This is a genomic window from Saccharopolyspora sp. NPDC000995 (genome assembly GCF_053599315.1).
The window spans coordinates 1-44,197 of record NZ_JBSFLZ010000047.1 but is presented as its reverse complement, the minus strand read 5'-3'; the positions used below and the strand labels follow the sequence as shown (position 1 = coordinate 44,197).

At 68.2% G+C, this 44,197-nt stretch carries 45 protein-coding genes, 3 tRNA genes, 1 other RNA gene and 1 pseudogene; 20 read left to right on the top strand and 30 right to left on the bottom strand.

Annotated elements, in window-relative coordinates; all coding sequences use genetic code 11:
- Window positions 1-199: pseudogene (locus tag ACWDKQ_RS17560) on the top strand (hypothetical protein); the annotation flags it as partial.
- On the opposite strand, the gene ACWDKQ_RS17555 reads toward ACWDKQ_RS17560, so the two are convergent.
- On the bottom strand, window positions 196-1,365 hold the full coding sequence (locus ACWDKQ_RS17555) for a polyprenyl synthetase family protein (protein ID WP_450139787.1): 1,170 nt from the start codon (window positions 1,363-1,365) through the stop codon (window positions 196-198). The pseudogene ACWDKQ_RS17560 and the gene ACWDKQ_RS17555 sit on opposite strands and share 4 nt — an antisense overlap.
- A 508-nt stretch (window positions 1,366-1,873) precedes the next feature.
- Between ACWDKQ_RS17555 and crtI the strand changes: the two genes are divergently transcribed.
- From crtI to ACWDKQ_RS17520, 7 genes are read left to right on the top strand one after another with little or no spacing between them, the layout of a single operon-like run.
- The gene (crtI, locus tag ACWDKQ_RS17550; RefSeq protein ID WP_450139786.1) at window positions 1,874-3,391 is read left to right on the top strand and encodes a phytoene desaturase family protein; all 1,518 of its coding nucleotides are present in this window, start codon (window positions 1,874-1,876) and stop codon (window positions 3,389-3,391) included.
- Complete coding sequence (locus ACWDKQ_RS17545; protein ID WP_450139785.1) at window positions 3,388-4,359, top strand: phytoene/squalene synthase family protein; 972 nt, start codon at window positions 3,388-3,390, stop codon at window positions 4,357-4,359. The genes crtI and ACWDKQ_RS17545 overlap by 4 nt, the downstream gene beginning before the upstream one ends.
- On the top strand, window positions 4,359-4,694 hold the full coding sequence (locus tag ACWDKQ_RS17540) for a lycopene cyclase domain-containing protein (RefSeq protein WP_168587736.1): 336 nt from the start codon (window positions 4,359-4,361) through the stop codon (window positions 4,692-4,694). Before ACWDKQ_RS17545 ends, ACWDKQ_RS17540 begins: the two co-directional genes overlap by 1 nt.
- Complete coding sequence (locus ACWDKQ_RS17535) at window positions 4,691-5,014, top strand: lycopene cyclase domain-containing protein (RefSeq protein WP_168587735.1); 324 nt, start codon at window positions 4,691-4,693, stop codon at window positions 5,012-5,014. The genes ACWDKQ_RS17540 and ACWDKQ_RS17535 overlap by 4 nt, the downstream gene beginning before the upstream one ends.
- On the top strand, window positions 5,011-5,748 hold the full coding sequence (locus ACWDKQ_RS17530; protein ID WP_450139784.1) for a class I SAM-dependent methyltransferase: 738 nt from the start codon (window positions 5,011-5,013) through the stop codon (window positions 5,746-5,748). Before ACWDKQ_RS17535 ends, ACWDKQ_RS17530 begins: the two co-directional genes overlap by 4 nt.
- Window positions 5,745-7,298 (top strand): FAD-dependent oxidoreductase, encoded by a 1,554-nt coding sequence (locus ACWDKQ_RS17525; protein WP_450139783.1) that lies wholly within the window; start codon window positions 5,745-5,747, stop codon window positions 7,296-7,298. The genes ACWDKQ_RS17530 and ACWDKQ_RS17525 overlap by 4 nt, the downstream gene beginning before the upstream one ends.
- Before the next feature lie 7 nt (window positions 7,299-7,305).
- The gene (locus tag ACWDKQ_RS17520) at window positions 7,306-8,316 is read left to right on the top strand and encodes a DUF5914 domain-containing protein (protein ID WP_450139782.1); all 1,011 of its coding nucleotides are present in this window, start codon (window positions 7,306-7,308) and stop codon (window positions 8,314-8,316) included.
- Between the two features lie 506 nt (window positions 8,317-8,822).
- Here the strand turns inward: ACWDKQ_RS17520 and ACWDKQ_RS17515 are convergent.
- The 5 genes from ACWDKQ_RS17515 to ACWDKQ_RS17495 form a co-directional block, all read right to left on the bottom strand.
- Complete coding sequence (locus ACWDKQ_RS17515) at window positions 8,823-9,050, bottom strand: hypothetical protein (RefSeq protein WP_450139781.1); 228 nt, start codon at window positions 9,048-9,050, stop codon at window positions 8,823-8,825.
- 31 nt (window positions 9,051-9,081) lie between these two features.
- Complete coding sequence (locus ACWDKQ_RS17510; protein WP_450139780.1) at window positions 9,082-9,420, bottom strand: hypothetical protein; 339 nt, start codon at window positions 9,418-9,420, stop codon at window positions 9,082-9,084.
- 319 nt (window positions 9,421-9,739) lie between these two features.
- Window positions 9,740-10,036 carry a hypothetical protein gene (locus ACWDKQ_RS17505; RefSeq protein WP_450139779.1) on the bottom strand — a complete coding sequence of 99 codons (297 nt, stop codon included), beginning with the start codon at window positions 10,034-10,036 and terminating at the stop codon, window positions 9,740-9,742.
- Window positions 10,037-10,411 carry an SAV_915 family protein gene (locus tag ACWDKQ_RS17500; RefSeq protein ID WP_450139778.1) on the bottom strand — a complete coding sequence of 125 codons (375 nt, stop codon included), beginning with the start codon at window positions 10,409-10,411 and terminating at the stop codon, window positions 10,037-10,039.
- Window positions 10,412-10,862: 451 nt separating this feature from the next.
- Window positions 10,863-11,126, bottom strand: a complete 264-nt coding sequence (locus tag ACWDKQ_RS17495; protein WP_450139777.1) for a hypothetical protein — start codon at window positions 11,124-11,126, stop codon at window positions 10,863-10,865.
- Between the two features lie 6 nt (window positions 11,127-11,132).
- On the opposite strand from ACWDKQ_RS17495, the gene ACWDKQ_RS17490 reads away from it, so the two are divergent.
- Both ACWDKQ_RS17490 and ACWDKQ_RS17485 read left to right on the top strand, forming a co-directional pair.
- Entirely contained in the window at window positions 11,133-11,603 is a 471-nt protein-coding gene (locus ACWDKQ_RS17490) for a DUF5753 domain-containing protein (protein ID WP_450139776.1), read from the top strand.
- Window positions 11,604-11,612: 9 nt separating this feature from the next.
- Window positions 11,613-11,816 carry a DUF397 domain-containing protein gene (locus ACWDKQ_RS17485; protein WP_450139775.1) on the top strand — a complete coding sequence of 68 codons (204 nt, stop codon included), beginning with the start codon at window positions 11,613-11,615 and terminating at the stop codon, window positions 11,814-11,816.
- A 380-nt stretch (window positions 11,817-12,196) separates the two neighbouring features.
- On the opposite strand, the gene ACWDKQ_RS17480 is transcribed toward ACWDKQ_RS17485, so the two are convergent.
- From ACWDKQ_RS17480 to ACWDKQ_RS17470, 3 genes are all read right to left on the bottom strand, one after another.
- On the bottom strand, window positions 12,197-12,673 hold the full coding sequence (locus ACWDKQ_RS17480; RefSeq protein ID WP_450139774.1) for a tyrosine-type recombinase/integrase: 477 nt from the start codon (window positions 12,671-12,673) through the stop codon (window positions 12,197-12,199).
- On the bottom strand, window positions 12,674-13,039 hold the full coding sequence (locus ACWDKQ_RS17475; protein ID WP_450139773.1) for a hypothetical protein: 366 nt from the start codon (window positions 13,037-13,039) through the stop codon (window positions 12,674-12,676).
- Between the two features lie 270 nt (window positions 13,040-13,309).
- A tRNA-Ala gene (locus tag ACWDKQ_RS17470) sits at window positions 13,310-13,385 on the bottom strand.
- Window positions 13,386-13,636: 251 nt separating this feature from the next.
- On the opposite strand from ACWDKQ_RS17470, the gene ACWDKQ_RS17465 reads away from it, so the two are divergent.
- Entirely contained in the window at window positions 13,637-14,887 is a 1,251-nt protein-coding gene (locus tag ACWDKQ_RS17465; protein ID WP_450139772.1) for a phenylacetate--CoA ligase family protein, read from the top strand.
- Here the strand turns inward: ACWDKQ_RS17465 and ACWDKQ_RS17460 are convergent.
- The 5 genes from ACWDKQ_RS17460 to ACWDKQ_RS17440 all read right to left on the bottom strand — a co-directional run bounded on the left by ACWDKQ_RS17460 (window position 14,870) and on the right by ACWDKQ_RS17440 (window position 18,935).
- Entirely contained in the window at window positions 14,870-15,499 is a 630-nt protein-coding gene (locus tag ACWDKQ_RS17460; protein WP_450139771.1) for a UdgX family uracil-DNA binding protein, read from the bottom strand. The two genes, ACWDKQ_RS17465 and ACWDKQ_RS17460, sit on opposite strands and share 18 nt — an antisense overlap.
- Window positions 15,500-15,502: 3 nt before the next feature.
- Window positions 15,503-16,843, bottom strand: a complete 1,341-nt coding sequence (locus ACWDKQ_RS17455) for an NAD(P)/FAD-dependent oxidoreductase (RefSeq protein WP_450139770.1) — start codon at window positions 16,841-16,843, stop codon at window positions 15,503-15,505.
- On the bottom strand, window positions 16,836-17,075 hold the full coding sequence (locus ACWDKQ_RS17450; protein ID WP_450139769.1) for a DUF6158 family protein: 240 nt from the start codon (window positions 17,073-17,075) through the stop codon (window positions 16,836-16,838). The genes ACWDKQ_RS17455 and ACWDKQ_RS17450 overlap by 8 nt, the downstream gene beginning before the upstream one ends.
- A gap of 240 nt (window positions 17,076-17,315) precedes the next feature.
- Entirely contained in the window at window positions 17,316-17,957 is a 642-nt protein-coding gene (locus tag ACWDKQ_RS17445) for an MFS transporter (RefSeq protein WP_450139768.1), read from the bottom strand.
- Window positions 17,958-18,113: 156 nt separating this feature from the next.
- Entirely contained in the window at window positions 18,114-18,935 is an 822-nt protein-coding gene (locus tag ACWDKQ_RS17440) for a GNAT family N-acetyltransferase (protein ID WP_450139767.1), read from the bottom strand.
- 66 nt (window positions 18,936-19,001) lie between these two features.
- Between ACWDKQ_RS17440 and ACWDKQ_RS17435 the strand changes: the two genes are divergently transcribed.
- From ACWDKQ_RS17435 to ACWDKQ_RS17425, 3 genes are all read left to right on the top strand, one after another.
- Window positions 19,002-20,651, top strand: a complete 1,650-nt coding sequence (locus ACWDKQ_RS17435; RefSeq protein WP_450139766.1) for a DUF885 domain-containing protein — start codon at window positions 19,002-19,004, stop codon at window positions 20,649-20,651.
- A gap of 228 nt (window positions 20,652-20,879) precedes the next feature.
- On the top strand, window positions 20,880-21,158 hold the full coding sequence (locus ACWDKQ_RS17430; RefSeq protein ID WP_450139765.1) for an SDR family oxidoreductase: 279 nt from the start codon (window positions 20,880-20,882) through the stop codon (window positions 21,156-21,158).
- 363 nt (window positions 21,159-21,521) lie between these two features.
- Window positions 21,522-22,217, top strand: a complete 696-nt coding sequence (locus tag ACWDKQ_RS17425; RefSeq protein ID WP_450139764.1) for a hypothetical protein — start codon at window positions 21,522-21,524, stop codon at window positions 22,215-22,217.
- Here ACWDKQ_RS17425 and ACWDKQ_RS17420 read toward each other — a convergent pair.
- Together ACWDKQ_RS17420 and ACWDKQ_RS17415 are read right to left on the bottom strand one after the other, a co-directional pair.
- Window positions 22,190-23,461: an MFS transporter gene (locus tag ACWDKQ_RS17420; RefSeq protein ID WP_450139763.1), complete on the bottom strand. Its 1,272-nt coding sequence runs from the start codon at window positions 23,459-23,461 to the stop codon at window positions 22,190-22,192. The genes ACWDKQ_RS17425 and ACWDKQ_RS17420 overlap by 28 nt on opposite strands.
- A gap of 10 nt (window positions 23,462-23,471) precedes the next feature.
- Window positions 23,472-24,959, bottom strand: coding sequence for an amidohydrolase family protein (locus ACWDKQ_RS17415; protein WP_450139790.1), 1,488 nt, complete (start codon window positions 24,957-24,959; stop codon window positions 23,472-23,474).
- Window positions 24,960-25,077: 118 nt separating this feature from the next.
- Between ACWDKQ_RS17415 and ACWDKQ_RS17410 the strand changes: the two genes are divergently transcribed.
- Window positions 25,078-26,076, top strand: coding sequence for an Lrp/AsnC family transcriptional regulator (locus ACWDKQ_RS17410; RefSeq protein ID WP_450139762.1), 999 nt, complete (start codon window positions 25,078-25,080; stop codon window positions 26,074-26,076).
- A gap of 347 nt (window positions 26,077-26,423) precedes the next feature.
- Here ACWDKQ_RS17410 and ssrA read toward each other — a convergent pair.
- The 7 genes from ssrA to ACWDKQ_RS17375 form a co-directional block, all read right to left on the bottom strand.
- Window positions 26,424-26,794, bottom strand: a transfer-messenger RNA (tmRNA) gene (gene ssrA, locus ACWDKQ_RS17405).
- Between the two features lie 89 nt (window positions 26,795-26,883).
- Window positions 26,884-27,777, bottom strand: a complete 894-nt coding sequence (locus ACWDKQ_RS17400; protein WP_450139761.1) for an amidohydrolase family protein — start codon at window positions 27,775-27,777, stop codon at window positions 26,884-26,886.
- Window positions 27,777-28,253, bottom strand: a complete 477-nt coding sequence (gene smpB, locus ACWDKQ_RS17395) for an SsrA-binding protein SmpB (RefSeq protein ID WP_010693918.1) — start codon at window positions 28,251-28,253, stop codon at window positions 27,777-27,779. Before smpB ends, ACWDKQ_RS17400 begins: the two co-directional genes overlap by 1 nt.
- Window positions 28,254-28,330: 77 nt before the next feature.
- On the bottom strand, window positions 28,331-29,233 hold the full coding sequence (gene ftsX / locus ACWDKQ_RS17390) for a permease-like cell division protein FtsX (RefSeq protein ID WP_450139760.1): 903 nt from the start codon (window positions 29,231-29,233) through the stop codon (window positions 28,331-28,333).
- Window positions 29,234-29,298: 65 nt separating this feature from the next.
- On the bottom strand, window positions 29,299-29,988 hold the full coding sequence (gene ftsE / locus ACWDKQ_RS17385) for a cell division ATP-binding protein FtsE (protein ID WP_450139759.1): 690 nt from the start codon (window positions 29,986-29,988) through the stop codon (window positions 29,299-29,301).
- A gap of 113 nt (window positions 29,989-30,101) precedes the next feature.
- Window positions 30,102-31,208 (bottom strand): peptide chain release factor 2, encoded by a 1,107-nt coding sequence (prfB, locus tag ACWDKQ_RS17380; RefSeq protein WP_450139758.1) that lies wholly within the window; start codon window positions 31,206-31,208, stop codon window positions 30,102-30,104.
- A gap of 116 nt (window positions 31,209-31,324) precedes the next feature.
- A complete protein-coding gene (locus ACWDKQ_RS17375; protein WP_450139789.1) occupies window positions 31,325-31,822 on the bottom strand; it encodes a PadR family transcriptional regulator in 498 nt (165 codons plus the stop codon).
- Window positions 31,823-32,116: 294 nt separating this feature from the next.
- On the opposite strand from ACWDKQ_RS17375, the gene ACWDKQ_RS17370 reads away from it, so the two are divergent.
- Window positions 32,117-32,398, top strand: coding sequence for a hypothetical protein (locus ACWDKQ_RS17370; RefSeq protein WP_450139757.1), 282 nt, complete (start codon window positions 32,117-32,119; stop codon window positions 32,396-32,398).
- A gap of 59 nt (window positions 32,399-32,457) precedes the next feature.
- Here ACWDKQ_RS17370 and ACWDKQ_RS17365 read toward each other — a convergent pair.
- From ACWDKQ_RS17365 to ACWDKQ_RS17355, 3 genes are all read right to left on the bottom strand, one after another.
- Window positions 32,458-32,531: transfer RNA gene (locus ACWDKQ_RS17365), tRNA-Met, on the bottom strand.
- 363 nt (window positions 32,532-32,894) lie between these two features.
- A tRNA-Met gene (locus ACWDKQ_RS17360) sits at window positions 32,895-32,968 on the bottom strand.
- 152 nt (window positions 32,969-33,120) lie between these two features.
- Window positions 33,121-35,994 (bottom strand): UPF0182 family protein, encoded by a 2,874-nt coding sequence (locus ACWDKQ_RS17355; protein WP_450139788.1) that lies wholly within the window; start codon window positions 35,992-35,994, stop codon window positions 33,121-33,123.
- Between the two features lie 218 nt (window positions 35,995-36,212).
- On the opposite strand from ACWDKQ_RS17355, the gene ACWDKQ_RS17350 reads away from it, so the two are divergent.
- Window positions 36,213-36,743, top strand: a complete 531-nt coding sequence (locus ACWDKQ_RS17350) for a PPA1309 family protein (RefSeq protein ID WP_450139756.1) — start codon at window positions 36,213-36,215, stop codon at window positions 36,741-36,743.
- Between the two features lie 51 nt (window positions 36,744-36,794).
- Here ACWDKQ_RS17350 and ACWDKQ_RS17345 read toward each other — a convergent pair whose 3' ends face one another.
- Window positions 36,795-37,820, bottom strand: coding sequence for a YlbL family protein (locus tag ACWDKQ_RS17345; protein ID WP_450139755.1), 1,026 nt, complete (start codon window positions 37,818-37,820; stop codon window positions 36,795-36,797).
- A 229-nt stretch (window positions 37,821-38,049) separates the two neighbouring features.
- Between ACWDKQ_RS17345 and ACWDKQ_RS17340 the strand changes: the two genes are divergently transcribed.
- A complete protein-coding gene (locus tag ACWDKQ_RS17340; RefSeq protein ID WP_450139754.1) occupies window positions 38,050-39,459 on the top strand; it encodes a zinc-dependent metalloprotease in 1,410 nt (469 codons plus the stop codon).
- A gap of 258 nt (window positions 39,460-39,717) precedes the next feature.
- Here the strand turns inward: ACWDKQ_RS17340 and ACWDKQ_RS17335 are convergent, their stop codons facing one another.
- Window positions 39,718-40,281 carry a M48 metallopeptidase family protein gene (locus ACWDKQ_RS17335; protein WP_450139753.1) on the bottom strand — a complete coding sequence of 188 codons (564 nt, stop codon included), beginning with the start codon at window positions 40,279-40,281 and terminating at the stop codon, window positions 39,718-39,720.
- Between the two features lie 226 nt (window positions 40,282-40,507).
- Between ACWDKQ_RS17335 and ACWDKQ_RS17330 the strand changes: the two genes are divergently transcribed.
- Complete coding sequence (locus ACWDKQ_RS17330) at window positions 40,508-40,657, top strand: DUF5679 domain-containing protein (protein ID WP_010693945.1); 150 nt, start codon at window positions 40,508-40,510, stop codon at window positions 40,655-40,657.
- 331 nt (window positions 40,658-40,988) lie between these two features.
- Window positions 40,989-42,299, top strand: coding sequence for an ABC1 kinase family protein (locus ACWDKQ_RS17325; RefSeq protein WP_450139752.1), 1,311 nt, complete (start codon window positions 40,989-40,991; stop codon window positions 42,297-42,299).
- 46 nt (window positions 42,300-42,345) lie between these two features.
- On the opposite strand, the gene ACWDKQ_RS17320 is transcribed toward ACWDKQ_RS17325, so the two are convergent.
- Window positions 42,346-43,230, bottom strand: coding sequence for a class I SAM-dependent methyltransferase (locus ACWDKQ_RS17320; protein ID WP_450139751.1), 885 nt, complete (start codon window positions 43,228-43,230; stop codon window positions 42,346-42,348).
- Between the two features lie 467 nt (window positions 43,231-43,697).
- On the bottom strand, window positions 43,698-44,084 hold the full coding sequence (locus ACWDKQ_RS17315; RefSeq protein WP_450139750.1) for a WhiB family transcriptional regulator: 387 nt from the start codon (window positions 44,082-44,084) through the stop codon (window positions 43,698-43,700).
- Between the last annotated feature and the right edge of the window lie 113 nt (window positions 44,085-44,197).

The window sequence follows — 44,197 nt, the reverse complement described above, 5'->3', positions numbered from 1 at the left end:
TCCTGCGGCCAGACACCACAAGACTGCCGCAAGATCATCATCCCGGGCCTGCCCAACACACCCTCACTCAACCCGAGAATTAACCACCAGGGTCAGAAAAGGCACCTACAACACGGGTTCCCTGATCGGGTTCCTCACCGCGCTGCACGAGCACTTCGACAGCCAGCCGGTGACCCTGATCTGGGACGGACTGCCCTAGGTCGTTCGCTCAAAGCACCGAAAGGCCATGTCAGCCAGAAGCCCTCGACAGAGCCCGCCCAGGTCCGGGCATTGGCCAACGAGTCGGACCGCTTCCTCGACGCGACTGCGCATGAGGTTCTCGACGACGTCGACGGCGCCGGTGGCCGCCAACAGGACCTGCCAGCTTTCGATGTCATCCTCGTCGGATGCGTCCGCTTGCGACAGGCGGTCCATCTCGCCGCGTGCTGTCGGCGTGGCGAGCTCGTAGGCGAGGGCGACGACGCTGGTGGCCTTGTGCGTCCGCAGATCGTGCGCGCTGGGCTTCCCGGTCGCGGACGCCTCTCCGAAGGTGCCGAGGAGGTCGTCGCGGAGTTGGAAGGCCTGCCCCACCAAGTCGCCGTACCCGCCCAGAACCTCCAGCAGCGGCGGTGAGCAACCGGCGAGCGCAGCACCGAGTTCAAGTGGCCGACGTACCGAGTAGTTTCCTGACTTCCGGGACATCACGTCGAGCACGTGGCGGAAGCAAGGTTTCCGTCGAGCGTCATTGAGGAGATCGACGAACTGGCCCACGGCGAGTTCGCTGCGCATCGCGTCGTAGTACGGCCAGCCACGCGCCAGCGCCGCGGCGCTCATCCCGCTCTCGCGCAGCATTTGCTCCGACCACACCAGGAACAGGTTGCCGAGCAGCGTGGCAGCAGACCTACCGAACCGGCTCGACGATCCCGGCACGCCCCGGCTTCGGTGCCACTGTTCGAGCTGGACGTGCGCGGCAGGGCGCCCGCGCCGCAGGGCGGAATCGTCCATGACGTCGTCTTGCAGCAGTGCGGCGGCGTGCAGGAGCTCAGCGCTACCCGCAGCGCGGAACGCGTGTTCGCCCGCTTTCGCTCCGCATCGCCACCCGAGGTAGGTCAACGTGGACCGCAGGTATTTCCCGCTCGCGGCGTACTCTCCGAGGAGATCGCGGAGGAGGTCGTCACCTTCCACACCGCGCACGTGGTATGCCCACTGCTCGTGGACGAAGTCGCGCACGAGTTCCCGGGTCCGAGCACGTACGTTGGTCGACCAGCTCTCCAGGTCCGAGCGTTCACCGTCGCCGAGCGGAGAAGAACCGGGAGAGGCTCCGCGATCAGTGCGACCGCGCTCGCCCTCGCCGACAGCCGGTCCTTTCGGCCGAAGGTGGTGCATCCGGCCCCCTCATGTCGGTGCTGCAGCGCGGTTCGCGGCAAGTGATCGCGCCGTGTCGACCGTTGGTCGGCGGCCTCCCACCCCCATCAAGACGTCCTGGCAGAAGGCCGGACGGACGGCCTGCACTGGCCGGGACGTCTCGGCGGAAGGGTCTCCCGTCGGCGCTGATCCCGCCACTCCAGTGCGGGTGGGGATTGCGCAGTGCTCCAGGACGGAGCCAGCCGTGATGTCGGCTCGCTACGCTTGGCGCGGACGACGGGCAGCTCGTCTCCAGCACCCGATTCGCCTCGTCGCGTTCCTCCGACGCGCCGGTTGCGCTCCGCCACGCTGTGGCCCCGTGGCCTGCTCATCGACACGACCGCCGCGCGTGACCCGGTGTGCGGACGTCCAGTCGACCGACCGTGGGAAGCCGCGGGGATCTCGCCCGGTGTGCGGGCGGATGCAAATCCTGTCGCGGTGCTTCAGGGTGGGTGAAGGACGCACGCAACCGGGGTAAGGGGGGCCGGGAATGCGGGTGGTGGGGGGCCCTACGGATCGAATCGTGGTGGTGGGCGCCGGGCTGGCCGGGCTGGCTTCCGCGCTGCACCTGGCAGGTCGCGGGCGCGAGGTCACCGTTGTCGAGCGGAACGCGACTCCCGGCGGTCGCGCGGGGCGGCTCGACCTCGGTGGGTATCGGCTCGACACCGGCCCGACCGTGCTCACCATGCCCGATGTCGTCGCCGACACCCTGGCGGCGGTCGGGGAGGCACTCGCCGACCGGCTGGACCTTCACCCGGTTCATCCTGCCTACCGGGCGCAGTTCGCCGACGGCAGCCGTCTCGACGTGCACAGCGACCCTGAGGCGATGACTGGTGCGGTGCGCGAGTTCGCCGGTCCAGCGGATGCCGAGGGGTATCGCCGCCTGAGGTCGTGGTTGACGGAGCTGTACCGGCTCGAATTCGATCGGTTCGTCGCCGCCAACACCGACTCCCCGTTCTCGCTGCTGACGCCATCGCTGGCCCGGCTGGCCGCGATGGGCGCGTTTGGCCGCCTCGAGCAGGCGATCGGCCGGTTCCTCCGTGACGAGCGGCTGCGGCGGGTGTTCTCGTTCCAGTCGCTGTACGTCGGTCTGTCCCCGCAGCATGCGCTTGCCGCGTATGCGGTGATCTCCTACATGGACACGGTCGCGGGCGTGTCGTTCCCGCGGGGCGGTATGCGGGCGTTGCCGGACGCGCTCGCCGCCGCCGCCTGCGCCGCCGGAGTCCGCTTCCACTACCGGAGCACCGTCGTTGCCCTGGAGAAGTCCGGCAGCCGCGTGCGCGCGGTGCGCACCGCCGACGGGCGGCGCTTTCCCGCGGACGCGGTCGTGCTGACCACCGAACTGCCGCTGGCGTACCGGCTCCTCGGACGTACCCCGCGTCGACCGTTGCGACTGCGAGCCGCCCCGTCCGCAGTCGTGCTGCACGTCGGAGCTCGGCAGCAGTGGCCGGACACCGCGCATCACACGATCCTCTTCGGCGCGAAGTGGCGTGCCACCCTTCGCGAGCTGATCCGGGACGGGAGCCTCATGAGCGACCCCTCACTGCTGGTGACTCGGCCGACCGCCACCGATCCCGCCCTCGCACCCGACAACCGCGACCTGCTTTACATCCTCGCCCCGGCGCCGAACTCGGAGCGCGGGCGCATCGACTGGGATCGGGTGACTAGCCCGTACGTCGAGGAACTGCTCGCGCACGTGAGCACGCGCTTGCTACCCGGAGTGGACGCGGCCGTCGAGGTAAGTCATGTCGTTACCCCCGCCGACTGGGAGCGCGCCGGAATGGTCGGCGGGACGCCGTTCGCCCTCGCGCACACCGCGGCGCAGACCGGTCCCTTCCGGCCGCGGAACCTTCCGCGAGGGGTAGAGAACGCGGTGCTGGCGGGTGGCAGCACGGTGCCGGGTGTCGGCGTACCGACCACGCTGATCTCCGGCCGGCTGGCGGCGGATCGGATCACGGGTACCACGCGCCCCGCTCGGACCGTCCTCGGACCGGCAGCGGCGCGATGACCGGCTGCCTGGACGCTGCCGGGATCATCGACCCGCGACTGCGGGCGGCGTACCTTCTCTGCCGCCGGATCAACGCCCAGCACGGCAAGACCTACTACCTCGCCACCCGGCTGCTCGCACCCGCCCAGCGCCCGGCGGTGCACGCGCTCTACGGCTTCGCCCGCTGGGCCGACGACATCGTCGACGCCGCCCCGGCCGACGCGCGCCCCGAGGACTTGGCCGCGCGTCTCGACGCCGTGTCGTGGGAGCTGTTCGCCGGGCTGGACAGCGGGCGCAGCGACGACCCGGTCCTCGCCGCGGTCGTGGACGCCGCGCGGCGCCACGGCATCCGCCGGAGCCTGTTCGCGGACTTCATGCGGTCGATGCGCATGGATCTCACAGTTTCCGACTACCCCGACCGGCGGGCTCTCGACGTCTACGTCCGCGGCTCGGCGGAAGCGATCGGCCTGCAGATGCTGCCGGTGCTGGGCACCGTGTGCGACGAGGAGGACGCCGCTGCCCACGCGGCCGCTCTGGGCAAGGCTTTCCAGCTCACCAACTTCCTGCGCGACGTCGCCGAGGACCTCGACCGCGGACGCGTCTATCTGCCTGCCGACGAGCTCGCCGCGTTCGGCGTGGACCGCGACCTGCTGGCCTGGTGCCGGCAGCACCGGCGCACCGATCCGCGGGTCCGGGCCGCCCTAGCGGACCAGCACGCGGCAACCAGGACAATCTACCGCTTTGCCAGCAACGGGATAGCGCTGCTGCACCCGATTTCCCGGCCCTGCATCGGCACCGCTGTGGTGTTGTACTCGGAAATACTGGACAGGATCGAGGAAGCCGATTTCGCAGTGTTCGCGCAGCGGGCCAGGGTGGGCCGCCTCCGCCGCGCGCGGCTCGCGACCGCCGGCCTGGTGCGGGCGCTGCGGGTGCGCAGGCGGGTGCGTGGTGGTGACCACCTCACCGCCGCGACGCGGAGGTGGGCGTGATGGAGCGGTTCGAGTACCTGCTCGTCCTCGCCGGTTGCCTGGCCGTCACCGCTCCGCTGGAGCTCTTCGGCGCGCGTGTCTACCGTCGGCCCGCCCGGCTGGCGCGGGCGGTGCTGCCGGTCGCCCTGGTGTTCCTGGTCTGGGACGCCATCGCCATCGCGGCGCAGGTCTGGAGCTACAACCCGAAGCACGTGACCGGTGTTCGGCTGCCGTTCGCGATCCCGTTGGAGGAGTTGTTGTTCTTCCTGGTGATCCCGTTGTGCGGGCTGCTGACCTACGGCTGCGTGCAGGCCATGCTCCGCCGTCGACGCCCGACGAAGGAGGTGGGTTCATGACTAGCTTGGGCTACACGGTCCCGGCCGTGCTCGCGGCCGTCGCGGTGTGCTGGTGGGAGCTCGCAGTCCTGCGCACTGGTTTGTTTGGCAAATCCGCTTACTGGATCTCGATGGCGATCGTGATGGGTTTCCAGGCCCCGGTGGACGGCTGGCTGACCAAGCTCTCGGCACCCATCGTGCTGTACGCACCCGAGCACATCAGCGGGCTCCGGTTGCCCTGGGACATACCGGTGGAGGACTTCCTGTTCGGATTCGCCCTCGTCACCGCCGCCTTGCTGCTGTGGGAACGGCAAGCCCGACGAGCCGGGGAGTCGGTATGAGAGTCGGGCGTACCGGGCTGGCTCGAAGTGCCGTGCCGGAGGCCTTCGACACGGGTGCTGCCGCCTACGACCGGCTCGTCGGCGCCAACCCGGGCTACCACGCCCATCTGCGGCTGTCGGCGCGGAGAATGCGCATCCCGGACGGCGGTCGGGGCCTGCGGCTGCTGGACGTCGGCTGCGGCACCGGCGCCTCCACCGCGGCGTTGCTGGTGGCCGCGCCGCATGCGGAGATCGTCGGGATCGACGCCTCGCCGAAGATGCTCGCCCAGGCCCGGGCGAAGTCCTGGCCCGCCTCGGTCCACTTCGTCCGAACCCCGGTCGAAAACCTGGCTGCCGCAGGGGTTTCCGGCCCGTTCGACGGGATCTTCGCCGCATACCTGATCCGAAACCTTGCCGACCCGGACCAGCAGTTGCGCATCCTGCGGGCGTTGCTGCACCCCGGTGCGACCTTCGCCGCGCACGAGTACTCGGTCCGCGACTCGGTGGTGGCCACCGCCGTCTGGCACGCGGTGTGCTGGTCGATCATCATCCCCGCCGGGTCCCTGCTGACAGGTAACAGCGCGCTCCACCGCCACCTCTGGCGGAGCGTCACGAGCTTCGACGGTGCGGCGAGATTCCGCCAGCGCCTGGCCGAGGCCGGGTTCACCGGCGTGCACAGCGAAACGATGACCGGATGGCAACGCGGTGTGGTGCACACCTTCCTGGCGACGAACCCGGGTCGGGAGGACGAATGAAGGGAACCGGGCCGCGCGATCCGCGTGCGGTCAGGCACCTCGCGCCGCAGGGCGCCGCGCACGCCGACGTGCTCCCCCGGCGTCCCCGCGCCGTCGTGGCTGGCGCAGGGATCGCGGGCCTGGCCGCGGCCACCGGGCTCGCCGAACGCGGTGTCGACGTCACCGTGGTCGAACGCGAGGACTACCTCGGCGGCCGAGTCGGCGCGTGGAGCGAACGCGCTGCGGACGGCACTCCCCTATCGATGAGCCGGGGTTTCCACGCCTTCTTCCGCCAGTACTACAACCTTCGCGCACTCCTGCGGCGCGCCGATCCGGCGCTGACGCGGCTTCGCTCGGTGGAGGACTACCCCCTCCTGGACGCCCACGGCGGCCGCGACACCTTCCGCGGGCTGCCGCGCACCCCACCGTGGAACGCGCTGTTCTTCGCGCTGCGCAGCCCGACCTTCCGGTTGCGGGACCTGCTGGTGCTCGACCCGCATGCGGCCGCTCCGCTCGCTGCGGTGTCTGTGCCGGAAATTTACGAACAGCTCGACCACACCGACGCCGAGACGCTGTTGCGGCGCATCAACTTCCCGCCTTCGGCGCGGCACCTGGCGTTCGAGGTCTTCTCCCGGAGCTTCTTCGCCCCACCACGGGAGATGTCCGCCGCTGAGCTCGCCGCGATGTTCCACCTCTATTTCCTCGGATCGGCCGAGGGCCTGGTGTTCGACGTCCCCGACGCGGCGTTCGACACCGCGCTTTGGAATCCGCTGCGGGCCTTCCTGGGGGAGCGGCGCGTGCGGTTGCGCACCGGTGTTGAGGTCACCGGCATCGACCGCGCAGATCCCCGGTTCCGCGTGCGCACCGAAGAAGGTGAGGCGCTGCCTGCTGACGGCGTGGTGCTGGCCCTGGACGTCGCGGGCCTGCGCTCGGTCGTCGCCGCATCGCCGGATCTGCGGGATCCGGCGTGGCGCAAACAAGTGCTGGGATTGCGCACCGCACCGCCGTTTCTGGTGCACCGGCTGTGGCTGGACCGTCCCGTCGCGCCGGAACGGCCCGCGTTCCTCGCGACGAGCGGCCGGCCACCACTGGACAACATCAGCGTGTTGAACCGGTACGAGCGCGAAGCCCGCACGTGGGCCGATTACTGTGGGGGCGCGGTCGTGGAACTGCACGCCTACGCCGCGGAGTCCGGCCCCGGCGACGAAGCGGCCCGAGCCCGGGCACTGCGCATCCGCCTCCTCGATCGCCTCCACGAGGTCTACCCGGAAACCGTCGGCGCGCGGATCGTCGCGGAACTGTCGCAGTGGCGCCAGGACTGCCCCCTGTTCGGCCTCGGCGACTTCTCCCGGCGTCCCCGCGTCCGGACGCCGTTCGACGGGTTGGTCCTCGCCGGTGACGCAATCCGCATCGATCTGCCGGTCGCCCTGATGGAACGAGCTGCGGCCACCGGATGGCACGCCGCCAACGGACTGCTCGCCATGTGGGGCCTCGCCGGGCACGAACTCACGAGCGTGCCGACGCGCGGCCGGCTCGCTCCGCTGCGCGCATGGGCCGCTCGAGGAAGGTGATGAGGTGATGAGGACCGAGAACTGGCTGCGCCGATGGTGGCCGCGCACTTGGCCGCTGCAGGCGATTACCCGCACGCCGTGGGCGCGGCAGGAGCCGACGTACCGCGACGCCCGCCCGGAGCTGATCACCGCCGCGCTCAAGCGCGCGCAGGCACGGCCTTCCGGCAACTGGTTCGCCTTCGCCGGCAGCCGGGACATCCGCCTCGACCGGCCGCACGGCTTCAGCGTGGCCGGGGTCGAGCTGGTGGCGTGGCGGAACGAAACGGGCAAGCTCCTCGTCGGGCCCGGTGCCTGCCCGCACCTGGGCGCCCCGTTGGCCTTGGCGCGCGTGTCCGGCGGCGACCTGCTCTGCCGGTGGCACGGCCTGCGCCTCGCGGAGACGAGCGACTGCGGCTGGCGGGTCCTGCCCAGTCACGACGACGGCGTCCTGGCGTGGGTGCGGCTGGACCGGGTCGGCGGCGAGGAGCCCTCTGCCGCTCCCCTCCTGCCGGAACGCCCCGCGCTCGCCACGAGCGTCCACTCGGTCGCCAACCTCGTCGGGACGTGCGAGCCCGGTGACGTCATCGCGAATCGGCTCGATCCCTGGCACGGCAGCTGGTTCCACCCCTATTCGTTCACCCGCCTCCGCGTCCTGCATGCTCCTCGGGAGTCCGATGTGGATGAGACCGACGACCGTTTCGTCGTCGCGGTGACCTTTCTCGTGGCGCCGGGGCTGGGCGTACCCGTGTGCGCGGAGTTCACCTGCCCCGAGCCGCGGACCGTCGTCATGCGGATCATCGACGGGGAGGGCGTGGGCAGCGTCGTCGAAACCCACGCTACCCCACTGGGTTTCAGAGACGACGGGAGCCCGCGGACGGCGGTCGTCGAAGCCGTCATCGCACACTCGCAGCGACCTGGATTCGGCGTTGCGAGGGCGGCCGCGCCTGTCCTCCGACCGTTCATGCGCCGTGCAGCCGCGCGACTGTGGCGGGATGATCTCGCCTACGCAGAGCGCCGCTACCAGCTGCGCTCGGAATAGACCGTGGCCGAGCCCACCGCACTAAATCGTCTCAGTTCCCCCGCCCGCTTCACGATCTAGTGGTGCGCTGATATCTCGTGCTTCGCGCAGAAGACATTATTGCACGGAGGCGTTGTTGTGCTGTTCCGGTCGTTCGGCTTTCGTCGCGGCCGCCTTGAACGGTGCGGCGCGTGCCGCGAGTTAGTGGGCGCCGACGTTGGATTCGTAGCGACGCGGTCGACGATTGTCGAGATCGAGGCCGCGTGGCACCGCCTGTCCTGCGGCGAGGCGCCCGGGCGCAGCGGATCTACGACTGGGCCGCCGTGACATCAGGCCACTGCGCGATCCGCACTTCTGGCACGCGGTTGCCTGCCTGTGGGCTACGAAGAAACACATGCCGTATTCGAAGACAACCACCAACCGCGAGTGTCGACCGGGCTTTGATGCGCACTCGACGATCGCCATCAGGTGGTACCGCCCCCGGTCCCAATGAGGGGGCCACGGGGACAGTCGCGCAGGATTGTTCGCTAGCCTTTGATCTTGGGGTGTTTGGTTTCGTCGACTCGCAGGGCGGCGCCGAGCGCGAAGAAGGTGGGCGCCCATTCACCGACGAATATGCCCCAGCGATCCGCGCGGGCGGTGTTTTCGGTGTTGATCGAGAAGGCCCAGCTGAACACACTCAGAGCGATCGAACCGACTCCTGCGGCGAAAAGTTGATCGGAAGTCAAACCCCATTTGCGCAACATCGTCAACATCATGCCCCCAATAAACGTCGACAGCTCTCGCTCACGCGGCTTTAGGGTGACCGGCAGACGTCTCCTCGAAACTCCCGATCAGCGTGAGCGAAAGTTTCGCCGGGTCGAAGACACCCGAGAGGAACCGCACAAGTACGTGTTGGGACTGCGATTCCTTGTCCCGCGCATCCTTCACAATCTGGCTGGCCTCTGCGTACGCCTGTGCCTTTCGGTCAAACGCCCGTTGGGCTTCGACCGCCGCCGCATGCTGCTGCGTCTCCTCCGGGGTGGCCGGCCGCCCTGTGGGCAGTGGCTTCGGATCGGCCGGCGCGGGCCCCGGTTCTTCGATCTTGAAGCCGTGGGACCACAAGGCCTCCGAGAGCGGCCACATCTTGGGCTCGTTGCATCATCGCCTTGACCGTGTTCAGGTCGTCCGCGTGGGTTTGCAACGCGCGGCAGGTGTCTTGCAGTACCCGGACCTCGGTGTCGGCCATCATGCCTGCCACGATCAACACTGCGCGGAAACCGTCCGCTGCGGCGCCGAGCCACCCTGACTCCGACTCGGCACTGGTGAGCTGGACTTGCCGAGCTGCTTCCTCGGCGCCCTCGGACTGCTTGTTCGCCCAGTCGCAGACGGCAGTCAGACTGACTGGATCTCCCTTGACTTCGGTATCCAGCGACATGTGTTCAGTGCCCTTCCCCAGTGAGCGCTATCGAGGTTGCTCGGCGTCGAGCTCGGCTGCCTGGATGGCGGCAGCGTGCTCGTAGTCGTGCTCGACGTAGACGGCTCGGCTTTCGGCCGTGGCGTCACCGATCGCGCCCATGCCGATCGAGAGATTACCCAAAGCGTCAGTCAAAAGCGCAAGCGCGCCCTGCACGGCGCCGGTGACGACGCCGACCTGCGGATCCGGCGGGGGCACTGCTTGGCTTTCCAGGTCCGCGCTCGCGTTGCGGAGTCTGCTTGCCAGCGCTTCCAACAGCGCCGGGTTCGCGTTCAGGTCTGTCATTCAGTCCCCCTGCTGAAACCTCGTGCGACGTTCTTCGGGCGGCAATGCGGCATCCCACACGACAACGTCAGCGCCGCTACGGCTCTTGATGTCCTCGACCTGCTCACCCTGCACAGCGACCCACGGCTGACCGTCCCCACATCCGTCGACGAGCTGCTTCATTGACGTGAACGCCAAAAGCGCCCGGTGGCCGTCCGCCGTGTCGCGAAGCTCCAGCGTGACGTCCTTGTCGCCCTTGTTGACTCGCTCGGCCGGCAGGTACACGGTCGCCGGCAGATCCTCGTCACCATCCAGTGGCGCAACAGTCTCCGGGTTGAGCACCGATGGTGCTACGTCTCCGTGTTCTTGAAACACGTGCCGGTCTCCGTATGCCACAAACCCTCCCCGCTCATGATCGGCAGCCCGCACCTTACCGATTACGTAATGAGTGCTGGCCCCGTCGGAACAGGTCACCTGCCGAGCAGGGCCATCTCACTCGAACGGCCCAGCGCACAAAAAGCAGGCCGACGCCGCAGTTCGTGATCTACAGTGTCGGCCGGAGCTGATAACAGCGGGGAACTACTCAGTCATCGCATTCGTCCTCGCCTTGGATATGGTCGGCTTCATTTCCTACGCCAGTCGCCACGGGATCGATCTCAACTGGCACCGGGATCGGCGGACCTGCCACCTCGGGCTGATCACTACGTGGGTCGGGCATGCGGTGACCCCTTTCGAGCGGGAACGGAATTGGGTGGCCGGTCGGTGCGCTGGGAGGGGGAAGCCCGCACCGACCGGCCGAGCTCGATGCCAACGATCGGGGACATCGACATCGAGCGGCTTCGAAATCTCAGGCGCCTCGGCGGCGGGGACCGATCCGCGAGCGCAACCACAACCGCGCTTGGGCGGCGACGTCCGGCTCATCGACCCAGTCCCGGCCAATGTGGACGGTGTCGATGAGGCGATCGTTCTCGTGTGAGCTGCCGATGTCGCCGCGATGCACGGTCAAATACCCGGCACCGCGCCCCCAGCGGAACGTGTACACCTCGGTTGGCGAGACCCGTTCGACACGCCACGTCATCGGCAGGTACCGCTTCGGCCCGGTCGTGCTCATAGCACGATGCGGGACAGAATCGGCCTCTCGCTGTCGGTTGCCAATACCGCCGACGAGATTGAGGCGCGGGTGGCGGAGCGCGTACTACGCGGCAAGCGACTCCATGCCGATAACCCGCCCTCGCTGTGGGTGGTGCTTGGCGAGGCCGCGCTGTACCGGGAAGTTGGAGGTCGGCACGTACTGCGTGCCCAGCTCCAGCACCTCGTCGAGATCGGCCAGCTTCGCCACGTCACGATCCAAGTGCTCCCGTTCAAGACTGGCGAGCACATCGCGCTCGGGACGTCGTTCACGTTGATCCATCTCGCCGACCCCGTGGCAACCTTTGCCTACCTCGAAGGACTCACGGATGCCGATTACCTCGACCGGCCCAGCCACACGGCCGTGTATGCCGAAGTGTTCGATAAGCTGCGTGTGACAGCACTCGGCGACAGAGAGTCGGCGACGTTGCTCGAACGGCGGATCGAGGAACTCACCTAGGAGGGCTACATGCGAGCCCCAGAGCTTGGGCCGGTTACCTGGCGCAAGTCCAGTCGTACCACCGGTAACAACAACTGCGTCGAGATCGCCAGTCTCGGCCACGTCACCGCCGTACGCGACAGCAAAGACCCCCAGGGCGCCGCGTTCGTGTTCGACCGGTCGACCTGGTCAACCTTCCTCACAGCAGTCAAGACGGGCGAGCTCGACAGCTAACGAACGAGCCATTGCGCCCCGTCCGGAAGGTGCCGGGCGGGGTGCTTGTCATTCCGAGGTATCGCGACCGAGGCTTCGCGCCGAGCTTGGGCCTCGCCGGCGGGCCTTGGCGCTCTTGAATGCCATCGCCGAGTAGTGCGCCTTGCGAGCCGACTCCGCTCGTCGGGCGCGCTCCTTCGGGCGGCAGGACGCCGTCGGGGTCGACCTCGCGCTCGAACCGGTCGTGAGCCGCTCGGCGGGCTGCGGCGGTTCGTGCTGCTCGGTCTTCGGTGTTCCCCCACGATCGGTGTGCGGCGATCTTCGCGCGCAGGGTGCGCTGTGCCGGTGTCAGTGCCTCACTCATGCACCCAGGCACAGCGCACCCGTGTTACCCGATCGAGCTACAGGCGGTCACCGAGCGCCATTTCGCGATGCGCGTGCTGAGCGAGCGTTTGCGCGGCGGCCCTGCCGTAGTGGCGCACCATTTCAGCGGAAGCCCACCCCATGACTTCCATCAGTGCGGAATCGTTGCCGCCCTGCACCTTCCATTCGTGAGCGAGAGTGTGCCGGAACCGGTGGGCGTGCACCCGCTCGATTCCCGCGTCTTCACCTCGGCGCCGAAGCATGATCTTGACGCCGTTCGCGCGCAGAGGCTTCGGCCCCCGACTGGACAGCCACAAGTTCGGCAACTCCGCCCCCGGTTGCTTCGCACGCGCCCGCAGATACCTACTCAAAGCGCGACCGGTGTTCGCGCCGAATGGCACCGCCCGGTACTTATCCCCTTTTCCCAGGATCTGCAACGTGTCGGTCTTGAGATCGACGTCGGTCAACGACAGGTTTGTGACCTCCGAGAGACGCCCGCCGGTGTCGAACAGCAATCAAATGATGGCGGTGTCTCGGCGATCCGAGAAGCTCTTGCCGTCGCACGTGGCGAATAGCCGGGCAGTGAGGTCGTCATCGAGAACCGGAACGAGCTTTTTCGGCGTCGTAGGTTGCGGCATCCGATTCAGTGGCGACCGCGGCATCTCATCCTCGTCCACCAAGTACCGGAAAAACTGCTGCAAGCACTTGAACTTGTTCACCGCCGAGCTTGCCGACCGTGTCTCGATCATCCACCCGACGAACAGCTCGACCTGACCACGCTCCACCGCGGTCGGGTCCTCGACGGCGTCGCCGGCATCGTCGCCGACCCCGGCGAGTTCCTCGGGGCTGAGCGTGGCGAGATAGTCGGCGAACTGCGTCACAGCAAGTTCGTAGTTGTAGCGAGTGTTCGGGCTCCTGTTCGCCGCACTCGGCGACTGGTCGCACTCGTCGAGGTAAGTCGACCAAAGTCTCGTCGGCCGGTCGCGGTAGATCCGGTTGAGTCAAACGCTTGGGCGCCTTTGTGCGCTTACTTCCCGTGTCGATCATGCTCTAGTCAAGGTGTCGCCGAACTCAGTGCAACACCTGGTGAAGCGGTAACCCGGGCACAAAAAGAGGGAGAAACACCGTCTGACCTGGTGTTTCTCCCTGTATGGTGGAGCTGACGGGATTCGAACCCGTGACCCCTTGACTGCCAGTCAAGTGCGCTACCAGCTGCGCCACAGCCCCTCGTACTATTTCCCCGAGTGTTCGGTTCGTCCGGTGTTCCTTCCCGAACCGCTCATCTCGTTGTGTCAATACAGTACAACAGGCTTCCGGAGGGGTTTTCAGGGGGTCCCCCTCTTGGATCTACCCAGGGCTCCGGTCGAGCTGCTACACCCTGGGGCGTGGCGACAGCACAGCACGTGTGTCCTTCGCTGGTGGCTCCCGAGGCCGAGGGGGCTGATCCCGAGAGGCGCCGTGAACTGCAGGAACATCGGTTGCGCAGGTTGGTCGACCGGCTGCTGGCCGCCGGCGGCGTGCAGGCCGGGCGACTTCGGGACTGCGGCATCTCGGCGGGCTCCGACGCGGGGCTCGCCGATTTGCACCGGTTGCCGTTCGTCTCCAAGCAGGACTTCTGGGATTACTACCCGTTCGGCCTGCGCACCGCCGCCGACGAGGACGTCGTCTGCGTGCACGGCACGTCCGGCACGTTGGGGCGGGCGACGCTGGTGCCCTACACCGCGCGCGACGTCGCCGTGTGGGCGGAGGTGATGGCGCGGGCATTGGGCGGAGCAGGCGTGACGCGGCGAAGCGTCGTGCACTGCGCCTACGGGTACGGCCTGTTCACCGGCGGGCTCGGCGTGCACCACGGGGCGACGCGGATCGGCGCGACCGTGATTCCGGCGTCCAGCGGCGCCACCGACCGGCAGCTCCGGTTGTTGCTCGATCTGCGCCCCGATGTGTTGTGCTGCACACCGTCGTATGCGATCTACCTCGGCGAGGCGTTCGCGTCGACCGGGATCACCGCCGAGCAGTTGTCGCTCCGGGTGGGGTTGTTCGGGGCCGAGCCTTGGACCGACGAGATGCGGTTGAGCATCGAGGGGCTGCTGGGGTTGCGGGCGCTCAACATCTACGGGCTCACCGAGGTGATCGGCCCGGGTGTGGCATGCGAGTCGTTGGACTCCGAGGGCCTGCTGAACGTCGCCGAGGACCACTTCTTGCCTGAAGTGGTCGATGCGGACGGCGAGCCGCTGCCGGACGGCGAGGTCGGCGAGTTGGTGTTCACGACGTTGACGAAGACCGGCACCCCGCTGCTGCGCTACCGGACCGGCGACGTGGCCGCGCTGGCCGGGCCCGTGCCTGGCTCTGCGCGGACGCTGCGCCGGATGAGCCGGGTGCTGGGCCGCACCGACGACATGCTGGTCGTTCGCGGCGTCAACGTGTTCCCGTCGGAGATCGAAGCCGTGTTGCTGGTCGATCGTCGGGTGGCACCGCACTACCTGATCGTCGAGGACCTCCGCGACCGGTCGCGGCCGGAGTTGCGGATCGCCGTCGAGCCGCAGGACCCGCACGACGACACCGACCTCCTGGCGGACCAGCTCACGGACGTTCTGCAGGCGCGACTCGGCATCACGTGCATCGTCCGGGTCCTACCGCCCGACCACATCCCACGCGCCGAATCGGGCAAGGCCCGGCGGTTGGTGCGCTGGGAGCGCGACGGCGTCGTGCCGCTACCCGGCCTGGAGTGATCGCAAGGCTTGCGCCGCCACCTGCAGGTCCTCGACGAACCCCTGGTACATCGCCTCCCGGTCGTCGGCGCGAAGAATCGCCGACGGGTGGATAGTTGCCACCACCTGGGCATCGTGATCGGGCAGGTCCAGCACGGTGCCGCGTTCCTTGGTGATCCGGAACGACGCGCCCATCATCGCCTGGGCCGCGGTCGCGCCGAGGCAGATCACCAGGTGCGGCTTGACCACCCGCAGTTCGGCGTCCAGCCAGGGGCGGCACGCGTTCACCTCGGTGCGGGACGGTTTTTGGTGGATGCGCCGCTTCCCGCTCACGCGCTCGAACTTGAAGTGTTTGGTGGTGTTGGTGAGGTACGCCTCGCTTCGCCGGATGCCGACCTCCTCCAACGCGCGGTCCAGCATCCGGCCAGCCGGTCCGACGAAAGGTTCGCCCTTCCGGTCCTCCTGGTCGCCCGGCTGTTCGCCGATCACCACGACCCGCGCGGTCTCCGGGCCCGCGCCGAAGACCGCTTGGGTCGCGTCGCGGTAGAGCCCGCAGCCCCGGCAGTCCTGCGCCGCCTTGCGCAGGCCCGGCAAGCGGGCCTGCGGTGGAACGAACTCCTCCGCGCCGGACATGGCTCAACCGGCGACGCGGCCGTTCGGTTTGGGCAGACCACGGGTGTTGGCGGCCTTGACGAACTCGGCTCGGGGGTCGTGCAGTTCGCCTAGCGCGACGACCTGGCGGGGGAACGGCAGTTCCATCAGCCAGTCACCGAGGATTCGGGCCTTGTGGGATGCGGTCGGCATTCTCACCAGGTGGTAGCCGCGGTGCAGCAGCCACGCCGGGAGGCCCTTCAGCTTGACCCCGTAGACCTCGGCGGCGCCCTGGAACAGGCCGAGCCCCGCCACCGACCCCGCATACTTGTGCTTGTAGTTCACGAGTCGTTCGCCGCGCAGCATCGCGAGGATGTTGTCGGCCAGAACCTTGGCCTGCCGGACCGCGTGCTGCGCCGACGGGCTGCACAGGGCGTCCGGGTCGCTGCTGGTCAGATCCGGGACCGCAGCGCAGTCACCGGCCGAGAACACGTTGCGGGTGCCACGGACCTGGAGCCTCGCCGTGCATTCGACGCGGCCCTTGGCGTCCCTCGGCAGGTCACTGTCCTCCAGCATCGGATGCGGCTTCACCCCGGCCGTCCACACCACGGTGTCGGCGTCGAACTCGTCGCCGTCTGAGAGCACCGCGTGACCGTCCACGAAGGACCTCGCGATGGTGTTCAGCTTCACCTCGATGCCGCGTTCCTCCAGCCGTCCCTTGGTGTACTCGCTCATCGGCAGGCTGACTTCGGGCATGATCCGGCCCATCGCCTCGACCAGCACCCAGCGCATTTCCTGGGACGAGACCTGCGGGTAGCTGCGGATCGCGTAGCGCGCCATGCTCTCCAGCTCGGCCATCGCCTCGATGCCCGCGTAGCCGCCGCCGACGAACACGAACGTCAGCAGCCTGCGGCGGAGCCGTTCGTCGGTGGTGCTGGCGGCGATGTCCAATCTGGACAGCACGTGGTTGCGCAGGTAAATCGCCTCGCCGATGGTCTTGAACCCGACGCCCTGCTCGGCCAGGCCCGGGATGGGCAGCGCCCGCGAGATCGAGCCGGGCACGACCACCAGCATGTCGTAGCCGAAGCGCTCGATCTTGCCGTCGCCGAGGGTCGCGGTCAGCCGCTGCTGGGCGTGGTCGATGCAGGAGACCTGCGCGGTCAGCACCTCGCAGTTACGCAGCGCCTCCCGCAGCGGCACCACCACATGCCGCGGTTCGAGCGAGCCGGCCGCGGCCTCCGGCAGGAACGGCTGGTAAGTCATGTGCGGTTGGGTGTCGATCACCGTGACCCTGGCTTCTCCGGGCTTCATCTTCCGCTGCAGGCGCAGCGCGAGGGTCAGGCCGACGTGTCCGCCGCCGATGATCACGACGCGTGGCTCAGGCATGTTGCGGCTCTCCTCTCGCACCGGAGCGGGTGCGGCGGGGATCCACCTCGCGTTCCGGGTGCCGCCGCAGGTACTCCTGTTCGAGCTCGAACGTGCGCGCCGTGTGCTCCCGAAGCGCATCCGGCGAGCCGTGCAGGAAGGTCTCGTTGCGGGTCTGGTGCAGGTGGCGCAGCTCCCGCAGCAGCAGTTCCTCGGCCAGCTCGTTGCCGGGAATTCCGGTGGTCGTGCTCATGTCGTCCTCCCGCATCGGCAGGCACACGAAAGTCACGACGCCGCGGGTCACGACGCCAGTGCCGGGATACCCGACGATCCCCGACCGGACACCTGCCCCTCGTGCGTCCAGCGTGCGGGGCGGCGGGCCGCGCGGCGACTCGATCGAGTTCGCCTGATCCGGACCGGGACCGGCGCGCGGTCGAAGGCGCGATTCGCGCGAAATCGCGGCTTTCTCCTCACCTGGGAAGGATCCCGGGGCTCAAGCCGCCTCGGTGGTGGGTTCGGCGCGGGGCGGGGTGGCCGGGCGGGTCTCCGGGGCGCCGATCCAGGCCAGCAGGCCGAGCACCGCGGTGAAGCCGGTGACGGCGAACGCCACGCCGTAGGACATCGTGTCGGCGAGCATGCCGGCGATCAGCGGACCGAGGATCGCGCCGAAGTCGGCGGACATCTGGAACGCGGCCAGCACCGGACCGCCCTTGCCCTTCGCGCCGATGATGTCGGCGACCGCGGCGTTCTGGGCGGGGTTGAGGATTCCGGCGCCCAGGCCCGCGATCAGCGACGCGGCGAGGAACCACGGGATGGAGTCGGTGACGCCGAGCGACGCGGTGGCCAGACCGGAGACGGCCAGCCCGATGAGCACCAGCGGCTTGCGGCCGCGCTTGCCCGCGACCCGGCCCGACAGCAACAGCACCGCGGCGTTGCTTAGTGCGAACACTGACAACGCGATGCCGGCCATCGACTGGGTGGAGCGCAGGGCTTCGACCACGAAGAGCGGAACGAGCGCGATGCGGACACCGTAAACGGCCCAACCGTTGCTGAAATTAGACAGCATCGCCGCCCGGTAGGCGCGGTGGCGCAGCGCTTGACCGACCGCAACACTGCCCTGCGGGACGCCCCACACCCCGGGCTATTTCGCGGGGACAGCCCCGATGTGGTTGGCATTCATGGACGTGGTTGGCATTCATGATGTCGGGGATCCCACAGCGAGACAGCCCCTGAGGTTTGCCACCCGCACGCTACGCGAACTGGGTTGAGAACAAGCTCCAAGCGGTCTTCGTCACAGCAGATCATCGATCCGGCGCGCGTAGGCGGTCACCGCGTAGACCACCTCGAAGCCGCACGCCTCCGCGAACCGCTCCGCCGTCCCGCCCTCTTCGGTGTGCGCCGCGACCAGCAGCGCTCCGCGCCCGCGCAGTTCCTCGACGACGTCCGCGACCAGTTCCCGCCCGACGCCGCGGCGCCGCCGGCCGGGCCGCACGACCACCTGCTCGACCAGGCCGATGCCGCGCTCGACGAAGCCCTGGGCGAATCCCGCGATGCGATCGGCACCGGGGTCTTCGACGACGCGCAGCACGCAGCGCGGGTCATCGATCCGGTGTCCGAAGTTGCGCAGCAGCAGCCGCTCGTCCGGGTCGGAGAGCCCGGCGTCGTCGGCGATCAGGTCCACGATCTGGGGTAGGTCGCGGTCCACGGCTGGACGTGCCCCTCCCGTGGCGTCCTGGCGGAACCGGTGCAGCAGCGCCACGAGTTCTTCCACCGCGCGCCAACCGGCGTCGTCGGCGATGCCCTCAATCTCCGCGACCGTGGTCGGCGAGGCGTAGACGACGGCCTCGGCGAGGCCCGCCTCGGCGAAGACCTGCTCCAGTTCCAGCAGGGTTCCGGCGATCTCCGCGAGGGTTCCCCACAAGGCGCACGCGTGGTTCGCGGCGGGCAAGGGGTTGTCCTGGTTGAGCACCACGGTCGCCGCGCCGACCCGGGTGCGCAGCCCGTAGCGCACGACGGCCGATGCCAGTCGCGCGGTCTCGACCAGCCCTGCGAGGTCTCGGGCCTGCCTGGGGTGGAGCAGGGCTTCGTCGTCGGGGTCGTGCAGCGGATCCACCCCTTCATTGTCCCCGCCCCGTTCAACCCAGCGGTCAGTCGGACCGTTGAGGCAGGATGGAACGCTGTGAGCACGCCCGCGCAACTCGCCGAGGAACTGCTGGCCGTCTTGTTCGACGCAGACCCGGTCGGCGCGACGCTCTACGGCATTCGGGGCCGCGACGACCGGCTGTCGGACATATCCGCAGGAAACGAGCTCACGCTGCGGGAACGCGCCGAGAACATCCGGGTCCGGGCGATGGCGGTGGACACCGCGCACGCCGATCTGGAGCAGCGGCTGACCATCGCGGTGGTCGTGCACCAAGCGCAGGCGCTGGTCGACCAGTTCGACGCCCGCTCACCCGAGTACACCGTAATCGGGAACCTGTTCGCGCCGGTCGCGGGCGTGCTGTTCCGGCTGGGCCAGGTGCCTGTCGGCGACGCGCCGCAGGTCGAGGACTTCTTGCTGCGGCTGCGGCAGATCCCCGAGTTCACCGCTGCCGCCGCGCAGCGGCACCGCGAAGGAGTCGCCGCCGGACGGGTGCCGGTTCGACCGCTCGTCGACAACGCGATCGAGCACCTCGACGGCTACCTCGCCGAGCCCGACGCCGACCCGCTGCTCACCCCGGAACTACCCGGCCCGGCGCTGCAGGAGGAGCGCAAGCGGCTGCTGGTCGAGGTGGTGCATCCGGCGCTGCGGGAGTACCGGAACGTGCTCGCCGCCGAGATCGCCCAGCACTCGCGCCCCACCGAGCAGCCCGGGCTGTGCTGGATCAACGGCGGCCGCGAGATCTACCGGCGGCTGGTGCACAGCCAGACCACCACCGAGCACACCCCGGAAGAGCTGCACAAGATCGGGCAGACCCACCTCTTGTCGCTGCGCGGCGAGATCGGCGAGCTCGGCGCGAACATCTGGGGCGAATCCGATCCCGATGCGGTGCTGCGAAGGCTGCGAGCGGACTCGGCGTTGTACTGGAAGGACGGCGAAGAACTGCTGACCGCCGCGCGCAGCGCGATCACCAAGGCCGAAGCCGTGGCGCCGCAGTGGTTCGGGCGGCTGCCGAGCCAACCGTGCGAGGTGCGCCCGGTGCCCGGCACCGCGTCGGCCAGCACGCCGATCGGCGTCTACCTGGCGCCGGCGCTGGACGGTTCGCGGCCCGGCGTGTACTTCGCCAACACCGAGCAGGCCGAGCAGCGGCCACGGTTCGCCTCCGAGGTGATCGCCTTCCACGAGGTCGTGCCCGGTCACCACCTGCAGTTCAGACTGGCACAGGACCGGGCCGACCTGCCGCTGCTACGCAGGTTGATCAGCATCACGGCCTACACCGAGGGCTGGGGCCTCTACACCGAGCGGCTGGCCGACGAGATGGGGCTGTACTCCGACGACCTGGCGCGGCTGGGCATGGTCGTGCAGGACCTGCTGTGCGCCGCGCGACTGGTCGTCGACACCGGACTGCACGAGTTCGGGTGGGGCTGGCAGCATGCGCTGGACTACCTGCTCGCGCACACCACGCTGTCCCGGCTGGAGGCCGCGTCCGAGATCGACCGCTACATCAGCGTTCCCGGCCAGGCGTTGTCGTACCTGTTGGGGCGCTTGGAGATCGAGCGGATCCGCCGCACGGCCCGCGATCGTCTCGGCGCCGCTTTCGACATCCGCCGGTTCCACGACGCGATCCTGGGGCACGGCGCACTGCCGCTGTCCACATTGGACGTGCTCGTCCGCGAGGAACTCGTCTGACTCCTCCTGCGACATCCAGGTGATCCGATCCGAGGCCACCCGAAAACGACACGCACGCATTAATGTCGATACCGAGCGTGCTCGAACCGTGGTCAACCACGCGGCGGCTGCGGCCGCCGACTTGAGCGGGTTTCCCACCGGATCCCGGAGGCGTCATGAGCGGCGATTTCGACCCCTCGCTCAGGTGAGCCGACCGGCTGTGGGTGTCCCAAGAGATACGGAGGCGCCGTGACCGGGACCTTCCACCACCGACAGGAAAGACTGCGTCGCGAAGCCGAGGAGCTGCGCGACCGGCTGCTGCCGAAGTGGCAGAACCTCGTGCTGCAGCGATTCGTGGTGGAGCGCGACAGCGGCTGGTACACGCTGCTCAACCAGTTGGCCGCGCAGACCCCGCTGGGCCGCATCGCCGAGCCCGCCGACATCACCGACATCGCGGCGTTCCTGGCCTCCGACGACAGCCGGTGGGTCACCGGCCAGATGATCCACGCCGGCGGCGGCACCTTCTAAACGCCTGGCCCGGACGATTTCATTGAGCGTTTCGGTGCGGTTCTCAGCAGCCCCGAACCACCGGCCTTGCAGCATCGCGGCTGCGGATCAGCCCGGATGAAAAGGCTCAATGGAAATCAGAGCTCTGATTTCCATTAACCGCTGGCTGAACCCGGACAGCTCCCCGAGCGCATCGGCTTGGCCGGTGTCGTGCACACTCATCATCGAAGCCCTTGGTTGTGATCTTCCGTCTGTCGCAAGAGGAATGCTCAACCAAGGGCTTCATCCATGATCAACCGGGACCCAATACGGTGCTACGTGGTTAAACAACAAGCTAAGGGGCCGGATCAGGGTGATTCCCGGGGCGCCACCGGATGTCCGCGGGTGGAGGCGACCGGCAACCTGGTGTCCGTGTCGAAAGCAAACTCGCAACGTTGGCGGCAGGCCGTCGTTTGGCTGCACGTGATCACATCGGTCGGCTGGATGGCGCAAGCGCTGGTGCTCTTCGCCCTGCTGGCAACGAGTTTCACCAGCGACGACCTCGCAGTCCGGATCGGCGCGACCTCGATGGCGCGCATGGTGGACACGCACCTACTCGCCCCGTTCGCGAACGCCGCGGCATTCACCGGCTTCATGCTCGCGGCGTCCACGGCCTGGGGCTTCTTCAGGAACTGGTGGGTCCTGGTAAAGTTCGCGATCACCGTCGTCCAGCTCTACGCCGGGATCTTCATCCTCTCCGACGCGTTGGAAGGCTCGGCCGTAGCCGCCCGGGCAGGCCTGGCCGCCCCGCCGCCAGCCCTGCTCGTCGGCACCGCGTTGATGGCCTCGGCGATCGCCGTCCAGGCGTGGCTGTCCATCGCCAAGCCCTGGCGCCGCACCTCTTGGGCGGCGAAGGCAAAACTGCCGACCGCCTCGAACCGGGTCTTCGCGGCGGCGGTGGCTGCGCCGCTGATCGACATCGCCACCGGGCTGTTCCTCGGATTCCCGTCACCGCTGTGCCAGCTTCTCGTCCTGGCCACCCGCCTGATCTCCAGGCAACGGCAGGTCCGGGCTCATCTCGTCGGGAGCCGGTTGGCGTAGATTGCGAGGCTGCCGATCAGCAGCAGGGCAACCATCGAGAGCAGGCCCACCACCGTGCTTCCGGTGGCGTCCTTGACGAAACCGATCAGCGTCGGGCTGATGAAACCGCCGAGCAGGCCGATGCTGTTGATCAGCGCGATCCCACCAGCCGCCGCCGTGCCCTTCAGGTACGTCGACGGCATCGCCCAGAACACCGTGTAAGACGCCCACATGCACCCCGTCGCGACGGTGATTGCGATCAGCGAAACCGCGAAGCTGCTGGCTGTGAAGGCCGCGACCGCGAGCGCGACGGCACTGATCAGCGCCGTGATCGAGCTGTGCAGGCGGCGTTCACCGGTGCTGTCCGAGCGCCGCCCCAGCACGACCATCAGGAGGATCGCGAACGCGTACGGCAGCGCCGAGTAGAGGCCGATCGTGACGGTGTCGGTGAGCCCGTTCTCCTTCAGAATCGTCGGCAGCCAGAAGCTCACCGCGTAGAGGCCGCTGATCAGGCAGAAGTACCCGATCGCCAGGGCGTACACCCGCGGGTCGCGCAGCACCTCCCGGAAGCTGTGTGTCCCCTCGTCCCGGTCCACCGCGAGGTCGCGGCGCAGCAGGTCCTTCTCCTCGGCGCTGAGCCACTTCGCCTGCTCCGGGGTGTCGGCCAGCGTCTTCCATACGACGAACGCGAGCACCACGCACGGCACGCCTTCCAACAGGAACATCCACTGCCAGCCGTGCAGTCCGGCGACGCCCTCGAAGTTGGTGATCAGCCATGAAGACACCGGGCCGCCGAGCATCGAGCCGATCGGACCTGGCAGCATCAGCAGCCCCATCGCCGCCGCCATCCGCGCCGGCGGGTACCAGTAGGTGAGGTAGAAGATGATGCCGGGCGCGAAACCGGCCTCGAACACGCCGAGCAGGAAGCGCAGCACGTAGAACGTTGTCGCGTCGCTGACGAGCATCATCGCCGCCGAGGTGAGCCCCCAGAGGACCATGATGCGGAAGATCGTCTTGCGGGTGCCGATCTTCTCCAGCAGCAGGTTGCTGGGCACCTCGAAGATCACGTAGCCGAGGAAGAAGATCCCGGCCGCCAGCCCGTAGACCGACTCGCTGATCCCGATGTCTTCCTGCATGTGCAGCTTGGCGAACCCGATGTTGACGCGGTCCAGGTAGGCGAAGGTGTAGCAGAGGATGAGCAGCGGCAGGATCCGCCAGCCCACCCGCCGGTAGAGGGCGTCGCGCGCCACGGCAGTGTTGGTCATTCTTGCTCCATCAGTTGCGGTGGCGACCGAAGATCGGTGCGCCAGGCAGGCGGTCGAGTTGGATCTTCTCGTCGCGGACGACGAAGGTGCCGCCCACGAGCACGTGGTCGATTCCCGTGGAGGGCCGCACCTGGGTGGCGGTGGCGCCGCTGGCGATCGTGTCCGGGTCGAACACCACGATGTCGGCGTCGGCGCCGACCTGGATCCGCCCCTTGCGCCGCATAGCGGGTGCCGCGGCTTCCAGGATTTGCGCCGGCAGCAGGGTGCAGCGCCGGACGGCCTCGGCCAGCGGTAGCACGCCGAGTTCGCGGACCAGCCAGCCGAACGTCCGCGCGTAGCAGCCGACGCTGCGCGGGTGGGTGTAGATGTCGTCGGCGAGCGGCCAGGTTTCGCCGGCCTGCCCCACCAGCGGAACCGCGTCCGAGGCGATCGCCGTGTCGGCGAACAGCAACGAGCGCTGCAACGTCGCCAGATCGGCTGGATTCGACTCGTCGAGCCAGTCAAAGAGGATCAACGCCCCGGGATCGGCTTCACGCAGTTCCGCCAGCCGCGACGCGTCCGCGACGCGCTCCCCCGTGGACAGGCAGAGGATGTTCTTCGGGACCATCCCGAGCCGGTGCAGCTGTTCGGGCGCGAGGAAAGCCGCGCCGACCACCGTCGACGCGGAGCCGTACGGGTACGCCTCCGTGGTGACGTGCAGGCCGTGCCCCCGGGCTCGCTCGATCGCCCCCGAGACGTCGTCGATCATCCGGTTCGAGGTGCTGTTGATGTGGCACATGTGCATGTGCGCGCCGGTCCCGGCCGCCGCCGCGATCACCTCCAGCACGCCTTCCAGCGAGGTCCCGGGCTCCTCGGTGGAAATGAAGCGGGTGTGGGTGAAGGTCGGCACGCCGAGCCGCGCGGCCAACGACGCAACGGCGAAGTACTCGTCGCGGCCCGAATCGGGCGCGTACCCGACCAGCATCCCGATGCCGAGCGCGCCGTCGTGGATCTGCTCCTCCAGCACGTCCAGCACCCTCGCCACGTCGCGGGCACCGGCTGGGCGACGCCAGTTCGGCGCGCCCTGGTGCGTCGAGAACATCTCGAACGACGCGCCCAGCTCGACGCCGTCCAGCAACCGCATCCGGGCCAGCGCCCAACCCGCGGAGTAACCGAAGTTGATCGGCCGGCCTACGGCCGCTGCGTCGGCGTAGGCGGTCCGAACCGGCAGCGCGCCCGCCTCAAGTTCCAGCGCCGTGGTGACGCCGTCGAGGGCCTGCAGCCGCAGCCCGGTGACCGTCTGCGCGTGGCTGTGCAGGTCGATGAAGCCCGGTGCGAGCACGCGATTCGAGACGTCGACGACCACGTTCCCGGCCAGGCGATCCGCCGCGACGGCCGCGATCCGGCCGTCGCTGATGCCGACATGGCGCACCCCGTCCAGCCCGGTTTCCGGGTCGATCACCTGCGCGCCCGCCAGGACTAGTTCGAAATGCTGTTCGCCACCAACCATGCGAAGCAGCGTCGGAGAAACCTCATCACAAGAACCGCATAACGATGGATATCCGCGCCTGATCCGGTTTAGATGTTGGAAAACGACGCAGCCGTCACACGGCCGTCATACACGAGGATGGTGCGGGGTGCTGGACGAAGTGGACCTTGCGCTGGTAGACGCCCTGCAGATCAACCCGCGAGCGAGCTGGACCGCGCTTGCCGAGGTGCTGGAGCTGGCACCCGTCACGCTGGCCCGCCGCTGGCAGCGGCTGACCGACGCCGGCGCCGCGTGGATCACCGTGGCGCTGGGCAACAGCTCCTCGAAAGGCGCGACCGTCGAGTTCGCCTGCGCACCGGGTACTGCGGTGCAGGTCGCCAAGCGGCTCGCCGAGTTGCCTCACGTGATCACCGTCGGCGTGACCACCGGCGAGTACCAGGTGTTCGCGCTCATCATGGCGCCGACGCTGGGCGCGATCTCCAACGTGCTGCTGCGGACCCTGCCGCTGCCGAAGGAGGTCACCAAGGTCCGCAGCCACGTCTTCGGAAGCACCTTCGGCGGCATCATCTGGCGGCTTGGCGTGATGAACCGCAGCCAGGCCGAGCAGGTCCGGGAGTCCGTGGGTCCGCCGCCGCGGGAGATCCGTCCGTTCGGCGCCGCCGACCGCGCCCTGTTCCTGGCGCTCGGCCACGACGGCCGCCGCAGCTACGCAAGCCTGGCAAGCGAGCTGAACGCCTCGCCCCAGGCTGTGAAGCGCCGCCTCGACCGGCTCCGCCGACACGGCGACATAGCATTCCGCTGCGACGTGGCCCGACCGCTGGCGGGCTGGCACACGATGGCTCTGCTGTGGCTGGCGGTTCCCGACACCGAGGTGCAACGCATCGGCAAATCCCTTGGCAGCTGGCCGGAAACCAGGCACTGCGCGGCGGTGACGAGCCCGACGAACCTAGGCCTGATCGTTGGCCTGCGCTCCCTGAACCACCTGGACGACCTGCTGATCCGAATCGCCCACGAACACCCCGACACCAAGGTGGTGGACCGCAAACTAGTCCTGCAGACGACGAAGGTCCACGGACGCATCCTCGACGACCAAGGCCGAAGCACCCGAGTCGTCCCGGTAGACCCCTGGGCAGCCCTCCCGACCTGACGCGCCCGCGAGCGTCTTTTTGTCGCTATAAGCCGCTATAAGCCGCTATAGCGCCTGACAAAACGGCCTCTGCAGCAACCAAAAGCGCTCTGACGATCAACAGCAACCACACCACGTCGGCCACGAACCCGTGCTTCGATCCGAAACAACCAGCCCAAACTGCCCCACCAAGCCACCCAGAACCAAATCCCACATCAGCACAGTTCCAAACCCAGGCGAGCCGAGCCCTCCCTGAATGTGAGAGACCAGGAAAACCGACCATCGCAGCGCGGTGAGCTGGGGCAGGCCCCCGAAATGGTCCGAGAACGAGAAAGGCGAGGGCCCTGTGCGAGCACTCGCCTTCCACGAAGTGGAGGTGCCGGGAATCGAACCCGGGTCCTCCGTCGCCTCACCAAGACTTCTCCGTGCGCAGTCCGCTGTGTCTCTACTCGGCTTCACCGGTCTCGCGAACTAGCCGGTGTGACAAGCCCAGTCGCTGTTGGATGTCCCACCAGGTCCCGCGACCGGACCTGGCGGTAAGAGCCTCCTAGCTGATGCCGGATCCCGGGTCGGAGGCAGTCCCGGTCCGACAGAGTCGCTCCTCGCTCAGGCGGCGAGGGCGAACTCGCGCTGACTCTTGTCGGCGCTTATTCAATTGCGGCGACGCTCACGGTGGTCTCCCGCCTGCACCGGCACGCTTCCCTTGGATCAACGTACGGAGTCGAAACCGTTCACCCCCTTGCTGCCGGCTCGACTTTCGAACCGGTGTACACCAGGATAGCGCCTCGCCCCCCGGCGATCATTCCCATATCCCTCAAACGATCAAGTTCATAACCCGAGCAGCATAGATGGCGTGTCGTGCAGCACGGCGCGCAGGAAGTCCGCGCCGAGCCGGTCATCGGCTTCGGCCCAGCTCGCGATGGCCGCGAGCTGCTCTGCGTACGGGTAGGGGATGTTCGGGAAGTCGGTGCCCAGCACGATCCGGTCGGCGTGCGCGGCCAGCCTGGCCGACCAGTCCGCAGGCAGCGGGGCGATTCGTTCGGTGAAGGCGACGCCGACCATCGTGGTGTCGAGGTGAACGCCCGAATAGCGCTCCACGAGGTCCAGCGCCGCCGCGTAGTCGGGCATTCCCGCGTGCGCCAGCACCGCGACCAGTCGCGGGTGGCGCCGCAGCACGCCCTCGAACACGTCTAGCCCGGTGTGCCGGCCCTTCAGCGGGCCGTCGCCGCAATGCACCACGATCGGCACACCCGTCTCGGTGAGCAACCCCCAAGCGGGATCGAGCAATGCGTCGCGCGGGTCGAAAGCACCGACCTGGACGTGCGCCTTCACGCACCGCGCACCGGCATCGATCGCTTTGGCCAGGTAGTCCGCGACCGACGGCTCCGGGAAGATCGTCGCCGTCGGCACCGCGTCGGGTGTGCGGTCGGCGAAGTCGAGCGCCCAGTCGGTCAGCCAGGCCGCCATGTCCGGCCGGTGCGCGTAGACCAGCGGCGCGAAGGTCATCACCCCGAGATCGCGGAGCACCTGGATTCGGGCTTCCTCCGTGTGCCGGTAGTGGATCGGCCACTCGAAGCCGTAATGCGTGGTCCCCTCATCGAAGTAGGCCCAGACCTTGCGCAGCACCCGCTCTGGCAGGAAGTGCGTGTGAATGTCGACCAAGCCGGGCAGCCCCAACTCGGAGGTCCAGGCCTGGACCTCCGAATCGTTGCGCGGCGGCACTAACGCATGCCCTTGCGCGCGCGCCCGATGGCCTTCTGCATCTCCCGGTCCGCGTCGCGCTTGGCCAGGTCCTGGCGCTTGTCGTGAGCCTTCTTGCCTCGCGCGAGGGCGAGTTCGACCTTCGCCTTGCCGTCGCTGAAGTACAGCGACATCGGGATCAGGCTCAGCCCGCTCTCTTTGATCTTGCCGATCAGACGGAGAATCTCGTGCTTGTGCAGCAGCAGCTTGCGGGACCGGCGCGGCTCGTGGTTGGTCCACGTCCCCTCGGTGTACTCGGGGATGTGCACGTTGCGCAGCCAGACCTCGCCGTCGTCGACGGTGGCGAATCCGTCAACCAGCTGCGCCTTGCCCTGCCGCAGGCTCTTGACCTCGGTGCCGGTCAGCACGATGCCGGTCTCGTAGGTGTCCAGCACCGCCCAGTCGTGCCGCGCCTTGCGGTTCTGCGCGATGACCTTGCGGCCGCGTTCCTTCACCATACGAACAACTCTAGCTTTCGTGTCACGTGACTTTCGGTATCGCGGTTCGCGTTGCGAACCGCGGTACCGGTAACCCGCTACAGACGGACGTAGAGGCGCAGCGTGACGTAGCCGGTGACCGCCGAGACGGCCGCCGCGACGAGCAGCAGGATCGGCGAGACCAAGACGATGTCGCCCCATTCCACGCGGGGGATGATGCCGGTGCCGAACACCGGCGATAGGGCCCGGTCGAGGAATGCCACCTTGATGACGACGAGGCCGATGATTCCCAGGAACGCACCGATGAGACCCGAGACCACCGCCTCCAGCAAGAACGGCAACTGCGTGTACCAGCGGGTGGCACCCACCAAGCGCATGATGCCGGTCTCAGTGCGCCGAGTGAACGCCGAGAGCTGGATCGTGTTGGAAATCAGCAGCAGTGCGGCGAGCGCCTGGACCAGCGCGATGAAGAACGCGCCATTGCGGACGACATTTAGGCCGTCGAACAGCCGGTTGAGATAATCGGCCTGGTTGACGACGCTGTCCACACCGGGACGCCCGCTGAACTGCTGCTGCAGCGCCGGGAAGCGCTCTTGGTCGGCCAGCTTGACGCGCAGCGAGGCCGGCATCGCCTCGGCGCGGGCGACGTCGCGCAGCTCCGGCTGTGACTCGAAGACCTTGTTGAAGTTCTCGAACGCCTTTTGCCGGTTCTCGAAGGCCACCGACTCCACGCCGGGCACGCGCTTGAGGTCGGCCATGAGGTTCGCGCAGGGCTGCTGGGTGCAGTCGTTGTCGTTGGCGCTGACGTCGTCAGTCATGAACACCACGACCTCGACGCGGTCCTGGTAGGTCTCCTGCATCTTGTCGATCATCCGGACCACGAGGAGACCGCCGCCGAGCAGACCGACCGAGATGGCGGTCGTCAGGATCATCGCGATGGTCATCGTCACGTTGCGCCGAAGGCCGTTGACGACCTCGCTGAATACGAAGCTCGCGCGCATCTTGTGTCAGCTTTCCTGCCGGTCGGGGGTGTTGTCCTCAGGTGCGGGGTCGGGCGCTGTCGGGGCTAGCGGCCGACGCCGTAGACGCCGCGCGCATCGTCGCGGATGACCCGGCCGAGGCTGAGCTCGACGACGCGGCGCCGCATCGAGTCGACGATGGAGTGGTCGTGCGTGGCCATGACCACCGTGGTGCCGGTGCGGTTGATCCGCTCCAGCAGCAACATGATGTCCTGGCTGGTGTCGGGGTCGAGGTTTCCGGTCGGCTCGTCGCAGAGCAGCACCAGCGGCCGGTTGACGAAGGCACGCGCGATCGCCACGCGCTGCTGCTCACCACCGGAAAGCTCGTGGGGCATCCGGTCGGCCTTGCCCTCGAGGCCGACCAGCTGCAGCACCTGGGGCACCACTCGGCGGATGTCGTTGCCGGGCTTGCCGATCACTTCCAGCGCGAACGCGACGTTCTCCGCGACGGTCTTGTTATTCAGCAGCCGGAAGTCCTGGAACACGCAGCCGATGCGCTGGCGCAGCCGGGGGACGCGGCGCCGCGGCAGTTTCGCGACGTTCCAGTCGGCGACGAAGACCCGTCCGCGGGTGGGCACGTCCTCACGCAGCAGCAGTCGCATGAACGTCGACTTGCCGGACCCGGAGGGCCCGATGAGGAACACGAACTCGCCCTTTTCGATGCCCACCGAGACATCGTCGAGAGCGGGCCTGGTCGACGTCTTGTACGTCTTGGACACGTGCTCAAGGCGGATCACGGGGCGTGAGTTTACCTGCGACCGTTAGGGGGACATCACTCACCCAGACCGGCGGCTGCACCGGCGATCACCTGCGGGTTCATTGTCGACCAGGGCCTTGCGCGCGGTACTGGTCAGGCCACGCTCTGCTGCTGGCGGCGCCAGCGGATGCCGGCCTCCAGGAATCCGTCGATGTCGCCGTCGAGCACCGCGTCGGGGTTGCCGACCTCGTGCTCGGTCCGTAGGTCCTTGACCATCTGGTACGGGTGCAGCACGTAGGAACGCATCTGGTTGCCCCAGCTCGACCCGCTGTCTTTGAGGGCGTCCAGCTCGGCGCGCTCCTCCTCCTTCTTGCGGGCCAGCAGCTTGGACTGCAGGACGCGCATCGCGGCGGCCTTGTTCTGCAGCTGCGACTTCTCGTTCTGGCAGGACACCACGATGCCGGTCGGGATGTGCGTGATGCGCACGGCGGAGTCGGTGGTGTTCACGCTCTGCCCGCCGGGGCCGGAGGAGCGGAAGACGTCGACCCGGATGTCCTTCTCCGGGATGTCGACGTGGTCGGTCTCCTCCACGACCGGCAGCACCTCGACGCCGGCAAAGGAGGTCTGCCGCCGGCCCTGGTTGTCGAACGGCGAGATCCGCACCAGCCGATGGGTGCCCTGCTCGACCGAGAGGGTGCCGTAGGCGTAGGGGGCGTTGACCTGGAACGTGGCCGACTTCAGGCCGGCTTCTTCGGCGTAGGAGGTGTCGTAGACCTCCGCCGGGTAGGAGTGCCGTTCGGCCCAGCGCAGGTACATCCGCATCAGCATCTCGGCGAAGTCGGCCGCGTCGACGCCGCCGGCCTCGGCGCGGATGGTCACCATCGCCTCGCGCTGGTCGTACTCGCCGGAGAGCAGCGTGCGCACCTCGAGGGCTTCGAGGTCCTTCTTGAGGCGGTCCCGCTCCCCGTCGGCCTCAGACAGCCCGGCCGAATCGTCTTCGTCTTCGCTGAGCTCGTAGAGCACTTCGAGGTCTTCGAGGCGCTGCCGCAGCTCGGTGATCTTGCGCAGTTCGGCCTGGCGATGCACGAGCTGGCTGCTGACCCTCTGCGCGTGCTCGACGTCGTCCCACAGGTCCGGCTTGGCGGCCTCGGCCTCGAGCTCACCGATATTCGCGCGCAGCGCGGACAGATCCATCACGCTCTCGATGCCTTCGAGGGTGTTGGACAGTTCTTTGAGCGAGGCAGCGACGTCGGGATTCACAGTGCTCAGCGTACTTCACCGAGCACGGGCCGCCCACGAGGACGGCCCGTTTCGGCCGTGAGTGGTTCCGGCCATCGAGGTGACCACCGCCACTCACGACGGTTTGGCCCGGTAACTCAGTCCGGAATCGAGTCCAGCAGCTTGATGATCGCCCGGTTGTAGGACACGGTGAAGTCCGCGGCCGCCTTCTCGTACGGGTCGGTCGCGGCCTTGGCGGCATTCCTCGCCTCGTCCATCTTCACCGCGTACTGGGCGCGGGCCGACTCGACCAGTCCGGAGCGCTGCTTCGGCGTCAGCGAACCCGAGTAGACGAGCCGGAGGATCAGCGGGCTGCGGACGTTGTCCGGCCCCGGTTCGGTGTTCAGCCACGACTTGAAGGCGCGCTTACCCGCAGCCGTGATCGCGTATTGCTGGCTGGAGCGCGGACCCTGCTTGCCGAGGCGCAGCAGGCCGGCGTCGGTCAGCGCGGGCAGCTCGCGGTAAACCTGGCTGCGGGTCACGCTGAAGAACCCTCCGAAGCGCTCGGTGGCGGCAGCAACCAGCTGGCCACCGGTCTTCGGACCTTCGTGCAGTAGTCCCAACAGGGCAGCGGATGTCGCATTCAGCTCGGTCACAACTGCCACGGTGCCATGCCTCCGCGCCGCTGTCCACAGTGGTCCCCAGTTCTGTCCACAGTGGTTGCAGTGGACTGGTCCAAGTGGACGAACGATTGCGCCATTGGCGCGCGCTCCGGACGACTGGCGGCGCGGCCCCACCGGACACGGGGCGCACACGTCCGCCGTCGCATGTCTGCACATATTGCGACGAGGATTCCCACGGTTCGCCTGGATGGGGGGTCTTCGCGGCGCAATGAGGTGCTATCGGGTTGTGGAGTTGCACAACTACGGCAAGTCACTAGCAATCTGCACTTGGCCGACAAGTTGGCGGCCGATGAGCGGCCGATTCAGGAGGTGCTGGGCGTGCATCGCAGTTGGTTGCGCACCAAGGTCAACGAGGGCAAGACGAAGATGACCAACAAGGTCACCGAACAAGCCAAACGAGCCAGGTCACTAGTACCCGTGCAGAGAGAAGGCGAAACAGACGCCTGCATGGTGTGCGGACGAGCGATGCGCCCGGCAGGAGTGGTGCGAGGGGAAGGAAGGGTCTGCTCCCCCACTTGCGCCCGCCAATGGGCCGAAGGCCTCAAATAACCGCAAGTCCCGAGCAAAACGGAAAAGCCCCCGACTTTGGTCGGGGGCTTTTCCGTTAGTAGCGGGGACAGGATTCGAACCTGCGACCTCTGGGTTATGAGCCCAGCGAGCTACCGAGCTGCTCCACCCCGCGCCGTCTGCGTTTTTCTGTTGTACGGAGTACTTTACACACCCCCAAAACCCCCGGAACACGGGGGTCCCCAAAACCCCGAAACACCATCCCACCAGCAAAAACCCAAACCAAGCCGACGACGGCCACCCAACACGCCCAAGAGCCGAGAAGCACCCCAACACAAAGTCCGCCTCAAGTCGCCACCACAAGCCCACGCACAACGAACGAAAAGTCTGGTCCAGACCGCAGGCGGGGAACGCTTCCCAACAAGCCGACGAAGAGCGACACCGCACCTTGGATGCCTACGGGGGCCGGGCCCCGTAAAGAAACAAAGACAAAGGAAAAGGCCCCCGGCTGCGCCGGGGGCCTTGACCGTCCAAATAGTAGCGGGGACAGGATTCGAACCTGCGACCTCTGGGTTATGAGCCCAGCGAGCTACCGAGCTGCTCCACCCCGCGTCGTTGTGTACCCAACTTTACGGGCTAATGAAGCCCAATGCAAATCGCCAGGCCACAGAAGTGACGCACGCCATTCGCGCTCGATCGGCCCCCTGGAAAAGCGACGGGGCGGAGACCTCCTGCACGGTCCCCGCCCCGGTCGTCGGCGTCGATCAGCCGCCGCTGCCCTGTGCCTGCTCGAAGCGCTTGACCGCGTCGTCGAGCTGCTGGTAAGCCGCGCCGAGGTCGGCGAAGTTGCCGGACTGCTGGGCCGCCCGGACGTGCTCCAGGGCCGCCCTGATGTCCGTCACCGCCTGGGACAGCTGGGGGGCGCTGCCGGGCGCCAGCGGCTGCTGGTTCTGCGCCGGTGGCGGCTGCTGACCGTTCTGGCCCGGGTTGGTGGCCTGCCCCGCCCCGGAGCCGAACACCTGCTCCAGCGCTCCGGCCAGGGTCTCGGAGAAGCCGACCTTGCCGCCGAAGGACACCAGCACCCGCGCCAGCTGCGGGTAGGAGTTCTGCTCGTTGCGCTGGATGTAGATCGGCTCGACGTAGAGCAGACCGCCCGCGACCGGGAGGGTCAGCAGGTTGCCGAAGATCGCGGTCACGTTCGGGTTGTTGAACAGCGTCCGGTTCTCGGTGACCGCGGGCGTCGACTCCATCTGGTTCTGGACCTGATTCGGGCCCGGTGTCGAGTTGTTGGTCGGCAGCCGCAGCACCGTGAGCTTGCCGTAGCTGTTGGGCTCGGAGGACGCCGAGACCCAGGCCGCCAGGTTTTCGCGGCGCAGCGCGGTGAGCGCGCTGGTCAGCTGGAACTCGGGCCTGTCCTGGCCTTGGACCTGCGCGAGCACGTAGTACGGGGGCTGCTGCCCCGCGGTCGCGGCGGCGTTACCGCGGCCGGTCGGGTCGGACGGCACCTGCCAGAAGGTCTGGTTGGAGAAGAAGTCGCCCGGATTGTCGACGTGGTACTGGGTGAGCAGCGCGCGCTGCACCTTGAAGATGTCCTCCGGGTACCGGAAGTGGTCGCGCAGCTCGGGGCTGATCGCGCTTTGCGGCTTGACCACACCCGGGAAGACGCCTTCCCAGGCCTTGAGGACCGGGTCCTTGTCATCGACCGAGTAGAGGTCGACGGTGCCGTCGTAGGCGTCGACGGTCGCCTTCACCGAGTTGCGGAGGTAGTTGATCTGCTGGTTGGGCTGCCGCTCGACACCGGTGAGGGTGTCGTTGGTGGCCTGACCGAGCTCGGTCAGCTCCGAGTACGGGTAGTTGTTCAGCGTCGTGTAGCCGTCGACGATCCACTTGATCTTGCCGTCGACCACGGACGGGTACGGGTCACCGTCGAGCTTGAGCCACGGCGCGACCTTCTGCACCCGGTCCCGCGGGTTCCGCTCGTAGATGATCTTTGAGTTGTCCCCGATCGTCCCGCTGAACAGGAAGTTCCGCTCGCCGTAGTAGGCGGCGAACACCATGCGCTGGAACAGGTTGCCGACCGGGACACCGCCCGCGCCCGTGTAGGTGTACTGCTGCTGGTCGGTGTCGTACTCGCGGGGCGCCTCACCGGGGTTGCCGCCGACGATCGCGTAGTCGTTGCGCCCCACCAACTCGCCGTAGTACACCCGCGGCTGCTTGACCGGGATCGCGCCCTGGCCGTTGTTGGCCACGTCGCTAATCTGGAAGACCGGGTAGCCACCCTGGGTGGCGCCCTCCTTGAACGTCGAGTCGACCCGGTCGGCCGGCGCGGCGACGAAGCCGTTGCCGTGCGTGTAGACGGTGTGCCGGTTGATCCAGTTCTGCTGGTTCACAGCCAAACCGTCGGTGTTGATCTCGCGCAGCGCGACGAGGTAATCCCGCAGGTTGCCGTTGGAGTCCCGGTACCGGTCGACGTCCAGCTTGTCGGTGAACCCGTAGAAGTTGTACTGCTGGGTCAGCTGGGTGAACGTCGGGGCCAGCACGTTCGGGTCAAGCAACCGGATGTTCGGGATCGTGCCCTTGTCCGCGGCCACATCACTGGGCTGCAGCTGGGTCCGGCCCGGGTAGTCGACGAACTGGACGTTGGGCTCGCCGATGTTGAACGCCGCCTTCGTCGCCGCCAGGTTGCGCTCGATCGACTGCGCCTCCCGCTGGTTCGCGTTGGGGCGTACCGAGAACTGCTCCATCAGCGCCGGCCAGACCGCGCCGACCACGACGCTGGAAAGCACCAGCAGCACCGTGGCCAGCGCCGGGATCTGCAGGTTCTTCAGGAAGATCACGGCGAAGAACGCGATGGCGCAGAACACCGCGATGCACATCAGGATCAGCTTCGCGGGCATCACCGCGTTCAGGTCGGTGTAGCTGGCACCGGTGAACAGCGGGTTGCGCGAGGAAAGCAGCAGGTCGTAGCGGTCCAGGAAGTAGTCGACCGCCTTCAACAGCACGAACATGCCCGCCAGCACGGCCAGCTGGACGCGCGCGGGCATGGACAGCTGCCCGGAGCGGCCGGCGAGCCGGATGCCGCCGAAGATGTAGTGCGTGATCAGCGCGCCGATGAAGGACACGGTGACCGCGATGAACCCCCACGACAGCAGGAATCGCCAGAACGGCAGCTCGAAGGTGTAGAAGCTGATGTCTTTGCCGAACTCGGGATCGACCTGCCCGAACGGCACGCTGTTGAGGAACAGCTGCAAGGTCTGCCAGTCGGCCTGCGCGGCGAGTCCGCCGATCACGCCCACCACGATCGGTACCCCGAGCCCGAAGAGGCGGGAGCGCTCGGTGGCGACGGTGCGGTACCGGGCCAGCGGGTCCTCCGGGCCGCTGACCGGCACGAACACCGGCCGGGTGCGGAAAGCCAGCCAGAGGTTCAGGGCCAGCACGCCGCCGAGGAAGACGGTCGCGGCCACCCCTAGCCCAGCGCGGGACGCCAGTTGGGTGGTGAAGACCTGTCGGTAGCCGACCTCACCGAACCACAGCCAGTCCACGTAGGTGCTCAGCAATCGCGATCCGGCGATCAGGGCGACCAGCACGATGCCGCCCAGTATCAGCAGGATCCGGCTACGCCGGGACAGTTTCGGCATTCCTACCGGGGGCCGCATGGCCACAACGCACGCTCCTGGTGACGATCAGCAGGCCTTGGGCGATACCGGCGGACGGTCGCCCTCGTGATTTTCAACTCTACGGCCCCGTCGAGAAGTTCCTGGAAGGGGCTTCGCGAACTGGATTAAGCGGACATCTTTCGCTAGTCATCGGTTCGACCGACGGCAGGCTCCGACCCTGGTGATGCGACCATGTCGGTATGCCACCGGAGACCCCCGAAGACCTGGCCGCGGCGCTGACGTCGGCCGCCCGCGAGATCGAAGAGTTCGTCAACGCGGTGGGCTGGGACCAGCCCACCCAGGTGTTCGCCCTCGTGTCCACCGGCCGCCTGCTGGCCACCGAACCCGGTCTGGCCGACCAGCTCGACCCGAACGCGCCGCTGACCCCGATCGCGCAGGAGGCGCTGCCCGCCGAAGACCTCGCCGAGGCGCTGGGCCGCATCGAGTGGCCGGAGCAGGTGTCCGGCTGCGCGCTCGTGCAGGAAATCGTGGTGCTTCCGCCGGAAGCCGAAGCGGAGCTGTCCGGGGACGCCGAGGAGGCTCGGCAGCTCGCCGCGGAGCACCCGCAGCGCCGCGAGGCGCGACTGGTCGCGGCGGTGCTGCGAAACGGCGGCGAAGCGTGCGTGATGCGTCTGCGCGCGACCGACGCGGAATCCGGCGGTGAGGTGTTCCAGGACCCGTCGCTGGCCCCGAACCTGCTCACAGCCCTCCACGCCACATTCACGGAGTGACTCCTTCCGGTTTCAAGCGGGGGCCAGCGCGCTGATCCACGTTGAAGCCGGTCAGCAGCTGGCTGGGACCTGCCCGTTGCGCACCGCTTCGAGGGCTTTGGTCGCGTCGTCGAGGGTGGCGACCTTGGCGAGCTGCAGCCCCTCCGGGGCCTGGGACTTGGCCTCCGCGCAGTTGTCCGTCGGCACCAGGAAGGTCGTCGCGCCCGCTTCGCGGGCCTTGACCATCTTGAACGGGATGCCACCGATCGCCCCGACCTGACCGGTCGGGCTGATCTCCCCGGTGCCTGCTACGAACTTGCCGCCGTTGAGCTCGCCCGGGGTCAGCTTGTCGATTATCGCCAGGCTGAACATCAGCCCCGCCGACGGGCCGCCCACGTCGGCCAGGCTGATCTTGATGTCAAAGTTGACGTCTGGCCGCTCGATCGCGGCGACCCCCAGGAAGCCCTGCTGGTCGCCGTCCGGGGTCACGCCCAGCTGCACGTCCGCGACCTGTTCGGGCTGGTCCGCGTGCCGGAACCGGATCTCCGCCCGGTCACCGGGCTTGGTGCCGACGAGCGCCGCCCGCAGCGCCGCAGGTTCGGTCACCGGCTTGCCGTTGGCCGCCAGCAGGTGATCGCCGGGTTCCAGCACGCCATCCGCCGGGCTGCCCTTGACGACCTCGCCGACCAGCACCTTCGTCGGATAGCCGAGGTAGCGCAGGGCCGCGGTCTCCGCCGTGGTTTGCGAGTCGTTGAACGCCTTGGTGTTCTCCTGCTCGATCTGCTGCTCGCTCTTGTCCGGCGGGAAGTACAGCTCGCGCGGCGCCAGCGCGTACCGGCCGCTCACCCACAGCCCCACCGCGCCGAACAAGGACAGCTGATCGGTCACCGACACCGTCGTCATGTTCAGGTGGCCGTCGGTCGGGAAGGTCTGCTGACCGTCGATGCTGATGACCGGGACGTTCCCGTCGAGCCCGAGGGTGTCGTAGGTCGGCCCCGGCCCGAGCGCCACGTAGGGCACCCGGACGAACGCGCCGAGCAAGCCGAAGGCGACTACCAGTACGACGCTTGTCAGCAGCGTCCACGTGCGGCGGTTCACGAGGGGACAGCGTACGTGTTCGCCTCCACGGCGTGTTTAGACCTCACGGCCCGCAGACCCTGGCCAGCCAAGACGGCCCACGGCCTCCGGTGGTCAGAGCCGACAGGTCGTTCTTCCACTCCGCCCGCCGCATCGCACCAGAAGGCCACCCGTGAACCTTTTCGGTGTTCGCCTCGAGCGAGCTTCGGACACCTTCTATGGGGCGGCGCAAGCCGCGTACGGTGGAACTATGACCAACTTGCCGTTCGGGTTCAACTCGCAGGACCCCGACGACCCTGACAAGGGCGACTCGTCGCAAGGCCGCTCTGAGGGCGGCGCCGGAAACCCCGGTGACCTTCCCGGTTTCGGTTTCAGCGGCATGCCCGGACCGGGCGGCATGCCGAACTTCGACATCGGCCAGCTCGGCCAGATGTTGACCCAACTCGGCCAGGCGCTCAGCCACTCCGGCAGCGGTGGCTCCGGCCCGGTGAACTACGAGCTCGCCAAGCAGCTCGCGGTTCAGCAGTTGCACAGCAACCAGCGCACCGAGCGCCCCAGCCAAGAGCAGGTGAAGGCGATCGAGGACGCGGTCCGGCTAGCCGAGCTGTGGCTGGACGCCACCACCTCGCTGCCCGTCGGGGCCCGCTCGGTGCAGATCTGGTCGTCGGTGGACTGGGTGGAGAAGACCCTGCCCACCTGGCAGCGGCTGTGCGACCCGGTCGCGAAGCGGATGTCCAGCGCCTGGCTGGAGGCGCTGCCCGAGGAGGCCAAGCAGGCCGCCGGTCCGCTGCTGTCGATGCTGGGGCAGATGGGCGGAATGACCTTCGGTTCACAGCTGGGCAACGGTTTGGCCCAACTCGGCGGCGAGGTGCTGACGTCCACCGACGTCGGCCTGCCGCTGGGCCCAGCCGGTACCGCCGCCCTGCTGCCCGCCAACATCGAACGCTTCATCGAGGGCCTGGACCGGCCGATCAGCGAGGCGACCGTGTTCCTCGCCGCCCGCGAGGCCGCGCACCACCGCCTGTTCAGCCATGTCCCGTGGCTCGGCCAGCGGCTTTTGGCGACCGTGGAGGAGTACTCCCGCGGCATCCACATCGACACCTCAGCGCTGGAGGACCTGGCCGGGAAGATCGATCCGGCCAACCCGACCTCGATGGAGGAGCTGATGGGCTCCGGTGTCCTCGAGCCGAAGACCACCCCCGAGCAGCAGGCCGCGTTGAACCGGCTGGAGACGCTGCTGGCGCTGGTCGAGGGCTGGGTCGACGTGGTCGTCGCGGACGCTGTCGGCGAGCGGCTGCCGGGTGCCGGCGCGCTGGGCGAGACCGTCCGGCGGCGGCGGGCCAGTGGCGGACCGGCGGAGCAAACCTTCGCCACGCTCATCGGGCTGGAACTGCGGCCCCGCCGGATGCGGGACGCCGCGAACCTGTGGCGGCTGATGACGCAGCGGCACGGCATCGACAGCCGGGACCGGGTCTGGGACCACCCCGACCTGCTGCCGGAGAGCTCGGACCTGGACGAGCCGCTGGACTTCGCCGACCGTTGGGGCGCGGGTTCGGCAGACCTGGACGACCCGATCGCCGCGATCCGCCGCGCCGAGGCGGACGAGGCTGCGAAGTCCGACGACGAGGGCGACGACTCGTCGAAGCGCGACGGGAGCTGAGCCCCGGCGCCCTGCGAGCGGATGGGCACCTCCGGAAGCCCGGAGGTGCCTTTGGTCTGCACAGATTGACCGTTGATGCCTCAGACGCCTTCTCGGTCTCCGGGGAGCCCGGACTCGTGTATGACCCCCCAGCGTTGGGCCGTTCTCGCGGCAACCACCTCTGGGATATCCGCGGCCGTGCGAGTTGCGTGTGTGGCGGAAGAGAACAGCTGACCACCTGCGTTGAAGCCGCGTGACGTGCCGAAGCTGCGCGGGCTCTCAGCAGCCCGCCGGCGCTTCGGCTTCTTCCGCGTCGTCTTCCAGACCGATGCCGAGCTGGGTGGCCGCCGAGAGGCCTTCGAGGTACCCGATGGCCCGTTCTGTCTTCGGGTACCGACGCACCCACTTCCAGAAGTCGGCGCCGTGGCCGGGCACCAGCAGGTGCGCCAGCTCGTGCACGAGCACGTAATCGAGCACCCATCCGGGTACATCTCGGAGGCGCTGACTTACCCGAATGGTGGCCTCGCTGGGCGTGCAGGAAGCCCACCTCGTGCGCATCGGTGGCACCCACCGGACGCCCCGCGGTTGCGCCTGGCCGTCGAGATACTTCGCGGACAGCGCGCCGCACCGCTCGAGCAGCGCCTCGTCGGACTCCCGCGCGGGCGAGCGCCGACGAGTCTCACTGCGCTGCAGGCGGCTGAGCATGTCCGCCACCCAGCGCTTTTCCTCCGCGCGGCTCATCCGCGCTGGAAGCAGCACCACGATCTTGTCGCCGTCGCGATAAGCGCTCACCGTCTGTCGGCGGCGCTTGCTGCGGCGCACCTCGACCTGGGGTTCAGCCACGAGAGTGGACCTTAGCGAGTGGCCCCGACAAACGGTTCCCCAGGTGAGCCGATCCTCAGCACCTGCGCATCGCACCCCCCGAGGGATTACTCCGTTAAGTCGAACATGCGATGCTCTTAATGCATGCATGTCGAATGATCCACATGTACCGTTCCTCCAGCCGCCCGGACGAGGGCCGCAGACGACCCAGCGCCGACGCTGGATCACGACATGAAGGAGGGGAGCCGTGGCCGAGACGTACAACGGCTACTGCGTTAAGTGCCGGGAGAAGCGCGACTTTTCCGGTGAGGTCTCGGAGACCAACGGTCGCCGGATGGCCAAGGGCACCTGCCCGGTCTGCGGCACCAAGATGACCCGCATCCTCGGTAAGGCGTGACCGGGCACGGGTGGGCCGCCGCAGGGTCGCCCACCCGCCCGCACCACGCGACGCGCTTCGCCCCAGTGTTCGACAAGCGCCGGCCACGCGCCGGGGCGTTGAGGGGGTATACGCATATTCAGCGCGAATCGGCGGTTGCAAGGCTCGAAGTGCCTACTCGCTCCCTCTTGTTCGGCACAACGACGACTGCGCCCGGTGGCGCAAACATGGCATAGAACGCGTCGATCACGGCCCAAGGCGCCGCAGGAAACCTCTAGCATGTGACTGGGCTTCTCGGTTTCGAATCTTCGGACATCGAGAGGGTTTTCCTTCGCGCACCAAAGGAGAATTCGTGGCCGACATCCCCCGCCGGGCAGCACACCGCACCGCGAAACTCGCCAGTCTGCCGCTCGGTGTCGCAGGCCGTCTGGCCGCTGGTTGGGGGAAACGGCTCACCGGGCAGAACCCCGCGGAGATCAGCGCCGAGGTGTCGGCGAAGACCGCGGAGCAGTTGTTCGCGGTCCTGGGCCAGCTCAAAGGTGGCGCGATGAAGTTCGGCCAAGCCCTAAGCGTGTTCGAGGCGGCCGTGCCAGACGAAATGGCCGGCCCGTACCGCGAGGCACTGACCAAACTGCAGTCGGCGGCCCCGCCGATGCCCGCCAGCAGCGTGCACCGGGTGCTTGACGAGCAGCTCGGGCGCGCGTGGCGGAAGCGCTTCGCCGAGTTCGACGACACCCCGGCAGCGGCCGCGAGCATCGGGCAGGTGCACCGCGCGACCTGGCACGACGGACGCGAGGTCGCCGTCAAGGTGCAGTACCCCGGCGCGGACGAGGCGTTGCGCTCCGATCTGCGCCAGCTGATGCGCTTCTCCCGGCTCTTCCAGTCCTTGGCGCCCGGCGCCGAGGTCAAGCCACTGCTGGCGGAACTGCGGGACAGCATGGTCGAGGAACTCGACTACCGCACCGAGGCCGACAACCAGCGGGCGTTCGCCAAGGTGTTCCACGGCGATGACGACGTCCGGGTGCCGGCCGTGGTCGCCAGTGCCCCGAGGGTGGTCGTCACGGAATGGGTGACGGGCAAGCCGTACGCGCGGATCATCGCCGACGGCGACCGTGCGGAACGCGATGCGGCGGGTCGGCTGCTCGTCGAGTTCCACTACTCCGCGCCAGCCCGGGTGGGCCTGCTGCACGCTGACCCGCATCCCGGCAACTTCATGCTGCTGCCGGACGGCAAGCTCGGCGTGATCGACTTCGGCGCGGTCTCCCGGCTGCCCGGCGGCCTGCCCGCGACGTTCGGCCGCATGATCCGGCTCGCACTGGAGGACAGGCCCGCGCAGCTGCTGGAACTGCTGCGGGCGGAGCGGTTCGTGCAGGGCGACCGGGAGATCCAGGCCGAGGATGTGCTGGCCTACCTGGCGCCGTTCGTGGACCCGGCCCGGACGCCGACGTTCCACTTCACCCGGCGCTGGTTGCAGCGCCAGGCGGAGCGGGTCGGCGACATGCGCAGCCCGGACTTCCGGACCGGGCGCTCGCTGAACCTGCCGCCGGACTACCTGCTGATCCACCGGGTCACGCTCGGCGCGACCGGAATCCTGTGCCAGCTCGACGCGGAGGTCGAGGCCCGCGACATCATCGCCCGTTGGCAGCCGGGCTTCAGCGACTGACCCCGGCGCTGGGTCTTCCGCCGGGAAAGCGCGATCACTGGTCGGCTCAGGCCTCAGGTCGGGTGCCGAGGTGGACGGTGTTGGCCGTGAGGTAGTACACGTCGTCGCGATTCCCGGCGTAGTGCTCGCCCGACTCGTCGAGCAGCTGGTCGAGCGCAGCCAGATCCGCTGGTCCCACGCGGTTCTCAGCGTCCCGGCGGAGGAACTGCAACCGGCGCAGCACCGCCCGGCGGGCGGCTCCGGAAACCGGAGCCGGACGATCCACGAGGTAGCTCCACGACCGCACCTCGTCCAGACCGACCTCGGACAGGGCCTTCCCCCACCCCATTTGCAGCCGGACCGAGCCGGTCATCTCCGCCCGCATCTGCCGGAACCAGTCCTCGCGGCCGGCGATCAACCGGGCCTCCAGACCCGGCTCTCCGAGGCCGACGTCTGGCGGCAGCACCCTCGTTTCGAGCCCGAACTCGACGACCGCCAGCCGCCCGCCCGGGCGCACCAGCTTCGCGAGGCGGCGCAGCCCGGCCAGCTGGTCAGGCAGGTGGTGCACGACGAACGCCGCGAAAACCAGGTCGGCCTGGACCACAGCCCCGGCCCGTTCGAGGGCTTCGACCAACGAGTCCTCGGCGGCGTCCGCCTCAACGGCGTGGACCTCCACCCGGTCGGAAACCCGCTTGACGCGGTCACTGGCCGCCGCGAGTAGCTGCGGTGCCGCGTCCACGACGGTCAGCACTCCGCCCGAGTCCGCCAGCGCCGCCGCGAACGCCGCCGCCGTCCCGCCCGCCCCTGCACCGACCTCGATCAGGGCGCGATCGGTGGGGCGCAGCAGTTGGGCGACGAGTTCAGCGATCTCCGGTGCGTTTAGCTCGTCGCCGTCGCGGAGTCGCTGCAGGTGCTCGTCCCAGTCGATGTTGTCGTGCGAATGTCCGGCCACGGGGCATCACGATACGGCCAATGCTCCGGCATGGGCTTGGAGCTTTCAAGGTGCGCGAACCGTCGAGCGCGCATCGAGGTTCGTTCTGCGGAGCTGATTCCCAGCCGTCGCCACGACCGCGGGGTTCCCGACCGGTGTGCCCGGCCGGGAACCGTCCGAATGAGACGGCGACTGGAAATCCGTTTCGGTGCGGGCTGATTCAGCGCCGCGCGACTACCTTCGCCCGCTGAGCCGATCTCGGCCTCGCCGGGCTCAAGAACATCGCGCTGCGCGTTCCGCGCGGCGACCGGCGTAATCGGCGAGCCAACGCCACCAGCGGCCGGCGGATATCTGCCGAGCCAGCCGTTGTCGGTGCGCTTCGTCCATCAGCTCGTTACTTCGTATCCGGGACAAGTCCTCGGGCATCAACATTCGTACCTCGTCCTTCATCCGGGTATCGGTGATGGGTGCGGGAATTCGGTCGTAGGTCATGCCGCCCGCTCCTGACTTCGTCGCTCGGCCGCGGCGGCGGCCGGTGCCCCGGTCGGCAGCGGGTGCTTGCGGGGGCGGCCGCGGGGGCGCTTGCGGGCGACCACCGCGCCTCGCTCGAAGATCTCGCCGCCCCAGACCCCCCACGGCTCGCTGCGGGAGAGCGCACCGGCCAGGCATTCGGTCTTGATCGGGCAGTCGGCGCACAGCGACTTGGCCTGATCCAGCTCCCGCGGGTTCTCGGCGAACCACAGGTCCGGGTCCTGACGGCAGGGCAGGCTGCTGTCCAGCGCCGTCGCGGAGCTGTCGAAGAGGCCGGCCACGGTGTCCCCGTCCGGCAGCAAGCCCTCGCCCGCGCTTGCTATCGGCACACTCGCGGTCAACATGAAACTTCCTCCTGTAGTCGGTCGGCAGCAGTTTGTGGTTGTGGATGGCGGAAACCAGGACAACGCCGAGCGGTCGAATTCGAGCAGGATCAACCCCGCCGGGTCGTTCCCGG

What these genes read in the sequence shown, in the direction of transcription:
- ACWDKQ_RS17555 (WP_450139787.1), bottom strand. Translation starts at nt 1,365, where the DNA reads ATGCACCACCTTCGGCCGAAAGGACCGGCTGTCGGCGAGGGCGAGCGC.
- crtI (WP_450139786.1), top strand. Translation starts at nt 1,874, where the DNA reads ATGCGGGTGGTGGGGGGCCCTACGGATCGAATCGTGGTGGTGGGCGCC.
- ACWDKQ_RS17545 (WP_450139785.1), top strand. Translation starts at nt 3,388, where the DNA reads ATGACCGGCTGCCTGGACGCTGCCGGGATCATCGACCCGCGACTGCGG.
- ACWDKQ_RS17540 (WP_168587736.1), top strand. Translation starts at nt 4,359, where the DNA reads ATGGAGCGGTTCGAGTACCTGCTCGTCCTCGCCGGTTGCCTGGCCGTC.
- ACWDKQ_RS17535 (WP_168587735.1), top strand. Translation starts at nt 4,691, where the DNA reads ATGACTAGCTTGGGCTACACGGTCCCGGCCGTGCTCGCGGCCGTCGCG.
- ACWDKQ_RS17530 (WP_450139784.1), top strand. Translation starts at nt 5,011, where the DNA reads ATGAGAGTCGGGCGTACCGGGCTGGCTCGAAGTGCCGTGCCGGAGGCC.
- ACWDKQ_RS17525 (WP_450139783.1), top strand. Translation starts at nt 5,745, where the DNA reads ATGAAGGGAACCGGGCCGCGCGATCCGCGTGCGGTCAGGCACCTCGCG.
- ACWDKQ_RS17520 (WP_450139782.1), top strand. Translation starts at nt 7,306, where the DNA reads ATGAGGACCGAGAACTGGCTGCGCCGATGGTGGCCGCGCACTTGGCCG.
- ACWDKQ_RS17515 (WP_450139781.1), bottom strand. Translation starts at nt 9,050, where the DNA reads ATGTTGACGATGTTGCGCAAATGGGGTTTGACTTCCGATCAACTTTTC.
- ACWDKQ_RS17510 (WP_450139780.1), bottom strand. Translation starts at nt 9,420, where the DNA reads ATGTGGCCGCTCTCGGAGGCCTTGTGGTCCCACGGCTTCAAGATCGAA.
- ACWDKQ_RS17505 (WP_450139779.1), bottom strand. Translation starts at nt 10,036, where the DNA reads ATGACAGACCTGAACGCGAACCCGGCGCTGTTGGAAGCGCTGGCAAGC.
- ACWDKQ_RS17495 (WP_450139777.1), bottom strand. Translation starts at nt 11,126, where the DNA reads ATGAGCACGACCGGGCCGAAGCGGTACCTGCCGATGACGTGGCGTGTC.
- ACWDKQ_RS17490 (WP_450139776.1), top strand. Translation starts at nt 11,133, where the DNA reads ATGCGGGACAGAATCGGCCTCTCGCTGTCGGTTGCCAATACCGCCGAC.
- ACWDKQ_RS17485 (WP_450139775.1), top strand. Translation starts at nt 11,613, where the DNA reads ATGCGAGCCCCAGAGCTTGGGCCGGTTACCTGGCGCAAGTCCAGTCGT.
- ACWDKQ_RS17460 (WP_450139771.1), bottom strand. Translation starts at nt 15,499, where the DNA reads ATGTCCGGCGCGGAGGAGTTCGTTCCACCGCAGGCCCGCTTGCCGGGC.
- ACWDKQ_RS17455 (WP_450139770.1), bottom strand. Translation starts at nt 16,843, where the DNA reads ATGCCTGAGCCACGCGTCGTGATCATCGGCGGCGGACACGTCGGCCTG.
- ACWDKQ_RS17450 (WP_450139769.1), bottom strand. Translation starts at nt 17,075, where the DNA reads ATGAGCACGACCACCGGAATTCCCGGCAACGAGCTGGCCGAGGAACTG.
- ACWDKQ_RS17420 (WP_450139763.1), bottom strand. Translation starts at nt 23,461, where the DNA reads ATGACCAACACTGCCGTGGCGCGCGACGCCCTCTACCGGCGGGTGGGC.
- smpB (WP_010693918.1), bottom strand. Translation starts at nt 28,253, where the DNA reads ATGGTGAAGGAACGCGGCCGCAAGGTCATCGCGCAGAACCGCAAGGCG.
- ftsX (WP_450139760.1), bottom strand. Translation starts at nt 29,233, where the DNA reads ATGCGCGCGAGCTTCGTATTCAGCGAGGTCGTCAACGGCCTTCGGCGC.
- ACWDKQ_RS17355 (WP_450139788.1), bottom strand. Translation starts at nt 35,994, where the DNA reads ATGCCGAAACTGTCCCGGCGTAGCCGGATCCTGCTGATACTGGGCGGC.
- ACWDKQ_RS17350 (WP_450139756.1), top strand. Translation starts at nt 36,213, where the DNA reads ATGCCACCGGAGACCCCCGAAGACCTGGCCGCGGCGCTGACGTCGGCC.
- ACWDKQ_RS17340 (WP_450139754.1), top strand. Translation starts at nt 38,050, where the DNA reads ATGACCAACTTGCCGTTCGGGTTCAACTCGCAGGACCCCGACGACCCT.
- ACWDKQ_RS17315 (WP_450139750.1), bottom strand. Translation starts at nt 44,084, where the DNA reads ATGTTGACCGCGAGTGTGCCGATAGCAAGCGCGGGCGAGGGCTTGCTG.